Genomic DNA, 55,539 nt, shown 5'->3' with positions numbered 1-55,539 from the left:
CGGAAACCGGCAACCAGTGATCTCGAGTGGACTTCTTCGCGTACCCCGCTCAGATCGGTCAGCGGCGCACCCGACAGCGCAGGTGAAGCACCCGGTTGCCCTGAATCACCACGTCAGGATCCTCCAACAGGTGCTGCGCGTCGACCGACCCGAAGTAGCGCTTGCCGGACCCGAACACCACGGGTACGACGTCCATGCGCACCTCGTCGACCAGACCCGCGGCAAGCACCTGGCCACCGACGTCGCCAGCGGCGACCTCGACCAAGCGGTCACCCGCAAGTTCCTGCGCCTTGGCCACGGCTGCCTCGACGCCGTCGACGAAGTGAAACGGCGCCTCGGGGTCCCAGCCCTCGGGCTGCGGCCGGTGCGTCACGACGACCACGTGGTCGATCCCGCTCGGAGGCTTCCCGTCCCAGCCGTCCGTCATGTCGAAGACGTGGCGGCCGGCGATCGTCACCCCGATCTGGTCCCAGTACGACCGGGTGTAGTCGTAGGAGGTCTGCGACACCTTCAACGCGCCGCTCTCGTCCAACGGGACGTCACCGCTGGACAACCAGTCGAACAGCGGTCCGGGCTGGTCGTTCTCGTCCGCGACGAAGCCGTCCACCGACACCGAGCCGTACATGACCACCTTGCCCACGAGGCTCTCCTCTGCTTTGGGGTGCCCCAAATTAGCGTGTCGTGAGCTGTCGCTCTTGTAAGAAATCAATCGGCAGGCAGCGGCCAGCCGTCCAGCGCGTGGCCCGGATGTTCGCGCAGGAACCGCCGCCGGACTTCGACGTACCGGGTCGGCGTGAGCCCGGTGAACGCCCGGAACTCGTGGCCGAAGTGGGCCTGGTCGAAGTAGCCTGCGCCACCGGCGAGGTCGCCCCAGTCGATCGGTCCGGCGGGGTTGATCGCGAACACGGTGGCGGTGAAGCGGTAGGTGCGGGCCAGCCGCTTCGGCGTGACGCCGATGAGCTCCTTGAACCGCTGTGCCAGATGAGTGCTGCTGACACCGGATGCCACGCTCAGGTCGCCGATCGCCACCGCCCCGCTGGTCGCCGCGATGACGCTGCTCGTGTGGCGGACCAGCCCCAGGCCGGCGGTCTCGCACAGCCGTCGCATCAGCTCCTCCTCGAGCAGCGTCAGCATGTCGTGCGGTCCGTCCGCCGCGGCCAGCCGGTCTCGCAGCTCAGCAGTGGCGGGCCGGCCCCAAACCTGCTCCACCGTCACCGGCCGGTCACACAGCTCGGCTGAGGGCATCGGCAAGAACGGCGCCAGCCCCCACGGCTTGAAGTGCACGCCGACGGACCGGGTCCGGAGTGGGTAGCCGAACTCCCACGCGCGGGTGGGCACGGTGACCACGCAGCCGTCGGTGTACTCGGCCGTCTCGATGCCGGTGCCGGCGCGGATGCGGAACGGCGCCCCGAGGTTGACGATGAGCAACGCCGACGGCGCCGCCGGCAGCGTCAGCCGGGCGTACGGCGGCGCACCCTCCAGGTAGTAGAGGTCGTCGATCAGCCCGTCCAGCGGCGGTCGCGGCACTCTGGACACGTACTCCACGCCCACAGCATCGCCGACGCCCGCCGGCATCGCGCGCCGGGATGGTCCATTTCAGCGAGCGGCTGGCCTTTTCGGCGAGCGCCATCAGCGACTCGGGACGGTGTTCAACGGCGCCACCGCGTGGATCGTCCAGTACTGGATCCGCAAGGCCGGCCGCGAGCCCGCCGAGGATGAGCTGGAGCCGATCACCAGGGCGTACTGGGAGGCTGGTCGACGGTCAGCGCCGCCGACTACCCGGACTCCCGCTACCGCAGCCATCCCCGTGCCACGGGAATCGTCTGGCCTGGTCGAGCGGCGGCCACCTCTCAGTTGATCGACTCCGACGATGTCACCCGTAGAGGAAGTACGAGGACAGCGTGTTGTCGTTCGGCCTGGGCGTGGCCAGCGAGACCTTCGCACCTCGGCGCACGATCCCGTTGATGTCCTGCCAGCCGAACCCGTTGAGGTCGGGATCCTGGAAGAGGTGCAGGTCCATGCCGGTGTTGTTGATGATCGAGGACACCCGGTCGTCCGCGCGCGGCGCCATCCGGCGCACCACCATCCGGTCGGAGACGACCAGCCGCCCGGTGTAGTCGGCTCCGTCGTACAGGCAATACCTGCCGTCCGGGCAGCTCGGCGCCGCGGATGCGCCCGGCGCCACGGCCACAGCCAGTCCGGCGGCCACTGCCGCTGCCATTGCGATGCGGCTTTGTGCTTTCACGACAGCTCTTCCGATCTCTTGTGGTTCAACGGGAGCTCAGCAGGACAGCTGGTCGCCGGGCCGGACGTCGAGGATCCCGGTGAACTCGCGGTACACGCGCACGCGGCTGGCGACCTGCGCCGGGTTGCCGCCGTTGCACTCGAGTGCGCCGTTGATGCTGCGGATGGTCTCGCCGAAGCCGCGGCCGCGCACCATCGCCTGGTGCGGCGTCATGCTGCCGGGGCCGTTCTGGGTCATCCAGTACCAGAGCGCGGCGCGCCACGAGAGCGTCGCGTTGGTCTGCAGCAGGTTCGGGCGGTGCAGCAGGTCCGCGCCCAGCGCGTCGCCTGCCGCCTGGTAGTTGTAGTTCCAGCTGAGCTGCAGCGGTCCGCGCCCGTGGTACGCGGCCGGCCCCTCGGGGCAGCCGAACGGCCGGGGTTCGCAGTAGTCGCCGCCGGGGTTCTGCTCCACCACGAACCGCAGGCCGCCGGTCTCGTGGCTGACGTTCGCCAGGAACGCCGCGAACTCCTGCCTGCGCACGGTTCTGTCGTCACCGTTGGCGAACGCCGGGAACGAGTTCGCCGCCTGACGCAGGCCCGCGAACGTGTAGAAGTCGTTGCGGTTGGGGAACATCCGGTCGTACTGGCCTTGCGTGATCATGAACGCGTCGGCTGACGCGGGTGGCGCGACGACCGAGCAGACGGCCGCCAGCAACAACCCGGCAACACGGAACTTCATCAGATGTCTCCCCCTCGGTTTCCGGGTGCGGCCCGGTAGGCGCGGCCGACCTCGTTGGGCGTCGCGCCGCGGTACAGACCGGTGCCACCTCGGTCGGCCGGAAGCGCGAACCACGCGTAGCGCTCGACGAACGGCAGGCCGTGCATCATCTCCGCGGCGGCACCGGCGAACGTCGCCAGCTGCCGTTGCGTCGGATACCGCGGTGTCGGCCCTGAGAAGTCGATCAGCGAGAACTCGGTGACCCACAACGGTTTCCGGTGCTTGGCGTGCACCGCGTTCAGGTAGCCGCGCAGATGGCCCACCGCGGCGGGCCCGAAGTCGGCGCCGTACCAGTGCAGCGGGATGAAGTCCACGCGCAGGTTCCGCGTGCGGGCGCCGGCCAGGAACCGGTCCAGCCACCCGCCCTCCCGGTCCGCGCCGCTCGCCACGGCCGGCGCGCCCATGCGGTTGCCGGTCGAGGCCAGCCTGGGCCACAGGTCCAACGCCCGTTCCACGGTCATCCGCGCCTGCGTGGGCAGGTCGGGCTCGTTGAAGCCCAGCAGATGCGTGCCCTGCGCCGCCGCCTGCCGGAGCCGTTCCGGCGTGACGTGGTCCTGCCCCCAGATGGTCGGGACGAACTCCACGCCGGGCGGCGGGTCGATGTCACCCCTGGTGGAGTCCCAGTTGTGGAACCAGCCCGCGCGCACGTCCTCCAGCGCGGCCCTGATGCCGGGCATGTGCCACGTCGCCACCCCCTTCTTCCGCACCGGCGCCGCCTCCGCCGTTCCCCACGGCAGCAGCGACGCGGCCAGCGCCGCGGACAGCACGGCACGGCGGCTCGGCCCTTGCGTTTCCTTGCCTGACAAGTCTTCCTCCCCTACGTCGACCGGATCGCTAGTGGAACATCACGGTCAGCTTGTTGCAGTCGCGGCAGCTGAACATCGTGCGGTTGCCGGGCTCGCCGTCGTGCTTCGACCAGCTGTACGCCTTCGGGCACGCCCTGGTGATCGCGTTGCTGTAGGGGGTTTTCGCGTCCCGGTTGGGGTTGACGCACAGCATCGGTTTGCCGGTGTTCGGATGCCTGCGCAGGTTCGCGTCGGGGCACGCGGGCAGCAACGCGCCGGGACACCCGGCGGTCCCGCAGAACTGGCCGTTGGGCGACGGGCCGTTGGTGGGGTTGATCGTGATGGGCACGTTCACGCCGTTGACGTAGCTGACGTTGTACCAGGGTGCGGGCTCGTCACGCGGGTCGAAGGTGAACTCGGCCAGGCTGGCGGGCTGCTCACCGGTGGTGCAGTGGGCAGGCCGCGCGCCGCAGTCCCCCACCAGGCATCCGAACGTCGAACCCGGCTCGCCCTTGCAGTGCTGGCGGGCGAAGAACTTGCCGCTCCAGTGGTTTCCCGGCCCGAGCGGGATGTGGACGCTGACGGACTCGCCCGCCTCGAGCTTCGGCAGGTCGCCGATCTTCTGCGACCCGTCGTCGTTGACGCCGCTGCCCACCCAGACGGGGCCGCCGGTGGAGTTGACCAGCTTCACGGTGTACGGCGGGGCGGCCGAGGCCGGTGCGGCGGCGAGCGAGCCGACCAGTGCCAGCAGCAGGACAATCCACAGTGGACGTAAAAGTGTTCTCACACACCGAAAGCTAGTGAGACCAACGGCCGCGGGGTACTTCGGTGCTACCCCAGCATTTGCCCGAGCGCCTGGTGGAACGCCTCGCGCTGGTCCTTGTCCAGCGACGAGAGCATGCTCGCGTCCACCTTCTGGATGGCGGCCAGCAGCACCATCGCGGCGCCCTGGCCTTCCGCGGTCGCGCTCAGCAGGACCTGCCTGCGGTTGGTCTCGCTGCGTTCGCGGTCGCAGTAGCCGAGCGCGGCGAGCTGGTCGGCGAGGCGGCTCGCGGCCTGCTTGGTCATCTCGAGCCTGCGCGCCAGGTCGCCGACGGTGCCCTCCTGACGCGCCAGTTCGATCGTGAACCAGAAAGCCGTCGGCGGAATCGGCCGGTAGTCCTGCACCTCGAGCGCGTCTCTCATCGCCTCCCGGTAACGACGCAGCACGACCGCCAGCCGCTCGGGCGTGGTCCGAGCGCCGCGGTCACCAGTGACGACCTGCGCATCCGGCGAACCGGCGAACGACCTGGACTGCATGGCGCAGACGATACCCACACATGCGGATAGTCCTAGAGTGCGACTGTCCTAAGTATTGACAGTTCAACGGACGCCTCATACGGTCCCTGCGTGCTCCGTTACCGCGTGATGACCACGCATGCGCTGTGTGTGAGCGCTCTCGCGATCGTGCTGGCGGCTGCCGCACCGGTCAACGCGACAGCGGTCACGGCGTGGCGGGTCGAGTTGCTCCAGCCGGCGAAGGCCGGCTGTCTCAAGATCGTCGCGGAGAAGCGCAAGAAGCCTCCGCCACGATGCCGTCCGTGCCCGAAGCCGCGCGCGATGAAAGCCAAGGCGGTCAAGAAGAAGAGGGGACGACTGCCGAGGCGCTGCGTGCCGGTCCCGGACCTCACCGCCCTGCCGACGGCTGTGGACGGCCCGCCCGTACGCAGGCGCCGAGTGCTGACTTGGGGGAACTCAGCATGCGCACGATGCTTCGCACTGATGCTCACCGATCCGACTGCCTCGCCGCGCTGGCAATCCGCCAGACGATCAGCGGCGCGAACTTCCCGGAGGCCGCACGTCTCGCCCGCGCCGCGCTGGACGCGGGTTCGTGCCGCGACGACCCGGTCTGCGTCTGGCGGTCGATGATCGGTCTCGTGGCCGCGGGCGACCTGGTCACCGCCGACGCCCACGTCGGACGCCTGCTCGACGACGTGAACCCCGGCCTCGCCGACGAACGCCGCCGCCGCACCATGCACGCGCAGGTGCGCGGGCAGATCGCCCGGCTGTCGGGCGACCTGGCCACGGCACGAGCCGTGCTGACGGACGCGCCTCCGGGCGCGAGCTCCCTGCGACTGCTGTCCACCGCGTTGCTCGTGGAGGTGCTGGTCGACACGGGCGACGTGGACGAGGCCGAGAAGACGTTGCTGGCAGGAGACTTCGACCACGAGCTCGGCCAACCGTCGGCCATGCGCCCGATGTTCCTCACCGCCCGCGCCGCGGTGCACCGCGCGAAGGGCCGCCCGCTGGCCGCCTACGTCGACTACGTGGTGTGCGGCCACGACTTCCTCGCGCTGGGCGTGAAGAGCCCGGCGATCGCGCCGTGGCGTGGAAAGGCGGCCCTCGCGGCACACGCCGCACAACGCGAGGAGCTCGCCCAGCAGCTGGCCGCGGAGGAACTGGCCGCCGCCCGCCGCTGGGGCGAACCCCGCACCGTCGGCACCGCGCTGTCCACGCTCGGCCGGGTGCGCGGTGACGACGGAACAGCACTGCTCGCGGACGCCGCCGACCTCCTGGCCGTGGCGGGCGCGCAGCACGAGCTGGCCTGCACCCGGCTCGAACTGGGCCGCAGGCTGGCCGCCCGCGGCGACACCAACGCCGCACGCGGCGAGTACGCCTCGGCGCACACCTCCGCGTCCCGCACCGGGCACGCGAACCAGCTCCAGCAGGCGTCCGAAGGGCTCGCCCAGCTCGGCCCCGCACCCGCGCGGCCGCTGACCAGGCAGGAAGACCTGGTCGCGGGCCTGGCCGAGGCGGGTCTGAGCAACCGCGCCATCGCGCAACGCCTGTTCCTGACCGTCCACACCGTCGAGGCTCATCTGTCCAATGTGTACCGAAAGCTCGGTGTCAACGGCCGCAAGGACCTCTCCGGGGCACTACGTGCTCGATGACCGCACCGACCGAGCGGTCGAGCTGACCAACCGGGGCACGAACCGACCCGCCGCGATCGCACTGGCCGAAGAAGTCCTGCGCTCATCAGCCGCGGCAGCCGACATCCGCCGCTGCGTCCTCACCCTGATCCACGCGGGTGTGCACGCCGAGGCGGAGAACCCGGTGCTGGCCGCCCGAGTCACCGCCCTCACCGCACGCCCCGCGCAGGCACTCCCCCACCTGCACACCGCACCCGCGTGGCACGCCGAGGCGTTGATCGACCTGGGTCGCCACGACGAGGCACTGGACGTGCTGCTCTCGCACGACGAGACCGCTGACCTGCTGTTCGCCAGAGGCCGTCTCAACCAGGCGCAGGGCCACCACGACCGCGCCTGCGCGGATTTCCTGGCCGCCGGCCGCGCCGCCGAAGCCGCGGGCATCACGAACCCGGCGGTGCTCCCCTGGTGCTCGGCCGCCGCTCTCAGCGCGCACGACGCGGGCAGACCGGTGGTGGCCCGTTCGCTGGCCGAGACCGAACTGGTGGCGGCCCGCCGCTGGGGCGCCCCCCACGCGGTGGGACGAGCCCTGCACGCGGCGGCACTGACCGGCGACCCCGCACACGCCGTCGACCGCCTCACCACCGCCGTCCGCCTGCTGAGCAAGGCGACCGCCGACCTGCTGCCCGCCCGCCACAGCCTCGCGCAGGCGCTGGCCACCCAGGGCAGGCACACCGAAGCGGCCGAGACCTGCGCCACCACGCACGTCATCGCGCAGCACCTCGACCATCCACTGTGGATCCAGAACACCCGGCAACTCGGTGAACGGCTCGACCGGCTGCGCCGGCTCACGCCGCAGGAGTCGCGAGCGGCGGCGCTGGCCTGCGCCATGAGCAACAGGGAGGTGGCCACCGAGCTGGGCGTGACCACCAGGACGGTCGAGCTGCACCTGTCCCAGGTGTACCGCAAGCTGCACGTGCAAGGGCGGCGTGAGCTGAACCGGGTGATCCTCCGGCTCGGCGTCACGCCGCCCTGACCGTTCAACCTAGCCGCGCACGAACTTCCACTTGACGTCGATGACACCCCGGTCGGGATTGGCGAGCCTGCGGAACGCGGGCAGGCTCAGATCGACGTGGTCGCGGTCGCAGCCCATGCACTTGTCCTTGACCTTGGCGCGCACCTTCTTGCCGTTGTGCATCACCTCGACGAAGACGTTCCGGCACAGCGGGTCGTTGTTGGGGTTCGGCGTGGTCCAGAAGACGGGCGACACCGCGACCAGCACCTCCGCGCTCGCGTCGATGTTCGGGCCGCACGCGCTGGGGCCGACGTTGTCGTAGTAGGTCGCCTTGCCGTCGATCACCCTGCCGAACGGGATGGCGGCGCTGGCGTCCACCGCCGCCACCAACGAGATCGCCGAGGCCGCACCGACCACGGTGAGGAACTTTCGCGTGAATGTCATGTCACCCAAGCTATGCACGCGAACCACCTCCGCCCATCTCGGTGCGACCCCAGGATTTCCCTTACACGCCAACACATCCAGGTCGCCCCTGCGGGGCCAGGGTGAACAGGGTGACCGAGTGCGCCGGCACATTCGCGTTGAACGCATCGGAGCCGACGGAGCGGCAGGACTCGGACATCCCCACCGCGTTGGGGTTCTGCCTGGTGTTGGCCGAGGTGAACCGTTCCGGCGCCACCGTGCGCACACTCGCGCTCCCGTTGCCGGTGAATCCGCGCAGCACGATCCTGGTGTCGATCGCGTCACCCGCCACCGGAGAACGGTTCACCACCATCACGTGCACCGTGCCGTCCGGTGCCCGCGTCGCGGTCGCGGTGAGCTTGCCGTAGTTCAACCGGCACCGGTCCTGCGGTGTGCCCTGCCCGTCGCACATCTCAGACTCGTTCGGACTCCGCTGCGGGTTGCCGACGAGCGTCTGCCGCACCCGCGCACCGCCCGCGTCGAACATCGGCCGCACGGCCTCCCGAGCCCATGCCTCGGCGGAGTACACCCGTCCACGTCCGAGCAACGTGTACATCCCGTCCGAGCTCAGGTCGTTGCCCTCGACCCACGGCACGCCCAGCTCCAGCCAGTCGGCCCACTGGCTCGCCATGTAGAGCGCGTGCGTCATCGAGTAGGTGTACTCCGGGTACACGCCACCGCCGTCAGGTCCCCACAACGCACCGAACTCGGAGATCGCCAGGTGCGGGTTGCCCGCGGCGTGCTGCCGGACGGCGTCGCGCAACGCCACGAACTTCTGGCGTTCGTTCAGCGCTCCCAGCACGTGCCAGTCGTGACTCTCCACCTCGGAGTCCCAGTCGGCGGTGTGGCTGCCGGAGAAGTGCGTGTAAGGGTGCGTCGTGAGGCAGTCGTACACGCTGCCCGGGGGAATCCCGTTGCCCTTCATGGCCTCGAACTTCGGCACGAACGCGGGCTTGCCCCACGACGCGCACACCTCCAGGTCCGGGTCGACCTCCCGCATCGCCGCGCGGAACTGCACATATCCCTTGTGGGTGGACGTGTACGACGCCACGACCGCCTGGCCGCGCGGCGGGATCATGCCGCGCCGCCCGTCGCCGAACGTCACCGTGCCGCGGAACTCGTCGAGCACGTACTGCTGTGCCTGCGGACCGCCCAGCACCTCCACGCGCTGCCACACCTCGCCGCCGACGCGCAGCTCGAAGTCGTCTGGCTGCGCCGTCGGGTAGTTGAGGTCGAACACCTGGTTCGCGCTGCCGTCGCTGGGCACGTCCGCAGTGCTGCCGCCGCACGACCCGTCGGGCGTGGACAGCTTGCCCAGCCGTTCGGTGTTGATCCGCCGGGTGCCGCCGCGGATGTACTGCTCGAGCGCCTCGTTCTCGTTCTGCGACATCCAGTACCGCTGGCTGGAGTGGAAGTTCTCGTTGCCGAGCTCCCACCGCGTGACGTCGTACGGCCCGCGGTGGTCGGCGGGCCGCAGCTCCGCCCAGTCCACACCCCCGTTGGGGTTGATGCCGTCACCGGCGGGCGTGTTCAGGTATTCCACGAGATCGGCTGCGTCCGCCGCGGTTCCAATCGCCATCGGCACCATGATCTGCGCCTGCGCGCCGAGCGCCGCGGTGAGCCGCAGGTGCTCGTCGAGCCCGTACGACGGCAGCCTCCCGGACAGCACGTCGTCCGCCGGGTTGCCCGCGTCGCCGGGCTCGATGCGCCCGTCGCGCTGGCAGCGGCGGTCGGCACCGATCGTGCCCTTCCACTGCGTCGTGTTGGCGACCGTGCCACCGGGCCAGCGCAACACCCGCACGCCCATCGACCGGGCTTTCTCCAGCACGTCGCGCACGGGCCGGTTGTTCACCGGGTCCCACGTGCCGTACCCGTCGAACGTGTAGCGGTGGTTGACGCCGAGGAACGCGCCGGGCACCGGCCCCTCGCTCTCCCCGGTGAACACGGTCAGCACGGCCGGAGCCGCCGCGCTGCTGGGAGCGCTGACGAGCGTGGCCAGGAGAGCGACCGCGAGTGCGCTGAGCGGCTTCACGTCAGCCTCCCCGCACGTGGGAGGCGGCCCAGCAGTTCTGCCGGCAGTTCGCCAGCTCCCGCAGCGGACCGGCCAGCTGCCCAGCCCGCGGGTTGTTCGGCTTGTTGTTGTGCTGCAACGGATCGGTCTTCAGGTCGTAGTACTCCTTCTCCCCGTTCGCGTACTCGACGTACAGGTCGTTCGCGGTGCGGACCGCCTGGTACGAGGGCGTGGCGGCGGCGAGGTCGTCGAAGTCGGGATCCGCCGCGGTCCCCTGTGGCTTGCGGTGCTCGATGAACGCGGCGTTGCGCCAGTTCGGCTGGTTCTGGTTCTGGATCAACGGGAGGAAGCTCCGCCCGTCGCGGTCAGCGGGGCCGGCCCCGGCCATGTCGAGGAACGTGGCGAACAGGTCGACGTTCTGCACCATCTCGTTGCGCACGAAGTCGCCGTTCCCGGTTCGTCCTGGCCGCTTGACCAGCAGTGGGACATTGACGTCGTGGTCGTAGGCGGTGCCCTTGCCGCGCACCAGCCGGTGCTGCCCGAGGTGAAACCCGTTGTCCGAGGCGAACACGATGAACGTGTCGTTGCGTTCGGCCGGCGTGAGCTTCGCGAGCACGCGGCCGACCAAGTCGTCGACCGACTGCACCATCCGGATCCGGTTGCGGAAGTCGGTGCGCAGCTCGTCGACCACGTTGGGCCCCAGCGGTGCACGCCGCACCCAGCCTGGCTTGTCCTCGGTGTCCTCGTCGAACGACGGCAGCTCCCGCGCCACGTCGATGCTCGGGCAGCTCGGCCCGCCGCAGTCGCCCTGCGAGAACTCGCCACCGGGCCGGTCACGGGGCGCCGGCGGGAACCGCGGCTCGCCCTCACCGGGCTGGTACGGCACGCGCTGGTGCGGCGCGAACGGCGCCACCTGCAGGAAGAACGGCCTGTTCGGCGCCTGCGCGCGCGATCGTTCGATGAAGTTCTCGGCGGTGCGAGCCAGCCGGTCGGTCAGGTACGTGTCGGTGTCCCGTTCAAACCGCCGCACACCGGTCTCGCGGACGTAGTCGGTGATTCCGTAGTTCTTCTCGTTGTAGCCGGCACCGCCCGCGACGTGCCACTCGTCCCACCCGGCAGGCACCTTGAAGTTGTCGCCGACCGGATACTCGTTGATGTACTTGCCCATGTACCCGGTGCGGTAGTTCTGCCGGTTCAACGCGGGCGCGTACGCGCGGCCCTCGTGCCGCTCGAACGCCGCGTAGCCGCCGTTGTCGGTGCCCACGTTGGTCAACACCCCGGTGTTGTGCGGGTGCTCACCGGTGAACATCGACGCCCGCGACGGGCAGCACAGCGAGTTCGACACGAAGTAGTTGGTGAACCGGGTGCCGTTGTTCGCCAGCGACCTGGTGTTGTCCATGTACTTCAGCAGGTCCGACGACAGGTCGTCGACCAGGAAGAAGATGATGTTGGGCCGGGATGCCTGGGCCTGGAGCGGTGCCGCCGCCGTGACCATCCCGGCCAACAGCAGCAGTACCAACACGAACCGTCTCATACTCCCGGCACGCTAGTAACGGGAGGAACCCCGCGGTACTTCGGTGCGACCCCAGGTTTGCCCCAGGTCAGGCGTCGAACCGGCTATCGCTCAGTCAGGTCCTTGTGGAGCGTTGATCCGCAACTGCCGGTCGAGCGACGCCACCAGATCGGCGGCGAGCGCCGTGCCGTACGGCGTCGCCCACTCGCCCACCAGCCCGAGGAAGTCACGAAGGTCCTGCTGGACGGCGGCGAGCAGGTCGGAGAGCTCGTCGATGCTGATCTCGACAGGAGGCGCGTCTACGTCCCCTGTGCCCGACCAGAATCGTGCGACGCCGTCTTCGATCCGCACCACGTGCTCCGGGTTGTGGCCGAGCCACGGCGGCGTCCCGTCCACAATCCCGTACCAGTCGCGCCAGTCCTCCAGACCGCAGCAGCATCCCGGTTCGACCTCCACGCCGGTGGCCGTGTCGCGGGCCAGCAGTCCTCCGGGCGCGACGAGGTGCTCCTCGGCGAGAAAGCGCAAAGTGTCCACGTCGTCGCGGTCATCACCCTTGTTGTACTCGGCAATGATCGCCATCGCGGTACCGACCTCGAGCGGCGACATCCGCTTCGACAGCACCACCGGGTCATGGCTCGGTTCGCCGACCGGCCAGAGGTCGAAAGGGTCGACTATCCGGCGGGTCAGGACGGCCCGGATCTCGGTCACGCGGCCAGTCTGACTCCCGGCGACGCGTGAAGCACGTCATTTGCAGTGCTGCTCAAACGCCAGACGCGCGGACGCGCGGACTCGGACCTTCTCGTCATTCGTCGGTGACGACGGGGTCGCCAGGGTCGTGTCGGGTGGCCACGACCGAGCGGTCGCTGCCGTGCGGTCTGCCGGGAAACCGACGGGTCGCGGTGGGCGGCTACGTCGGCATCGCACTGCTGGAGGTGGATCGTTCCGCGTGGTCGGGCCATCGCTCTGACCACCCGGAAGGGTCTGCGGCAACGACGAGTGCGAGGCGCGTGGCGGTCAGGCGAACGCCGCTACCTCTCCGAGGGCTGCACGGCCAACTCAACCCGACCGATCGTCCGAATGAGCTCTACAGTGCCGGGCATGACAGAGAGCGGAACGGATTGGCGGGTGGTCGACGGCGTTGCGACGGCATGGTTCGACGCGCCTTCGCTGATCGAGGGGGCTGCGCTGGCCGGGCGCATCGTGGAGCTGTCGGCCGAGATCGTGGTCGACCTGCGCGCGACAGGCGTGCGGGTGCGCCTCGACTCAGACGAGCACGCCGAGGCGGTGTCGGCGGCCGCGCGGGATCTCGAGCTGGCCGCGAACCCTGCCGTGCTGCAGCATCTGAGCGTCGTGTTCGAATCCGCGAACCCGTCTGTGGTGAGGCGGTTCTGGCAGCGCGTGCTCGACTACGCGCCTGGGGAGGACGGCGGTTTGGCGGATCCGTTGCGGCGCGACCCCGCGATGCGGATCCGGCAGTCGACCGAGTCACGGCCGTTGCGAAACCGCATCCACCTCGACGTGGTGCGGCCGGCCGCGGCGGTCGAGCAGGCGAATCTTGGTGAGGCATCGGGACCGTTCGGCGTCCGTCACACCGACCCCGACAGCAACGAGGTCGACCTGGTGCCGGGCGCGGCGCTCGGCGAGAGGACCAGGACAGCCGACTGGCAGGCGGTGTTCAGCGCGATGGCGTGCTACCGCATCACCTCGCCGACGCAGCAGTGTGACCTGGCCGCCGCAGCAGCGGCCCTGGCCGACGACACCGGCTTCCCGCTGCTGGTGGACCTGCGCCCAGGGCTCGTGATCATCGACAGCGGTAAGGACCAGTGGGAGGACGACGCCCACGGCCTCGAGCTCGACTTCACCGACCTCGCCGGAAACCTCCAGACCGCTGCCCGCGACCTCGGGGCCACTGCGGATCCGGGGCTGCCGCGCTTCGCTCAGCTCTTCCTCGACGCCGCCGACGTCGCCGCGGTCCGCGCGTTCTGGGTCGCCGCACTCGGATACACCCACGACCGGCGAGCCGGGGTCAGCGACATCCACGATCCGCGGCGGCTGAACCCGGTGCTGGTGTTCCAAGAGCTCGACGCTTCGGAGACGGAGCGGCGCCGGCAGCGCAACCGCATCCACTTCGAGCTCGCTGTGCCGTCGGACCTCGCGCAGACGCGCCTCGCCACGACCGTCGCAGCCGGTGGCCGGCTCCTTGACGAGTCGGAGGGTCGCTGGCGGGTCGCCGACCCCGAAGGCAACGAAATGGTGATCGTCAGTGGGGCATGAGCTCGGGTACGCAGGTCGCCCAACCAGCCACGGCAGCAGGATCGGTACACCCAGCTTCACGGCGATGCGGCGGTGGACACCGGGGCGGTGAGCATGCCGGTGATCAGGTCGACCAGCTCCGAGGCCGAGTGCGGGTCGTCCGGCGGCAGGTCGCCCGCGCACACGGCCCGCTCGCGGTCGGCGAGCAGGGCGAACAGCACGGTGGGAAGGACGCGCAGCCGGCGGCGCCTGAGCGCGGGCGGCAGGTCCCGCAGCGCGCGGTCGAGGCGCATGATGATCAGCCGGACGGCTGCCCGCCCCGTTCGGTCGAGGTTGGTGTCCGCGGCCAGTGCCGGGTGAGTGCGGACCTGGTCGAGGAACCGGGCGTAGTGGGTGGCGCCGTGTTCGTAGGGAATGGTCAGCATCGGCACGACCAGCGCCGAGACCAACGCGCGGATGTCCTGCGCTTCGCCGGTCGCCTCGCTCGCGGCGAGCAACTCGAGGCGATGCTGCTCCAGGTCGGCGATGCGGTACTCGGCGACGGCGTCGATCAACCCGTCCCTGGAGCCGAAGTGGTACTGGACCGCGGAGTTGTTGCGCTGGCCCGCAGCTGTGGAGATGTCGCGCAACGGCACCTCGGGGCCGTGCTCGGCGATCAACCGCTCGGCGGCGACGATGATCCGTTCTCTGGCGTCCGCGCTGGCCACGGCACCACGTTAACACGCAACAAGCACCACCTCTTGACTTTTAAGCACCAGAGCTTAACAGTGGCGGCGTGGTGACGGAGATGTTCGGGCTGCCCGGCGCGGTGGCGGTGGTGACCGGCGCGGGCCGCGGCATCGGCGCGGCATCGGCGATAGCACTGGCCGAGGCGGGCGCGGACGTGGTGATCAGCGCGCGCACCGCGGAGCAGCTGGCGGAGGTCGCGGGCAAGATCGAGGCACTGGGGCGGCGGGCCGTCGTCGTCGCGGCAGATCTGTCCGATGTGGACGCTGTGGCGGCGCTGGCGCACACGGCCGCCGAACGGTTCGGGCGGCTGGACGTGGTGGTGAACAACGTGGGCGGCACCCTGCCGAACACGTTCCTGACGACGACGCCGGACTTCCTGGAAGACGCCTTCCACTTCAACGTCACCACCGCGCACGCACTGACCGGCGCGGCGGTACCGCTCATGCTCGAGGGCGGTGGCGGGTCGGTGGTCAACATCGCCTCCGTGATGGGCAGGCTCGCCGGTCGCGGGTTTTTGGCCTACGGCACGGCGAAGGCGGCCCTGACCCACTACACGCGCTTGGCCGCCACGGACCTCGCGCCGCGGATCAGGGTGAACGCGATCGACGTCGGCTCGGTCCACACCTCGGCGCTGGACGTGGTCGCCCGCGACGAGAAGATCAGGACCTCGATGGAACAGGCGACGCCGCTGCGCCGACTGGGGCACCCCGACGAGGTCGCGGCCGCGGTGCTCTTCCTGGCGTCACGGGCATCCGGCTACACCACGGGATCAGTGCTGCGGGTCGACGGCGGGATCGGCGCGCCCAACCTCGACTTCAACCTCCCGGATCTCTGAAGCCCGCAACCCGAGGAGACACACGTGGCGTATCGCGTGGTGCAGTGGAGCACCGGCAACGTCGGAAAGTGGGCGTTGCGCGGCATCATCGACCACCCCGCCTTGGAGCTGGCGGGCGTGTGGGTGTCCAACCCCGCCAAGAACGGCCGTGACGCGGGAGAGCTGGCCGGGCTGGACCACCCGGTCGGGATCCACGCGACCACGGACGCCGATCAGCTGATCGCGGCCGCACCCGACTGCGTGGTCTACACGGCGATGGCCGACAACCGGTTGACCGAGGCGATCGACGACCTGTGCCTGCTGCTGCGGGCGGGCATCAACGTGGTGGCCAGCGGTCCGGTGTTCCTGTCCTACCCCGAGGGCACCGTGCCACCCGAGCTGGTCGAGCCCGTTCGCAAGGCCGCCGCCGAGGGTCGAAGTTCGCTGTGGGTCAACGGAATCGACCCCGGCTGGGCCAACGACTGGCTACCCCTGCTGCTGTCCGGCACCTGCCAGCGCATCGACCTCATCCGCTGCTCGGAGATCACGGACTACTCCACCTACGACAACCCGCTGGTGCTGTTCGACATCATGGGTTTCGGCACACCGCTCGACCACACTCCCCTGCTGCTGCAACCAGGCGTGCTCTCGCTCGCCTGGGGCAGCGTGGTCCGCCAGCTGGCCGCCGCCCTGGACGTTCCGTTGGATTCCGTCGTCGAACACCACGAGCGGCTCCCGGCACCGGAACCGTTCACGGCCGCGGGCCGCACGATCGCCGAGGGCACCATGGCGGCACTGCGGTTCACCGTCAGCGGCATGATCGCGGATCAACCGGTGCTGGTGCTCGAACACGTCACCAGACTGCGGCCGGACCTCGCGCCGGACTGGCCGCAGCCGGCAGGCACCGGCTGCTACCGCGTGGAGATCACCGGTGAACCCAACTACGTGCTGGACCTGCGACTGACCGGCGGCGACGGTGACCACAACACCGCGGGCGTGGCATCCACCGCCATGCGCCTGGTCAACGCCGTCCCCGCGGTCGTGGACGCCCCACCCGGCCTGCTCACCGCACTCGACCTGCCCCTGACCACCGGACGCGGGCTCGTGTCGGTTCCCGGACGCCACGTCACGAACACGTGAACCGCCTCAGGACCCGCGGCCGCTGACTACACCTGCTCAGTCTCGACCGTCGTCGCGGGATGACTACCGGGCTGCCGGCGGTTCTCAATCGTGATTCCGCACTTGCCGACCAGCGCGACACCGGCACCGATCGTCGTGACCACCGGAGCGGCCAGCGCCGCGACCAACCCGAGAGCCACCGGCACCTCCAGCACCACGTCGTCCTTGCTGTCACGCACAACCACACGACGGTTGATGCCCTCGCTGACCAGCCCGCGAACGGCGTCGACCACGGAGTCGACGGCGGTACGGGTGGACTCGGGCCTGGATTCGCTCATGACTCTCCTCGAACTGCGGATCTCCTTTGACGACTCCAGCGTGCCTGCAGTCGGGCACCCTGCCATCAGGGTTTCCCCTGACCTCCGCCTGATGCGCGACCCCGTGATCACCTGCATCATCTGAGCATGCGCAGCTCACTGTTCAACCACGAAGAACGGTCCGTCGAGCCGGGAAGCTTCCAACTGCAGAACGACCGCATGCTCAAGGTGGACCTCACCGGCAGCGGCGGGTTCTTCTTCGCCAAGCAGGGATCGATGGTCGCCTACCAGGGTGAAGTCGACTTCGCCTACGAAGGCAGCGGTGGCCTCGGCAAGCTGTTCAAGAAGGCCCTGACCGGTGAAGGCATGTCGCTGATGAAGGTGTCGGGCAGCGGAGACGTGTTCCTCGCCCAGGACGCCGACGAGATCTTCGTGCTGTACCTGGAGAACGAGGGCGTCACCGTCAACGGCAAGAACGTGCTCGCCTTCGACAGCACGCTCAAGTGGGACATCAACCGCACCGAAGGCGCGTCGATGCTCAGCGGCGGTCTGTTCAACACCACGTTCACGGGCACCGGAGCGCTGGCCGTCACCGCCTACGGGACACCGGTCGTGCTGAACGTGGACGTGCCGACGTTCGTCGACATGCAGTCCGCCGTCCTGTGGTCCACCTCGCTGAAGTCCTCGATCCGCAAGACGGCGAAGCTCGGTGCTGTCATCGGACGCGGTTCGGGTGAGGCGTACCAGCTCGCGTTGTCGGGTCAGGGCATCGTCGTCGTGCAGGCGTCGGAAGGTCACCCCGTACCGACTGCGCAGTGACCGGTCAGGGCTCCCAGTGACGACTCGACCGACGCCAGCACCTCGCCCATCACGGCCGGGCTCTGACAGGCGCGGTCGAACACCAGGTCCATCGTGAGGCTGCCGTCCACCGTGGCCACGAACAGGCCGGGTACCGGGCCTCGCAACGTCGCGGCGAAGTGGCTCTCGGTGACCCCCGCGGGGCTCTCCACCACACCGACGTTCGACACCATGATCGTCATGGGCGGCGGCGGGGCGATCTGGTCGAGGCGGACGGCCAGGCGTGTCCGCTGCGGCTCGGCCCGGTCGACGGCCGCGCGCAGGTCCACGCTGAACCGCTTGGCCACCTCGACGACATCGTCGCAGGAGTCGGCCTGCACGGTCACCACCGCGGGCAGGGCGCAGCACAGCTGGGCGTCCGGCTCGATGGGCGGAACCAGCCGCTGCCGGATGTCCACCGGGATGCACAACGCGATGGACAAGGGCCCATCAACAGCGGGAAAGCGTGATCGCACGGCACACGAGACGACACCGCAAAGCAGATCGTTGACCGTGAGCCCGTTCTCCCGTGCGACGGCGACGACCGAGGCCGTCGTGTCCTGGCCGAGCGTGAGGTGGTGGACGCCGAAACCGTTCGACGTTCCTCCAGAAAGGACAACAGGCATCGATGCCTCTGCGGGAACGCCCGGTTGGCACACGTCCCGCAGGCGGTCCTCCAGCGTCCGTTCGAACGCCGGGCGCGGCGTGGAAGGCGCCGAGTGTCCGCTGTAGTGACGCAACAACGTGTGCAACAGGGTCCGCACCAGCCGTGCGTCGGAGACCGCGTGGGCGACGGCGAGAGTGACGACCGCGGCGTCCTCCGCCTGGTGCAGCGTCAGTCGACTCACCGCCCCACCCTCCAGGAGGGTGTTCGCCTCAGCCTCGAAGGAGGCCGCCCCAGCGGTCACCGGCGGGGCCTCGTCGCACAGCTCCAGGACCAGGTCGGGGCGGATCACGCAGCGCAGCAACGGATAGTCGCGGGTGAGCCGGTGCCACGCGCGGTCGAGCAGCCCGGGATCGACGTGACCGGTGCAGGTCGTGCTGACCACGACAGGGCCGAAACCTGCCAGCACGAACAGGGCTTCGCCGTCGGTCAGCGGTCGCTCGGTGGGAGTCACGCGGCCAGTGAAAGCGGGCTCGAACGACACGGTCAACGCCGGTACGCGCAATTGAGACGGAACAAGGCCGCGACCTGCACTGATGGCCACTTGGACAGTTTCCTTAGGACGAAAATGTGGACTAAGGGAGACTCGCGCACTGCATAGTCTCCGGCCGTGATTCATCGCAGCCCACTCCCCCCCGGTCCCCGTGCCGGAGTGCTCGCTGCCCGACCACGTGCTGGCGCGGGAACACGGCGACAAGGTCACCGTCCTCGACGGCGTGACCGGCGAGCGGATCACGTACGCCGAGCTCGCGTCTCAGGTCGCTTTGGTGGCGGGCGGTGTGCGTGCCGCCGGCTTCCGACCCGGTGACGTCGTCGCGCTGCGGATGCACAACGGCCCGCGGTTCCCGGTCGCGGTGCACGGTGTCATGGCGGCGGGCGCCGCGGTGGCGCTGCTCAACCCGGACCTCACACCTGATGAGACGCAACGACTTCTGGACCTGTCCGGGGCGACGCTGCTCGACGAGCTCCCGCAGGCCGAGGCCGAGCTGCCGCCGGTCGACCCGGCGAGCACGGCCGCGATCCTCTTCTCCAGCGGCACGACCGGTGCGACGAAGCCCGTGCGGTTCACGCACCGCCACCTCGTGGCCAACCTGGAGCAGACGCGTGCGGGCTGGCGCGTCGCGGAGAACGACGTGCTGGCGGCGACCCTGCCGTTCTTCCACATCTACGGCTTCTCCATCATTCTCAACAGCGGACTGCTCGCCGGAGCGACCCTGGTGACGCTGCCGCGCGTGAACATCGACGTGTACCTCGACACGCTGGAGAACCACCACGTCACGCGCGCCTACCTCGTACCGCCCGTGGTGGCCGCACTGGCCAAGGCGCCGAAGCGGCACCTGCCCGACCTCAGGTACGCGCTCTGCGGTGCCGCGCCGCTCGACCCCGTGCACCGGGAACGCGCCGAGGAGACGCTGGGTTGCCTGATCCGCCAGGGTTTCGGGCTCACCGAGGCCGGTGGCACGCACCAGGTGTTCGACGACGACTTCGCGTCGACCGACCCGGAGAGCATCGGCACGCTGTCGCCCGGCACCGAGGCGCGCGTGGTCGAACCGGGCACGGACTCCGACGCCGAGGTCGGCGAGCTGCTGGTCCGCGGGCCGCAGGTCAGCGCGGACGGCTGGCTGCGCACCGGCGATCTCGTGAGCGTCGACGAGCACAGCAGGTTCTACGTGCGCGACCGCATCAAGGAAATGATCAAGTACAAGGCCTACCAGGTCGCGCCGGCCGAGCTGGAAGCGTTGCTGTGCAGGCATCCCGGCGTTGCCGACGTGGCGGTCGTCGGTGTGCCGGACGCGGCCGCGGGAGAGATCCCCAAGGCGTTCGTGGTGGCGGCGCACGAGGTCGACCCCGTCGAGCTCATGCGGTGGGCAGCGGAGAGAGTCGCGCCGTACAAGAAGATTCGCCAGGTCGAGTTCGTCGACGAGATCCCGCGGTCGGTGTCGGGAAAGATCCTGCGCCGGCTGCTCAAGGAGCGCACGTGCGTGTCGTGATCACGGGTGGTGCCAAGGGTCTTGGCAGAGCCTTCACCGAAGCCATGGTCGCGGATGGTGCGGACGTCATGGTGACAGGACGGGACAAGGTGGCTCTCGACGAGGTCAGGGCCGAGCTCGGCGTCGAGGTGATGGAGGCGGACCTCGCCGAGGACTCGATGCCGCACGTCCCCGACCGGTTCGACGTGCGGCGCGACACTCGGGGACACCTCGGGTTCGGGCACGGCCCGCACCGGTGCATCGGCGCGGAGCTCGGGCGGCTGGAGACGGAGATCGGGCTGCGCATGTTCTTCGAGCGCTTCCCGCACACGACCCTGGTGGACGAGCCGGTCCGGTGGCGGTCGGGCGCGTTCATGCGCCGCCTCGACAGGCTGCCGGTCATCCTCGGCTAGGAGCGAGACGCTTCGGTCCCACGGCACCGGCCGGGACTGAAGGCCCGTCCCACGTGCCACCGCGGGACGGGCCTCTTCGAAGGGGGTCGATGGCGCCGTCGTCGGCTACTGCGGATCAGGCCGGGTTGGTGGCCCGCGGCAACCATTCCGGCTGATCGGCGCCCATCGGATGCAGCACAGTGGTGGTGAATCCCTGCGGAAGTGAAGAGAACTCGATCTGATCAGTCATGCCCTGGTAGGTGCCGAGCGGGGTCTTCGCTGTGAACAGCTCGGGCGGGATGGCCGAGTGTTCCGCAGTGCTCCCCGCTGTGGCGGTGGCGAACTCCTTGTCGAAGATCCCCAGGGAGATCAGCCAGAGGCAGACGCGGGTGAGTGAGACCCGGACGCGGTACGAGCCGCCCTCGACGGCTCTGCGGCGGAGCGCCTCCAGCACCCCGACGGTGCCGAGCCAGCCGACGATGTTGTCGACGATGGGCAGCATCGGTGGCTGCTCGGGCTCTTCGAGGGTGCCGCCGAGAGCGAAGATCCCGCTGACGGTGGCGCCGACCTCGTCGAATCCCGGACGTGTCGCCCACGGCCCCTCGGCGCCGTGCAGCAGCACCTGCGCGTGGATCAGACCCCGGTGGCCGACGGCGAGTTCGTCGGCGGTCAGGCCGACCTGCTCCAGGTAGCCGGGGTGACGGTTGGAGAAGAAGACGTCCGCTCCCCGCAACAGCTCGTCGAGCTTCGCGCGATCGTCACCTGCGTCGGACAGGTACGCCGATCGCATGCCCACCTGTGTGTCCCAGTAGAACGGCTCGACCTCGCTGTCGTCCGGGCGCCACACGTTCAGGACGTCGGCCCCGAACGATGCCAGGTCCCTGCCGATCCCGGCGCCGGCGATGACATGCCCCATTCCCAGGGCCCGGATGCCTTCCAGCGGCGTTGACGCACCGGCTGCCAGCGGCTGCGGGTCGCCGTCAGCGATCTTCTCGACAGAGATGAGCGGCATGTGCTGCAGCACCTGCTGGTACTGCTGTTCCTGGAAGAACTCCTCGGTCGATCGCACCTTGGCGATGATGACGCCTGCCTCAGCGGCCGCCTGCTCGAGCTCGTCGGCGTCCCGCCGCGCGATGGCCTCGTTGATCGACTTGGCGTTGTCCGCGGAGTCCAGGAGCGTCAGAGCCTTCTGATGCAGCCCAGGGTAGACGTTGAGCGCGATCACATGCCGCCCGTCGCGGGTCTTGCGGAAGAACGGCACTTCGGCGAACGGGTTGTACTTGTTCCACTTGTACGACGGCGGCCGTCCGTTGATCTGTTCCCAGCGACCGTCCGCGAATCCGGAGAACCGCTGGAACGCCTTCCGCGTGTCGATGGCGATGTCCTGGTCGTCGCCGCCGCGTTCGCGCCAGATCGCCGAAGCGGCAACACCCTTGGCGGCGAGCGCCACCGCGGACGCGGACGCGAAGAAGAACGGACTGGCGATCAACGGGTCGGCTCCGCCGTAGAAGGTCACCTTCCCACCAGCGTCCTCGACGCTGAGACCGACAGTGCCCAACACGTCGTCGAGTACCGCGGTGAAGTTGAAGTCGGTGGAGATCAGGGGATTGTTGACGCTGTGCCTGATCTGGTCTGTGAGGCCTGACATCGGTGCTCCCGATTCCGAGTAGTAGGAACGGCACTACGACATCCATTCACGCAGCCAGGTGGCGTTTCCCGCGCCCGTGAACCGCCTGGCCCAACACCCTGGTCGTCACCCTGGGATCGGTACCCGGCAAGGCTGTCCGGCATCTACGCTCAGCCGATGCGGACTGCCGCGCCTGGGAGCCGGCCGCCGGTGCTGCTGGGCCGGCGCGGCGAGCGTGAGTTGCTCGAAGGTCTCATCGAGAACGTCCGCGGCGGGCAGAGCGCCGTGCTGGTGATCCGCGGTGAGGCGGGGACGGGTAAAACCGCGCTGCTGGACCATTGCGCCCGGCAGGCCACCGGTTTCCGGGTAGCGGCCATCTGCGGTGTCGAGGCCGAGATGGAGCTGCCGTTCGCAGCCGTCCACCAGCTGTGCACGCCGATGCTCGGACGACTTGACCTGCTTCCCGAGCCGCAGCAGACCGCATTGCGTGTCGCGCTGGGTCTGTCGCCAGGGGAGGTTCCCAGCCGGTTCCTGGTGGCTTTGGCGGTGTTGAGCCTGTTGTCCGCGGTGGCCGAGGAGCGGCCGCTGTTGTGCCTGGTGGACGACGCGCACTGGCTCGACAACGCGTCTGGTCAGGCCCTCGGGTTCGCGGCCCGTCGCCTGCTCGCGGAGTCGGTGGCGTTGGTGTTCACCGCTCGCGAACCGGTGACCCGCTGGCTGGAGGGTCTGCCCGAGCTGCCGCTCGGCGGGCTGGAGGATCAGGACGCGCGGGCGCTTCTGGCCTGGGCTGTGCCGGGACGGCTCGACGAGCGGATTCGTGATCGGATCATCGTCGAGACCGGTGGCAATCCCCTGGCGCTGCTGGAGTTGCCGCGCGGCATGAGCGCGGCGGAGCTGGCCGGTGGGTTCGATCTGCCGGGGGCGGGTGGGCTTTCCGAGCAGATGGAGAACCACTACCTGCGTCGGATCAGCACCTTGCCCGAGGCAACTCAGCGACTGTTGTTGCTGGCCGCCGCCGAGTCGGCCGGGGACGCGGCCTTGGTCTGGGGCGCCGCCCAGCAGGCGGGGATCGGATTCCGCGCGCTCGCGCCGGCGGTGGACGCGCGGCTCGCCACGCAGACCGGGCAGCAGATCCGGTTTCATCATCCGTTGGTGCGCTCGGCGGTGTACCGGGCGGCGGCGCCGTCGGCTCGTCAAGCGGCGCACCAGGCGTTGGCGGAGGTGACAGATCCGCATCGGGACCCGGATCGGCGTGCCTGGCACCGTGCGCTGGCGGCGAGCAGCCCGGACGAGGAGGTCGCGGCCGAGCTCGAGCACTCGGCCGGGCGGGCGCTGACCCTGGGCGGTCTGGCGGCCGCGGCCGCGTTCCTGGAACGGGCGGCCGAGCTGACCCCCGATGCGGCGCGGCGGGCTGGTCGCGCACTGAGAGCCGCCGAGGCCAAGCACTTCTCCGGCGATGCGGAGGCAGCGCTGCGGCTGCTGGCACAGGCCGAGGCCGGCCGGTTGAACGAACGTGAGCAGGCCAGGGCGCACCTGCTTCGTGGACGGACCGCGTTCGGCTCGAGCCGAGCCCTTGACGGCCCACCACTGCTGCTGACGGCCGCCCGCGAGCTGGCACCGCTGGACCCGCTGACATCGCGGGACACCTATCTGAGTGCGCTCTTCACGGCGATCATCGTGGGCCGGCTGGCCGGTGAGGTGGATCTGGTCGGTGTGGCCAGGGCCGCGCGGGCGGCGCCCACGTCGGCGACGGCGGCTCGTCCGCAGGACCTGCTGCTCGACGGCCTCGCCCTGGTGATCACCGAAGGCCATGCCGCCGGAGCGCCACTGCTCAAAGACGCGGTGCGCGCATTCCGGACCACCGACATCACGATCACCCAGGCCATGGGCTGGCTCTGGCCGGCCGCGCACGCCGCGTTCGACCTGTGGGACGACGAGAGTTGGGAGGAGCTGAGCGCTCGGCACACGAGGCTCGCGCGCGAGGTCGGCGGGCTGTACATGCTTCCCCTCGCGCTCGACACCCAGATCCGCTTTGAGCTCTTCGCCGGCCGGCTCACCTCTGCCGCATCGTTGGTCGAGCAGGTCGCGGCGGTCACCGACGTCACCGTGGCGGGGACCGCCCCGTACGGCGTCCTGGGGCTCCCCCACTACAGCGCCCTGGCACTGGCCGCATTTCAGGGGCGCGAGGCCACCGCGGCCCCACTGATCCACGCGGTGAGCGCACAACTGATGCGGCGAGGCGAGGGCATGGGCCTGACCATGGTCGAACACGCCAAGGCCGTGCTGTACAACGGGCTGGGCCGCTACCCGCAGGCATGTGAAGCAGCCAGGTCGGGTGCTGGGCAGACGAGCGAGCTGGCCTTGTCCAACTGGTCGCTGCCCGAACTCGTCGAGGCCGCCGTCCGCACCGACCAGCACGCACTCGCCGAGGACGCACGAGCGCGACTCGAACAGACCACCACCCCCAGCGCAACCGACTGGGCCCTGGGCATCCAGGACCGCTGCAACGCCCTGGTCACCGGGGCCGAGGCTCACTACCGCGACGCGATCGACCACCTCGGGCGCACCCGCATGCGCACCGAACACGCCAGGGCGCACCTGCTGTTCGGCGAATGGCTCCGCCGTGAGAGACGGCGCGTCGAGGCGGGTGAGCATCTGCGCACCGCGCACAGCATGTTCGTCGAGATGGGGATGGAAGCGTTCGCCGAACGCGCCCGCCGCGAACGGCGGGCGAATGGCGAGACCATCCACAAACGGCGAGCTGGAACCCATGACGAGCTGACCCCGCAAGAGGCCCAGATCGCCCAACTCGCCCGCACCGGACTCACCAACCCCGAGATCGGCAGTCAGCTGTTCCTCAGCCCACGCACCGTCGAATGGCACCTCAAGAAGATCTTCGCCAAACTCGCTATCAGCTCGCGCAGAGAACTGCTGAGTGCGCTTCCGGAACGGGCCAGGTCGGATACGAGGCCTTCGGCAGGTCCGGCTGCTCACGCATGAAAGTCGTCCGAGCTCACATCGTGATCATTGCCCTGCAAGGGCTCTCGGTGTTCGGCTCCGGCATACTCGCGGGATGCCGGAGGATCTCTCGCTCACCGACCATCAACGGGGCCAGCGGGCGAGGTTTCTGGCCGCGCCGACGGTGTCGGCGCCCCCACCGTGGCGTCCGGCTGACTGCCACGTGGTCGCTGTCGGAGGGCTGCTCGGCGTTGGATTCGCCACTGATCCCGACAGCGGCCGCGACCTGCTGCTGGTGGCGTCCACACGCGGGCTCGGACTGTTCGACACGGTCACCGGTGAGCGCCTGGCCCGCGACCACGAGCCTGATTCGGGTTGGCCGGACGACAACGACTTGACGTGCCAAGGGATCGGGCCGATCGCGCAGCGTCGCGTGCCCATGGCCGGGCTGGCCGGCGGCGGTCTGCACACCGGCACCACGGGTTGGTCGGTGGACGTCGCCAGCCCGGACTGGCCGCACGAGCGGGTGCTGTTGTCCACCGGGACTCCGTACACCGGCGGGGCGCACGGCGAGACCTGGTGGCACATCTTCCATTCGCGCCACTCCGAACTGCGTGCGGCCGGATTCTCCCCATCCGGGGCGACGCTGGTGGTGGCGACCAGCAGCGACATCACGCTGTGGACCAGGGCCTGACCCCGCACCGGAGCCGCATGTCCACCGGAACCCCGCACGGCGCTGCTACCGGTGCCCCGCCGGGGTGCCGGGGACGCCCACCCTGCCGAAGAACTCGACCAGGCCACGCGGGGAGTCGTCGGCGAAGCACAGGTCGAGCCCGCGGGCGGACCGCCGGGCCGCGTCGGCGGCGCGCGGGAACATCGCCGTCTCGTACTGACGCAGCGCGCCCTCGACGTCGTCACCGTGCTCGATCAGCGCCAGCGCCAGCTCGCAGGCGTCGCGCATCGCGGCGTTCGCGCCCTCGCCCGCGAACGGCGACATCAGGTGGGCGGCGTCGCCGATCAGGGTCACCCCCTGGGTGCGCGGCCACGCGTGGCCGGTGGGCAGGGCGTAGATCCGGCGGGGTGTGATCTCGTCGTCGCAGTGGCGGATCAGGTCGGTCAGCGCCGGGGTCCAGTCGGCGAACTCCGCCAGCAGGGCGGTGCGGGTGGCGGTCGCGTCCGACCAGTCGACGCCGCGTGTGTCGAGCCAGTCCTCGGCGGTCCGCAGCATGGCTCCCAGGTGCAGGTCGCGGCCTCCGTGCCCGCCGAGGTTCTTGTTGTCCGACAGGGCGAACAGGCTTCCGGTGCCGACCAGAGCGGCCGAGGCGGGCACCTTGGCCGGCGCGTCGGTGACGTGGAGTTCGACGTAGCTGATTCCGGCGTACTCCGGGGAGGCGCTCGAGAGCAGGGGGCGGACTCGGGACCAGGCGCCGTCGGCTCCGATCAGCAGATCCGCGGTCTCGCGCGAGCCGTTGGCGAAGACGAGTTCGTACCGCCCGTCGTCCATGCGGCGGGCTCGGCTGAGCTTGCGGTCCCAGACGACCCGTCCCAGGTCGAGCGAATCCAGCAGCAGGGCGCGCAGTTCCGTCCGGTCGATCTCAGGTCTGCCCGAGTTGCCCTCGGCGGCCTGGTCGATGAAGACGGTGCCCGCCTTGTCCATCACCCGCATCGCCTCTGCCTGCGGCCGGGTGAGCAGGCGGAACTGCTCGTACAGCCCCGCTTCGCGCAGGGCCAGCTGGCCGGACTCGACGTGCAGGTCGAGCAGGCCGCCCTGCCGCCGGGCGTCGGCGGTGGCGTCGAGCTCGTAGACGGTGCAGGCGATGTCGTGCTGCTGCAGGATCCGGGCCAGCACCAACCCGCTGAGGCCGCCGCCGACGACGGCGATGGACGGGGAGGACGAAGACGGCATGGGGACACCTCGAACGAGATCGACGAGTTAGACGTATACAGCGTACGCGACTAGACGTGTACACCGTATGCGGCCCGTAGGATGCACGCAACACACGCAAGGAGCGCTGCCGTGACCGACGAACCGCCGCCCGTCATCTGGGCACGCCTCTCCAGCCAGGGGCGTGGGCCGGCGCGCACACTCGACTACCGGGCCATCACCACGGCCGCGATCGCCCTGGCCGACGAGGACGGGGTCGACGCGGTCTCGATGCGCAAGGTCGCGGGGCGGATGGACCACAGCCCGATGTCGCTCTACCGGCACATCGGCAGCAAGGAAGACCTGACCGAGCTGATGTACGACGCGGTGCTGGGCGAGTTGGACCTGACCGGGATCCCGTCCGGGAGCTGGCGCGCCGACGTCGCCCGGCTGGCCGGGGAGATGCGCAGGCTCCACCACGCCCACCCCTGGATCGTCCGGTTCGGGCACCGGCCGAGCCTGGGACCCAATGCCCGGCGGTTCCTCGAAACCGGTCTGGCGTGCGTGGACGGGCTCGGTCTCGACATCGACGGGATGCTGGACCTGCTGTCCACCGCCCTGCAGTTCACCAGGGGCTTCGTCGTGCAGGAGCTGGGAGAGGTCGAGGCGCAGCGGCGCACCGGCCTGGACTTCGCTGGCTACCAGCGCCACACCGGGCCGTTCATCACGCAGTTGCTGCAGGAGGGCGGACTTCCCTACCTGCGACGGCTGGTCCTCGAGGCCGAGGACCTCCCCGATCCGGACGTGGTGTTCGAGCGCCGCCTGGGGATGGTGCTGGACGGGCTGGCGGCCGGGATCGGTCGCCGGGGCTGACGGTGGCATCCCGTGTGGGTGTCACCGGGCCAGTGACTGGCGCGCCGCGAGAGTCAGGGCCACGTCCACGAGCATGTCCTCCTGACCGCCGACCAGTCCCCGTCTGCCCGCCTCGACGAGAATGGAACGCACGTCGACCCCGTACCGCTCGGCGGCCGTCTCCACGTGCCGCAGGAACGAGCCGTAGACGCCGGCGTAGCCCAGGGTCAGCGTCTCCCGGTCCACCCGCACCGGCCGGTCCTGCAACGGGCGCACCAGGTTCTCGGCGGCGTCCTGCAACGCGAACAGGTCGCAGCCGTGGCGCCAGCCGTTGAGGTTCGCGACCGCGACGAAGGCCTCGAGCGGGCAGTTGCCGGCCCCGGCGCCCTGCCCGGCCAGCGAGGCGTCGACGCGCGACGCACCCGCCTGGACCGCCGCCATCGAGTTCGCCACGGACAACGACAGGTTCTCGTGTGCGTGAATGCCTATCTCCGTCACCGGATCGAGCAGGTCGCGGTAGGCGCGCACCCGGTCGCACACGCCGTCCATCATCAGCCGGCCACCGGAATCCGTGACGTAGACGCAGTGGGCGCCGTACGACTCCATGAGCTTCGCCTGCCGGGCCAGTTCCCCCGGCTCGGCCAGGTGGCTCATCATCAGGAACCCGGACACGTCCATGCCGAGCCCACGCCCCACCGCGATGTGCTCGGCGGCGATGTCGGCCTCCGTGCAGTGGGTCGCCACGCGGACCGACCGGACACCGAGGTCGTTGGCGCGCCTCAGGTCGTCGACGGTGCCGATGCCCGGTAGCAGGAGCGTGGTCAGGCGAGCGCGCGAGATGGCCGCGGCCGCGGTCTCGATCCACTCCCGGTCGGTGTGGCTGCCCGGTCCGCAGGTGAGGCTGCCGCCACCGAGACCGTCGCCGTGGGACACCTCGATCCCGTCCACCCCGGCGGCGTCGAGCGCGGCCGCGATCCGCGCCACGTCGTCGAGCGCGATGCGGTGGCGCACGGCGTGCATGCCGTCCCGCAGCGTCACGTCCTGGATGAACACGTCGCCTCCACGTGCTCGGCCACGCGCAGGGCGGCGGAGGTCATGATGTCCAGGTTTCCCGCGTAGGCGGGCAGGTGGTGGCCGGCGCCCTCGACCTCGAGGAACACGGACACCTGGTGGGTCGCAGGCGCTCCACCGGTCAGCGTGCGCACGTCACCGGTCACCGGCGTGATCTGCACCTGCTGCTTGAGGCGGTAGCCCGGCACGTACGCCGCGACCTCGTCGACCATCGCCCCGATCGACGCGCGGATTCGTTGGTGCGCCGAGGGATCCTCGTCGTCGATCAGGCAGAGCACGGTGTCGCGCATGATGAGCGGCGGCTCGGCCGGGTTCAGGACGATGATCGCCTTGCCGCGCGCCGCGCCACCGACGACCTCGATCGCACGGGCCGTCGTCGCGGTGAACTCGTCGATGTTGGCGCGGGTACCCGGTCCGGCGGACTTCGAGGCGATCGACGCGACGATCTCGGCGTACCGCACGGGCGTCACGCGTGCGACCGCCGCGACGACCGGGATCGTCGCCTGGCCTCCGCACGTGACCATGTTGATGTCGGGCGCGTCCAGGTGGTCCTCGAGGTTGACCGCGGGCACGACGAACGGGCCGAGCGCGGCCGGGGTCAGGTCGACCATCCGCACACCGTGCGGCGCGAGTGCACGGGCGTTGGCCTCGTGCGCCTTCGCCGAGGTGGCGTCGAAGACGATCCGGATGCCGGCGAAGTCCGGCATGGCGATCAGGCCTTCGACGCCACCGGACGTCGTGGGCACACCCAGTTGCCGGGCCTTCGCGAGGCCGTCGGACGCGGGGTCGATGCCCACCATCGCGGCCATCTCCAGCCGCTCCCCCAGTGTCAGCACCTTCACCATGAGGTCCGTCCCGATGTTGCCCGAGCCGATCACCGCCACCTTCGTCACGAGCCACCTCCGGTGAAGCTGACGGAGACCTCGCCGATCTCGCTGATCACGGCGTGGAAGCGGTCACCGGGCCGCACCGGCACGACGGGACCGAGCGCGCCGGACAGCACGACCTCGCCCGCTCGCAACGGGCTGCCGAGCTCCCGCGCCGTCGTCGCCAGCCACGCGACGGCCTCGGCCGGGTCACCGAAGCAGTCGGCCCCCGCCCCGGTCGAGACGAGGTCGTCACCACGCCACAGAGTCATCGTGCACTCGCGCAGGTCGAGGTCGCGGAGCAGGCGGGGCTGGTCGCCGAGCACGAACAACCCGGCCGAGGCGTTGTCGGCGACGGTGTCGAGGATGCTGATGTCCCAGCCCGCGATCCGGCTGTCCACGATCTCCAGCGCCGCGACGACGTACGCGGTCGCGGCGGCCACCTCCAACGGACCCGTCCGCGGACCCGCGAGGTCGTCGGCCAGCACGAAGGCGATCTCGGCCTCGATCTTCGGTTGCAGGGTGCGGCGAACGTCGACGCGTGCGCCCGAGGGGTAACCCATGTCGTCCAGCAGGACACCGAAGTCGGGCTGGTCGACGCCGAGCTGCGCGCGCACGGCCGGGTTGGTGAGCCCGATCTTGCGGCCGACGACCTTCGCTCCCGCCGCACCCCGGCCCGCGACCCAGGTGGACTGGACGGCGTACGCCGCACCGATGTCCGGGAGCAGGCCGCGGACCGGGGCGCAGGGCCGCCGCTGCGCACGGGCGGCGGCCAGGCGCCGGGACGCTTCAGCGGACATCGAAGGTCGCCCCGATGCCCATGCCCGTGATCCACTCGGGCACCGGCTCGTAGCTGGTCCACACGAGCGGGACGTCGACCGCGGCCTGCCCGATCAGCCAGGTCCGGATCTCGTGCCCGCCGCTGCCCGCGTTCTCCTCGAGGTGGTCGTCACCGAGTGCGGCGATCTGCGTCGGGTTGCCGTCGACGAGCTGGTCGAGGAACCAGCGGTCCCACACGGCGTTGACGCGGGCGGTGGGATCGCCGCCCATGGCGCGCACCCGCGGCTCGCGTGCCGCGGCGAAGGCCCGGACGTCCTGACGCCCGTGGATCACCGCCTCACGCCGCTCCCCCTCCACCGTGCGCGGGTCGTTGGACGGCAGCCAGTGCGACAGCCCACCGCTCGCGACGACGAGCACCCGTCCGGCGAAGTCCGACCGCCGGATCGCCGCGCCGAGGACCGTGCCGAGCAGGACGCACCGCTCCATGCTCGGCAGCGGCGGGGCGGCGGTGTTGACGACCAGTGGCACGAGCGGGATGTCGGCTCCGCCGGTCACCATCTCGTAGCTCTGCACGACACCGTGGTCCACGGTGAGCGAGTAGGACAGCGACAGGTCGAACCCGGAGCTCGCCAGCGCGTCCCGGATGAGCCACGCGAGCTCGGCCGCGATCGGCAACGGCCCGGACCGGCTGCCGAAGTCGCCGAAACCGACGGCAGCCTCGACCCCGAGTGCGAACGGCGGCATCACGTCGTAGAAGTTCGCGTGGAAGTGGTCGGGGCCGATGACGACGATCGCGTCCGGCGCCAACCGGGCAACGGCGTCGGCCACCCGCGCCACGTCGGCCAGGAACCGGCCGCCCGGCTCGGCCGGGTCTCGCGGCGGAAGCAGGGTGGCGAACGGGGAATGGGACAGGCCGACGAAGCCGACGATCTCGCTCATTCCGGGTCCTTTCCGAGCAGCAGGAAGTCGCGGTGCGTCCGCAGGTACTCGTCCGGCTTCTCCCACTGCGGCCAGTGACCAGCGTCGGAGATCACGTGCAGGCGTGCGTCCGGCAGCCAGTCCAGCAGCATCGCGGCCTCGTCGAGCCCGCCCGTGGGATCGTGTTCGGTCCACAGCAGCAACGTCGGCGCGCCGATCTTGCCGACCCAGGCCGGGTCCCAGGCGAAGTCCTTGCGCACCAACGGGTCCTGCAGGACCAGCGTGTTCGTGATCGCCCGCACGAAGCCGGGCCGGGTGTAGACCGCACGCCTGAGGTTCACCAGCTCGTCGGTCACCATCTCCTTGTGGTGGAACAGGAACTCCACGCGCCGGCGCACGGTCTCGTCGCTGGGGTCCTGGACGGCGGCCATCGTGCTCTCCCGCAGCCGCGCCATCACCTTCGGCTTGTTCGCGATGTTGCCGGGCGTGTTCAGCACGAGCCGGTCGACCCGGTTCGGGTGGTGCGCCGCCGTCCAGGCGACGACCCAGCCGCCGAGCGACTCTCCGGACAGGTGCGCGGACTCGATGCCCAGCGCGTCCATCAGGCCGAGCAGGTGGTCGGACAGCACGTCGATCGTGTACGGCTGGTCCGGCAGGTCCGACCAGCCGTGGCCGACCATGTCGTACGCGGTGACGCGGAAGTCCTCGGCCAGCCCGGCGATGTCCCGTGAGTACGCCTCCAGGTGGCCGCCCGTGCCGTGCAACAGGATCAGGTCGGGACCCGCCCCCGCCCGCAGGACTCGCGTGCGGACGCCGCCGACGTCCACGTGGGACAGTTCGTGGCCGACGTCGGCCAGGTCGCCCCAGATGCTGATGTGATCGATCATGTCTCGTCCCCTCGAAATCGGGCGCGGGCCTCGTCCACGGTCACCAGCCCGGCGCTCTGCCGTCGTCCGACGCCCAGCAGGCCCAGCAGCCGCGAGTTCTCGATCGTCAGGAACTCGACCGGGTGCTCGGCGGAGTCGTTGTAGTGGCGGTGCCACGTCCACGGCGGGGTGTAGACGAAGTCGCCGGCCGACCAGGACGCGGTCTCGTCCTCGACCTCGCTGTGCCCGTCGCCGGAGATCACGAAGTGCACGGTCTCGTGGTGGTGGCGCTGCATGTCCGAGCTCGACCCCGGCGGGATGGTCTGCCGGAAGATCTCGAACGTGGCGGTCGGCAGCTTTCCCGCGATCGACAGCGTGGTCGGGTTGTGGATCTCGCCGGCGGGCAACGTCTCGAGCTCCCCGGCGCGCACGACGATCGGGCGGGCTGCGCTCGGCCGCACGGTGTCCGAGATGGCGCCGAGGAAGTCGGCCATGCTGAAGTCCGGTCCGGACTCGGCCATCAGATCGTCTCCGTTCTGCCACCGTCGACCGTGAACACGGTCCCGTTGACGTAGCTCGCGGCCTCGGACGCCAGGAACGCCACCGCCGCCGCGATCTCCTCCGGCCGCGCCGCGCGGCCCACCGGGATGGTGGCGGTGTCGTCGGCGTCGCGCTCGTCGCGGGCGGCGAGGACCTGTCTGCGGCGCGCGGTGTCGGTGGCGCCCGGTGCCACGCAGTTGACCGTCACGCCCTTGACCGCGAACTCCCGCGACAGCAGCTTGGCCGCCGCGGTGACCGCGGACCTCAGCACGACGGACACCGCGAGATCCGGGTGCGGTTGCCGCACGGCGGTCGAGGTCACGAACACCACCCGGCCGAACCCGCGGCCCGCCATGTGCGGCAGCGCGAGCCGGGCCAGCCGCAACGGCCCGAGCAGGAGCAGCTCGAACGCCGACCGCCACTGCTCGTCGGGCACGTCCAGGACCCGGCCGGGCGCTGGGCCTCCCGCGTTGAGCACGAGGACGTCCACGTCGGTGACCGCGGCCTCGGGGCTGGCCATGTCGTCCACCAGCGAGCTGACGTCCACGCCGGTGAGGTCTCGCAGCCGGGCCGCCGCGGTCTCGAGCACGTCCGCCCGGCGTCCGGTGATGATGATCCGGTGGCCCGAACGCGCCAGGTGCTCGGCGACGGCGTGTCCGATGCCGGCGGCGCCACCGCCCACGAACGCGGTTCGGGTGAGGGTCTCGGTCACCGGGTTAGCCTGAGACGCATGGACTCGTGGAGCCAACGATGAGTCCCGCTGAGCGGGATCGCACTTCGGACGCCGTGGGCGGCCTCGACCGAGCCGCGGCGATCCTCGGCGCGTTCGACGCCACGCATCGCGAGCTCACCCTCGCGACGCTGGTCGCGCGGTGCGGCCTGCCCCGGTCGACCACCCACCGCACCGCGGACAAGATGATCCAGCTCGGCTGGCTGGACAAACCGAAGGACCGGTACCGCATCGGCAACCGGCTGTTCGAGCTCTCGGGGCTGGCGCCCGTGCGGCACGAGCTCCGCGAGGCGGTGCTGCCGTTCCTGCACGACCTGCACAGCGCGGCCAAGACCACGGTGCAGCTCGGGGTGCTCGACGGGACCCAGGTCCTGGTCGTGGAGAAGATCACCGGCCACCGGGCGATGCCGATGCTGTCGCAGGTCGGCGGGATGATCCCGGCGCACTGCTCCGCGCTGGGCCGCGCGATTCTGGCGTACTCGGACGCGCCGACCGTCGAGGCCGTCATCGCCGCGGGTCTCACGCCGCGCACCCCGCGCACCCTCACCACCTCGGTCGCCGTGCTGCGCGAGCTGGCGGCGATCCCGCACCGCGGCTGGGCGGTCGACCGCGAGGAGGGCAACATCGGCGTGAGCTGCGTGGCCGCCCCGATCTTCGGCCCGCTCGGTGACGTCGTGGCCGCGCTGTCCGTCACCGGCCCCACGCAGCTGGTGCGGGCGGACCGGATCGGGCCCGCCGTCCGGCTCGCCGCCGCTGCCGCGTCGCGGGCGTACTCGACCAGGCGGTGAAGTGCGGTCCCGGTGAGCGGGACTGCCGTTTGGCGTGCCACCTCGGCTGCCCTCAGGCTGTGATCGCGCTTCCATCCGGCGACTCGAAGGAGACCACGGTGACACTGGGCGGTGGCTACATGCTCCCCTCGCGCGAAGGCCACGGGATCGCCGCGATCGGGCTGGGCATCACGATGAAGACCAACGGCAAGTCGACCCACGACGCCTACTCGCTGTTCGAGTACACGATCCCGCCGGAGACCGACGGTCCCCCGCCGCATGTCCACACCCGCGAGGACGAGTCGTTCATCTGCCTCTCCGGGCGCCTGGACGTCCATCTCGGCGGCGAGGACTTCGTGCTGGAGCACGGCGACTTCCTGTTCCTGCCGCGCGACGTGGTGCACGCGTTCCGCAACCCCTACGCCGACGAGTCACGCGTCATCTCCGTGGTCTCCCCCGCCGGGCTCGAGCGGTACTACCAGGCGCTGGCGGACCTGCCGCCCGGCCCCAAGGACATCTCCAAGATCCAGGCCGTCATGGCGGACTTCGGCATCGAACTGCGGATGCCATGAGGGTCGCGGTCATCGGCGCCGGCGTCGCCGGACTCGTCACCGCGAAGGTGCTGGGGCAGACCGGGCACGACGTCCAGGTCTTCGACCGGACTCCGGACGTGGGCGGTGTCTGGAGCGAGACGCGGCGCTACCCCGGCCTGACGACGCAGAGCCCGAAAGCCCAGTACTCGTTCTCGGACTTCCCGATGCCCGAGGACTTCCCGGAGTGGCCCACCGGCGCCCAGATCCAGACCTACCTCGCGGACTACGCCGCGTCGTTCCGCATCCCGCTGCGCCTCCGCACGGAGGTGACGGCGGCACGCCCCGGCCCGGACGGCGGGTGGACGCTCGAGTTCGACGGCGCCACGGAGACGTTCGACCGGCTCGTCGTGGCGAACGGGGTGTTCTGCGAACCCTCCGTTCCGGTGTTCCCAGGGCTCGACGAGTTCACCGCGGCCGGTGGCCGGGTGTGCGCGGCCACCGAGTTCCACGACGCCGCCCAAGCCGAGGGCGAGCACGTGCTGGTGGTGGGCTACGGCAAGTCGGCGTGCGACGTCACCGTGCCGATCAGCCAGGTGGCGGCGAGCACGACCGTGATCGCCCGTCAGCTGCTGTGGAAGGTGCCGCGCAAGGTCGGCGGAGTCCTCAACTTCAAGATGCTGCTGCTGACCCGCATGGGCGAGGCGTTGTTCCGGTACCTGCACCTGCGCGGCTTCGAGAAGTTCCTGCACGGGCCCGGCAACGGCCTGCGCCGCAACATGATCAACTCGATCGGCTCGGTGTCGGCGCGGCAGTTCAAGCTGCGCGAGCTCGGCCTGGTGCCGCCGGGCCACATGGAGGACATCGTGCGCGGCGCCATCGGGCTCGCGACCGAGGGCTTCTTCGAAGGGGTGGCCGACGGCAGCATCGTGGTGCGTCCCGGCTTGACGATCGCCAAGCTGTTCACCTCGGAAGGCAGGCGGTTCGCCGCGCTCAGCGACGGCACGGAGCTCCCGGCCGACGTGGTCGTCTGCGCGACCGGCTTCCGGCAGGGCGTGCCCTTCCTGGGCGCCGACGTCCAGTCGCACCTGCTCGACGAGAGCGGCAACTTCCTGCTGTACCGGCAGATCATGCCGATCGGCGTCCCAGGTCTCTACTTCAACGGCTACAACTCGTCGTTCTTCAGCCCGTTGAACGCGGAGATCGCGGCGCTCTGGATCGCGGCCGACCTCGCGGGCGCGGTACCTCTCCCCGACCCCGTCGCCATGCGGGAGGCCGTCGCCGCCCAGCTGGCGTTCATGGACGACGCCACGGACGGGCACCACTGCCGGGGCACGAAGATCATCCCGTTCTCCCTGCACAACGTCGACGAGGTGCTGGGCGACCTCGGCGTCAACATCGGGCGGCACGTCCGGGCATCGCACTGGATCAACCCCGTCGACCCGGCGGCGTACCGGAGCGTCACGCCTGCGCTGCTGAAGCGGCTCGAGGACCCCGTGCTCACGGGCAGACTCCCCACTGGGTGTTGATGGCCGGTGTGAGCTCGTCTCGGTGGTCGAGCACGGTGGTCGCGCCGCACCTGGGACACCTGAGCTCGATCCGCCCGTCGTGGCCGCCGCGGCGATCCACCCCGGCCTGGCCACTCCCCGCCCCCAGCTCATGCCGTCCCCACCCTCCGTGTGTGGCTGCGGCCATCATTCGCACACCACATCTGCGGCACAGCACACGACCGGGGAAACGTTCCATCGGCCCGACCCCCGCCACACGATTCCGCGTTCGCGCTCGATGCGGCAGCTCGGTTCCGGTGACGAGTCCCAGTTGCGCACCGGGGTCGCGCTGCCTCCCGAGCAACCGCTCGACCGCGACACGGTGACACAACTGCAGGAATTGGGCGGGTTGAGCATCGACTCTTCGCCGTTCCAAGTGGACGGAGACCGCACGTGAGCGGCAATACTCTCGCCGGCGCGCTGTCGGTACCGCACCGTCGCGACAAGACCGTCAGGTACCGGGCGCGAGGAAGGCGGCTACGGCCGCATCAACGCCGAACGCACTCGTGTGGCCCGCCCGACACCGGGCGGTCCGGTTTCTTGTCCGCGCGTGATCTTGGGGGGATCACATACCGAGCGCCGTCCGGCCGACAGCCGCGGCCGTCCTCGTCACCGCCGCGCCCGCACTCGCCATACCGGTCGCGCCGCCCGAGCCGGTCGTCGTCAACGTCGTCGCCCACCAGGACGACGACACCCCGTTCATGAACCCCGACCTGCACAACTCGATCCGGTCGGGCAGGCCGACCAAGACCGTCTTCCTCACCGCGGGCGAGGGCGGCTTCGCCCCCGAGCCGGGCAAGGACACCGAGCCGACTGCACAGGCGTGCCGCGACGGCGCTCGCGGCCGGCGGTGGCAACCCTCTGTCGCGGGAGCGCGTGCTCGAGGCGCCGTAGCGGCGTGCGATCGCAAAGAAGTCACCAGTTGATACGGAACTCGAGCGACCCTGAGCGCCGTATTCGCCGTGTCCTACTGCGACGATCCGCGAGCGAAACGACAGGAACCGGCGATGACGATGACGACAGAGCAGCTCTCGGCAACGAGGCCCACGTCGGGGAAGGCGAAGACGCGGCCCTGGTGGAGGCATCCGTGGACCGCCGTCGCGGTGCTCGTCGTGGCGTTCCTCCTGTTCGCGCTGCCGCCCTACGTGACCTTGGACCCCGGCCAGTCACGGATTCCGGTGCGGTTCGACATCCCGCTCTACTACCCGGTGCTCATCTTCCACATCTTCACGGCGGTCATCGCGTTGGTCATCGCCAGCCTGCGGATCTCACCGTGGTTCAAGCGGCGCTATCCGTCCGCGTTTCTGACCAGCGAACGACTTTACGTCTTCGCCGGGGTGGTTCCTTCCGCCATTTCGGCCCTCGCGATCGGCGCGGTGAGCTCATTCGGCCTGGTGACCAGGACCAGTCACATCATCGTGGCGACCCTGTGGCTGGTGTGCACGATCAAGGGATACCGGCTGGGCAGGCGTGGGGAGACTGAGGAGCAGCGCAGGTGGATGCTGCGCAGCTACGTCCTGACGACGGCGGCCATCGTGAACCGGATGTGGGCCATCACCTTCCTGCTGGTGCTCTCCCCGCAGGTGGACACCCTGTTCGGGGGTAGCCAGCAGGCCATGCTGCAAGCGATCTCAGGCATGTCCGCCTTCCTGAGCTGGACCGTCCCGCTGATCGGTCTGCAGTGGTGGCAGGACAGCAAGGACGCCGCCGCGCGCCGGCGAGCATCCTCGATGGGCTCGTGGCAGCATCCCGAGCTCGTGCGCCTTCAGGACGGCGTTCAGCCGGTCGGTCGCGCCTAGTTTGCGGTAGGCGTTCTCCAGGTGCTTGGTCACCGTCCGGCCCGAGATGCCCAGCCGGCGCCCGATCGCCTCGGCCGTCAACGCCTGCGCCAGCAGCTCGACCACGGCCAGCTCTCGTGGCGTCAGGGCAACCGATGCCCTGCGCGTGAACAGGTGCGCACCGCAGTCGGTGAGCACGGCCAGTCCACGCTCGCGGTGGTGGGTGGCCTCGTCACCGGCGCCGAGCAGGTTCGCGGCGAGCAGGTGTGCCCGGCCCAGGCTGACGCGTTCCTCGTTCTGGGAGAAGCAGTCCACCGCGGACAACGCGTGTCGCGGATCGCCGGACACGTGCGCCCACGCCAGGTGCGCGTATCCCCGGCGGCCGGGGAACCCGAGCCGGTCGGCCAGCTTCTCGGCGCGTTCCGCCCACGACGCGTCCCCGTCGGCGGCTGCGAGCAGCTCGAACGACAGCACCCGGTTCGCGGGAGGGAGGTTCGGCAGGTCCGGGCCTCCGCCCACGCGCAGCAGCAGGTCGACGCACGCGCCCGAGTCGCCGCGGTAGTGGTGGACCTGGGCCAGCACGCACCCGCCGATGGCGCGGAACCAGTCGTTGACCGTGCCGCCCAGCTCGAACGCCTCCCGGCCGAGACGAAGTGCCTCGGCCAGCTCGCCCTGCCAGGTGGCGAGCCAGCACTGCTGGGCCAGCGCGACGGTGCGGAACTCGTCGCTGCGCATGAGTATCGCGGTCTCGGCGGCTTCGTCGACGGGCTCGTTCGCCTCGGCGAGCTTGCCGATGTCCCCGAGCGCCGTGCCCTTGGCGAGCAGCAGGTAGGTGATCACGTGGTGCTGGCCGGACGCGCGGGCGAGCCGCAGGCCGCGGTCGAGGTGCCGCAGCGCGTCGGTCTGCCGTTCGAAGAACACCTCGCTCCAGCCCAGGTGCACCAGGGAGTCGAGGTGCGGCAACAGGTCCTGGTCGAGTGAGCCGTCCACAAGGGACTTCGCCTCGGTGAGCAGGTCGTGGTCGTCGGGGTCGACCACGCCGTCGGCGATCCGGTTCTGCACGAACGCGGTGAGCGCGCCGACCAGCAGGCCCGGATCGTTCAGGTCGCGGGCGGCCGCCAGTGCCTCGGCGGCCCAGTCGCGGTTCTCGGCCCAGTCGCCGTGCCGGACCCGGTCCGCGGCCAGGGCGAGCTTGAGCAGTGCGGCGGCCTCGCCGCTCTGCGTGGCCAGCTCGTCGAGGACGAGCGCGCGGGCTTCGGCGTGCCTGCCGAGCATGCCTTCGACGCCCGCGCAGAATCCCGCCACGCGCGCCCGTTCCACACCGGGCGGGAGGTGGTGCAGCACCTCGTGCAGGACGTCGCGGCTCTCCCACAGCTCGCCGGTCATGCCCAGTGCCTTGGCGAGCATTCCCAGTGCCACCAACCTAATTCCGTCGTCCGGGTGCAGCTCGAGTGACGCGCGCAGCCAGTGCGCGGCGGACGCGGGTGCGGTGTTGAGCGTCGTGGCCGCCGCCTCCAGCAGCACTGCGACGGCCTGCTGGTCACCGGGCTGGGCGGCACGTTCGACGTGGTGCGCCAGGGAAACCGCGGGCGCGCCGCGTTCCCGAAGTGCCTGGGCGGCCCTGCCGTGTGCGGCGAATCGCCAGCCTGCACCCGCCGACTGGTAGACGGCGTTGCGCAGCAAGGGATGCCGGAACCGCAGCTCCCGTGCCGTCGCGCGGATGACGTCGCGTTCGGCCAGTCCGTCCAGCGCTTCGAGCGTCTCGTTCAGCCCGTGATCCGCGGTCGCGGCCACCAACGCCGGGTCGAAGACGTCGCCCGCCACCGCCGCCGCGCGAGCCACCCGCAGCTGCACCGGTGTGAGCGCGGCGAGCTCCCCGGCCAGCACCCCGCCCCGATCGAGCCCTCCGGACCGCACCAGCGCCTCGAGGTAGAACGGGTTGCCTCCGCTGGCGTCGTGCACCGCGTCGTCGCCACCCAGCTCGGCCACGTCCGCGCGAGACAACGGCCCCAGTTCGATCAGCTCCACCCGTGCCAGCGCGGCCACCAGCGCGGGCGGTGCCTGCCGCGGCCGATGCGCCAGCACGAGCAGCACCCGTCGCGCTGGATGGCGAACCAGGTGGTCCAGCAACCCGATGGACGCGTCGTCCGCCCAGTGCACGTCGTCGAGCACGAGCACGAGACGTTCAGACGCCAGCTCCTCCAGCAACCGCCGCACGGCGCGGTGCACGTGGTGCCGTTCCACCGCTCGCCCCGCGAGCCCGAGCTGCTCGTCGGTGACCAGCCCGTCCAGCGCGGTCGCGAAGACCCCGAACGGCACCTGCTGTTCGAACTCGGCGGCGTGCCCGTGCAGCACCCGCACTCCCCTGCCGGCCGCGAACTCCGCGAGCAGCCTCGTCTTGCCGATCCCGGGATCACCGACCACCTGCACCGCACGCGCCCGCGTCCGTTGCAGCAGCTCCAGTTCCCGGTGACGGCCGACAAATCTCGTCACCCCTGGTCCCCTCCCGCGAGAGGACGCTACTTGCCGAGATACACCGCGGTACCCCTGCGCGGACTGATCTTGACCAGCCGATCAGGTTAGGCATGCCCATGCTCAGAAGGCCCTACGCAGTACTGCGTATTCAACGGACCTCGGTGGACAGGCGACGGTGTCCGCAGCCGTGATCGACACGGCCGTGGAGAGAGGGAACCGACAACATGCTGCGAAGAATCGCGGTCTTCCTGGCCGGCATCGGACTGCTGGCCATGGCGCCCGCCACCGCGCAGGCGGACGGCGCGTGGAACCAGATCCAGAACATCTACAGCACCCGGTGCATGGACACGTTCGCCAACCTGACGCCCGCCAACGGCGTCATGGTCCAGCAGTGGGACTGCAACGGCAAAGAGCAGCAGATGTTCACCAAGCACTACCTCCCCGGCACCGACCGCTTCCTGCTCCAGAACAAGCGCAGCGGTCTGTGCGTCCAGATCCGCTACCACGCCACGTGGGCCGGTGAGCTCCTGGAGCAGTGGAGGTGCGACGCGAACGTGGCGAGCCAGCAGTGGCGCGCGTTCGATCCGGGCGGCAACTCGACGGGCGCCAAGTGGCTGGTCAACGTGAACAGCGGCAAGTGCGTCGAGATTCCGGGCTGGAACGTGGACAAGGGCGTGTGGCTCACCCAGTCCGACTGCGTGTTCGGGCACAAGCAGTTCTGGCGCGGGCTCTGACCTGAGCGGCCGTGCGCGTCGCCTCGCGAGGCCGGCGCGCACGGCCAGCGTGCTTGACACGTCAGGTCACATTGGTGACTGTGGATGCACCGCCGCCTCGAAACCGCCGCACGAGTTTCGAGGAGGGTGTTGTGCAGAACATGTTCAACCGCCGCATCGCGTTGCGGGCCGGAGTGCTCGCCGCTGCGGCGACCCCGTTGATGCCGGGGATCGCGTCGGCCGCGTTCGCGTTGCGCTGGAACCCTGATCCCGGCGTGGACGGCCTGAAGGCGTTCGCGGGTGTCGAGGACGACCGCTCCGGCTCGCATTCGGGTGTCAAGCACATCTTCGCCGAGTCGGCGCAGTACCGGTTCGTGATGCACAAGTCTGATCGGGACGGTTCGGACCGCCAGCGCCAGGAGGTGCGCGGCATGGCCAAGAACGGCAGCCGCGTCGACATGAAGAAGGGCGAGACCTGGCGCTACAACTACCAGATGTTCGTCCCGCCGACGCTGAAGGCGACGACCAGCTTCACGCACATCTTCCAGGTCAAGCACACCGGCGTGGCCTCGCCGGTGGTGACGATGTCGTTGTACCGCGCGGGCAGCAGGGAAACCGTCGAGATGCGTCTCTTCGGTGCGGGACAGGCGAAGCTCGGCGTCACGGACCTCGCGCCGCTGCGCAACAAGTGGATCGACGTGGAGATCGAGATGAAGGTCGCCGACAGCGGCAGCCTGCGCTACTCGCTCAAGGACAACGGCACCACCGTGGTCAACGCGTCCCGATCCGGCTTCGACACCTGGCTCGGCGGCAGCCAGGCGCACCCGAAGTGGGGCATCTACCGCTCCCTGGGCGACTCCGGTCAGCTCCAGGACACCTATCTGTTGCTGCGCGACATGAAGGCCTACCGCAACGAGTAGCCCGTCTCCGGCCGGCCCCGGCGCTCAGTGGTCCTGTCCGCGGCCGGGGTCGGCACGGTTGTCGTGCAGCGCGGCGGCCGCGGTGGTGATGTCACCGCACATCCAGCGGGCGCACTCGCGGGCGAGGACGATCGAGCGGCAAGCCTTGGCGTAACGCCGTTCGCCCTGGACGGTGTTGCCGAGGTGGGTGAGGACGTGGTCGACGGCGGCGGTGAGCGCGCCGACGGCGGTGAGCATCTCGTCTACCTCTGCGGCGCCTGGCCGGTCGGGCAGCCGCTCGGGCTCGGTGGCGGCCAGGAGGACCGGAGCGAGCTCGACGAAGCGCCTCAGGAACGTGGTGTCATCCGTGGTGGCGGATCCCATTGCGCTGCTCCTCAGCCGAGCCGTTGTCCCTGTGCGCACGCCATGTCCAGATTCAGGCTATGGCCGGACTCCGGGGTGGTTAAGCATGCGGTCGCATAGGCCGTATTGGTCGTTGTGGTCGTGGCCCGCCCATCCGAGTTGACGGCTTGTGTCGAACAGGTGTTCGATGCCGCCATGCTGCCGAACACCGTCGACGTCGAAGCTCGGATGCGCCGCCTGGCCGCACTCGTGCAGACGAGCAACAGTCTCATCACGACACTCAGCACCTGGCTCGGCACGCAGGTCGCACATCAGCTGATCGACACGCGAAGGCGGGGAATCACCTTGCAGGAAGCGAGGAAGCTCGATCTCGGCGCGGGCACCCCGCTCCCCTACCGCCAGGGCGAACTGTGGGCACGGCTCGGCGGCAGTCCCGTGAGGATCGCGACGGCGAACGCGTTGGTGGTGACCAGACGCATGCCGCGCGAGGTGGTCGAGCAGATCCAGCGGGTACCGCTGGGATTCGCCTTGCAGCCGCACGGCGTCTACCGGCGGCCCGACACATCGGTCTGCGCACCGACCCACGACGCACACCGAGGACCACGCCTGACGCTCAGGCTGACCGCCGTGCTCGTGGTGAACGGCCGACCGTGGGCGCTGACCGATGAGACCATCGACCAGGTGGTCGTGGAGCACACCGCCGAACGGCCGCAGGACTCGGTCGGCTAGACCGTCCACCGTGGAGACTGCGACGCTTTCAGACCTGGGCGTGTCTGCGTGACGCCTTCTTCTTCGTGCGCTTGAGGAACCGCATGCCGACCAGCGAGCCGATCAGCACGGCGAGAGCGGCGATCAGCACACCGTTGCCACCCGACGAACCTGACTCCTGCCCAGCGCGGTTGAACCGGCTGCCCGGCGGAACGGTGGGAGTCACCCCGCCGTCCGCGGCGGCCTGGTCCGACGTCGGGGCGGCGACCGCGGGAGAAGGAAGGCTGTTGAAGTCGACGCGACCGGTGGCTTCCAGTGCGGTGATGTGCTCCAGGACCGTGATCATCGCCTGGTTGGCCAGGATGCGGATCAGTTCGTTCCTGGTGCCCGCCCTCATCCCCGCGACGACTCCGTAGACCTTCCCGTGCGCCGCGCGCAGCCGGTTGGCGAACACGGCCTCGAACTCGTCGCCCGCGGCGGCGGCGTCCATCTCGCCGAGCCACCCCTGCTGGTCGGAGTTCGGTTCCTGGGGCAGGTCGACTCCGAGCAGGAGTCCCGCGCGGTTGACCACGCGATCGAGCAGCACGTGGCCGCTCCTGATGGTCTTCGCCGCCTCCGTGAACTTGGGGTTCGTCGACTTCTGCCCGACCTTGTCCGCCGCGGGCATCTCCCAGAGACCCGCCTGCTTCACCTTGAAGAGCAGGTCCCTGTCCGCGGGCCCGAGCGGGCCCCACTGAGTCTCGACCACCTCGTCGTCCTTGCCGCCGCTACCTGGCGGCGGTGTGGACACGGAGGTGGACGACGGTTGCTGAACTTCGCCGGATGCGGGTTGTCCAGCCGAGACGCCTGTCGTCAGGAGCGTGAAGATCAGGCAACCGAGAACTACGACCGAAGAACGGCGGGCCGAGGGCGCCTCATCTCTCACTGGTTGCACGATCGGGACTACGGAGAAACGACTAAGGACAACACACCCAAGTGCCTTACGTTATCGAAACGTTACTTGGCGCTCAGGCCGTTCCCAGCAGGTGAGCGCTCGTCCGACCGACCGCGGCGAGGCGGTACGGTCCAGCCCTGATGCGACCTTCAGAGGCCGCGTCTGCTCGACGAACGGGGAGGTAGACGAGCCGTGCGCCGTCGTACACGTGGTACCGCTGTCGCCGCGATCGCGTTGACCGGCCTCATGGTGGTGAGCGCCTGCGCGAAGGACTCCGGCGGTGGCACCGGGTCGACCAACGCCGCTGGTGCCGCGTGCGAGTTCTCGTCGGCACCCAGTGCGCCCGCCACCTCGAGCACCAGCGCCGCCGCCAACGGCGAGAAGGTCGACGGCAGTGCGCTCAAGATCGGTCTGGCCTACGACATCGGTGGCCGTGGCGACGCGTCGTTCAACGACCTCGCCGCCGCCGGGTTCGACCAGGCGATCAAGGACATGGGGGTCAAGAAGGAGAACACCCGCGAGCTCTCCGCCGCCCCGAACGAGGACGAGTCGGCCAAGCAGACCCGGCTGCGCCAGCTCGCGTCCGAGGGCTTCAACCCGATCGTCGGGGTCGGCTTCGCGTACACCGAGGCCCTGAAGGTCGTCGCGCCGCTGTTCCCGAACGTCGAGTTCGGCCTGGTGGACTCGGCCGTCGAGGGCGCGGCCAACGTCACGCCGCTGGTCTTCGCCGAGCAGGAGGGGGCGTTCCTGGCCGGCGTCGTCGCCGCGTACCAGAGCAAGAAGTGCCATGTGGGCTTCGTCGGCGGCGTCGACATCCCGCTGATCCAGAAGTTCGAGGCCGGCTACTTCCAGGGTGCGAAGACCGCCGCCCCGAAGATCGAGGTCGAGAAGAAGTACCTCACCCCGGCCGGTGACTTCACTGGCTTCCAGGACCCCGCGAAGGGCCAGGAGGCCGCGAACGGTCTGCTCGACAAGGGCGCGGACGTCCTCTACCCCGCCGCGGGCGCGTCCGGCATCGGCGTCTTCTCCGCGGTGAAGCAGGCGGGTGCGCTGGCGATCGGGTGTGACGCCGACCAGTACAACCAGCCTGCGCTCGCGAACACCAGGGACGTCATCGTCGCGTCGAGCCTCAAGCGCGTCGACGTCGCGGTGTACGACTTCTTCAAGGCCGCCGCGCGGAACGACCTCGCGTCGCTGCCGAAGGTCTTCGACCTGAAGGTGAACGGTGTCGGCTATGCCACGTCAGGTGGCAAGATCGACGCGAAGCTGCAGGGCATCCTCGAGGGCTACCGGCTCCAGATCATCGAGGGCAAGATCAAGGTCGCGGACAAGCCGTAGTCCTGAGGTCGCGGCCGGTCATTCAGGGCGGACCGAGTACGCCCGCGGGTACTTCCTGCCCGGTGCCGGCGCGGGCGATCCGGTGAACGACACCGGCGTCCCCATCGGCAACCAGGTCTGACCGTCGGGCAGATCGTCGCGGGACACGAACCACGAACCACCACGGGTGTCGGTGATGAACCCGTGCGGCTGCCCGGCCTTCCAGCCGGTCGCGGTGCCTCGCCTGCGGCCACGAGGCGAGCCCACCGGAGAAGCGACCGCCTCGGAGGACCGCACGAAGGGGTGCCGCAGCGGGTAGCCGGGCCGGTCGGCGGGTGCGAACAGCGCGTCGAAACCAGGCGTGAACGTCGTCGCGGCGCGCAGCGGGGCCGCAGTGCGCGGTGTCCAGGCGGGCGGCGGCGAACCCTCGGACGTCCGCACGTCGACGACCGGCACGATCACGTGCACGCCGCGCCCGGTGAGCCGGGCCGCGAGCGGAGCGAAGTCCGAGTCTCCCGTGAGCAGCACGACCCAGTGCAGCGGCACCGTCGTGGCGCGTTCCCACGCCTCGAGCGCGAAGTGGACGTCGACGCCCTTCTCCTTGCCACCGTGGAGAGGCAGGTCGTGCCGGGTGACGCCCGCGGCGGCCAGCACCGCGTCGAAGGACGTGGCCGGGGTCTCGATGCGGCCGCGCACGTAATGCGCCTCCTGCACCACGCAGTCCTCGAGTGGACGACCGGTCTCGGTGTGGACGTACCAGCGCACTGCGTCGTGGAGACCGTCGAGCGAGATCCGGGCCGCCCTCGGGTGAGCGGTGGCGTAGAAGTCACTGAGGTAGGCGAACCACGTGCCGTCGTAGAACACCCCGATGCGAACGATCTCACCCACCGGACGGACCCTACCTCGTCGGCTGGTGCGGGACAGAACCGGAAGATCGGCGGCACCGCCCGCGATCGGGGTTCCCGGCACGGACAACGGCTGTCCGAACTTCTCGATCCGCAACATCGTGCACAACCAGCGCCGGTGGGCGCGAGGTGCGCGTGCGGCTGTCGAACGCATCGCGCTCGGCGACTCGATCACCGACGGCGCGAACTCCACGTGGGGCGCCAACCTCCGTTGGCCCGACCAGCTCGCCGACCGGATCAACCATCGCACCGGCGTGCTCAACGCGGGTCTGAGCGGCAACCGCCTGCTGCTCGACGGAGGCAGCGCGGGCGCCCGGCTCGACCGCGACGTGCTGAACCAGTCCGGTGTGCGCACGCTGATCGTGTTCGAGGGCATCAACGACATCCAGCAGACACCAGCCCGTTGTTCGACGACGTGGCCGACTTCGACGCCACCGTCCGCGACCCGGCGGACCCGCAGCGGCTCAAGCCCGAGTTCGACTCCGGCGACCACCTGCATCCCGGCGACCGGGGCTTCGCGGCGATGGCCCGCACCGTCAGGGTCTGAGGAATCTTTCCGGGCCGCTGATGGTCGCCGTCAGGTGCGGCTCAGGACTCGGGTGATGCCGGCGAGCACCGCGGTGATGAGCAGCCAGCCCGCGACGATCAGCACGTAGGCGACGACCTGTCCGGTTCCGTGCGGGTTCCAGGCGTTGTCCTGGCCGAGACTGACGATGGGCAGGATCAGGTCGAGCGCGTACGCGAACGGGGCGAAGTCGGGCGCGGGACCGGCACGCAGAGCGGTCGGGCGGTTCGCCGCGAAGTAGGTCGTGCCGATGATCAGCAAGGCCAGCACCCACAGGCCGGCCAGCCAGGGCCGGTAGCCGTATCCGACGACGGTGTCCTGGATGAACCCCCATGTCCTGCCTGGAAAGTTGAGCTGCTTGCGGCGCCTGCGCTGGCGAGCCAGCAGGACCCGGCGCGCGTCCTCGTCATGTCCGATCCGGCGGTAGTAACCGGCCAGTTGCTCGTAGGGTTGCGGCTGGTAGCCCGTCGTGTCGCGGGCCAGCCACGCCAGGCGTTGCCCGGCAGGCAGGTCGGGGCTGAGCCGGTCGTACCGCAGACCGTTGAGCCGGAGTTCGTCCGGCCACGCGTCGACGGTGTCGCGCAACGTTTCCACTCGCGCGTGGCGCAGGTCGACGACGCCTCTGATGGAGCTGGCGGCCGGCGCGCGTGGTGACCGGTCCGGGTCTTCGGCGAGAGGAGCCGCGCCCAGGTCGACCTGACCGTCGATGTCGGCGCCGGTCAACCGGAGCTGTCCGGTGCAGGTGAATCCGTTGTGGCAGAACAACCCGCTCTTCACGAGCACGCGCTCGGCGTTGAGCGCGGTGCCGCGCGGGTTGTGGAGTGTGGCGCCGGCGAGGAGCAGTGGACCGTTGATCTGAGCGGAACGCAGTCGGATCTCACCGCGGGAGGTGAGGTTCGTGCCGAACAGTCCACCGGTGACGGTGATCTGGTCGGCGGTCAGGGTGACTCCGTCCGGATTGGACAGCATCGCGTCGTCGAGTCGCAGCGGGCCGTTGATCTGCGCGTTGCTCAGGTCGATCTCGCCGTCGACGGTGAAGGGAGCCCGTTCCGCCGGGTACCCGGTGCGGCAGAACAAGCCCTGGCCCACCACGAGTCCCCACGCCTTGATCGCCGAGCCGTCCCGGCCGACGATGCGCGTCCCGTCCAGCTCGAAGTAGCCGCCGATGCGCGCGCCGGGGAGCCGCACCGTGCCCTCGACATGCATGTCGTGGCAGTACACGGCGCCGTCCACGGTGAGGAGGTCACCGTTCCACGCCACGCCGTCCAGGCTGCGGATGCGCGACCCGCTGAGCTCGATCTCGGAGACGTGCGAGCCGTACAACGACAACCCGCCGAAGTCGCACCCGGTCGCCTCCAGCTCACCGCGCAGTTCGAACCGGGTGGCGTCGAGGTACGGGAAGACGCAGCCCTGCAGCCGGAAGCTGCGCGTGGACGCCTCGGTCAGCACGATCCTCGTGTCGAACACGCAGTGCTCGAACAGGATCGGATGCTCGATCCGCGCGTGGCTCAGATCCAATCGGCCGGTGACGTGGGCGCCGGCCAGCCGCAGCTGGGGCACCGAGCCCGGTGCAGGGGTGACCGGAGCGGACAGGAGTGCCGCGATCACCTCGCCGCGCACCCGACGCTCGGAGTCCCACGTCTCCACGTGGTGCGGACCGTCGTCCGGACCGGCACGCAGGTCGACCAAGTCGCCGCGGGAAAAGGCTTCCCGCAGCTGCCGCTCGACCGCGGAAAGATCATCTGGCTCGGACACGAGCCACAGCATCACGAACCTTGATCCGCTCGCGCAACCTCCAATTGCCGCACCAGTCTTCAGCCGGCTAGCGCGCGCAACGCGTTCTCGGACGGTGATCCTGGTTCGACGGTGTACAGGCCGCGTGGCGCCAGGTCTGGTGGAAACCCCGATGATCGCGGGCCAGGACCCGGACACCGAACCCTTCAAGTCGATCATCGCCGCCCACCCTCTCGGGCGCATCGCGAAGGCCGGCGAGATCGCCGACGCCGTGGTGTGGCTCAGGGGTGCCGGGTGCTCGCACCCGGCACCTGCCCCGCCGTCACACCGTTGTCCGGCGCAGCAACCGGTGCGTGCGCCGGACCGCCGCCAGCCGCTCTTCGACGTTGATCGCCAAAGCGCGGACGACGGGGTCGTCGGGGCCTCGTCGGCGGCGGATCTCGGCCAGCCGGTCGTCCACCGTCGTCGGGTGCCCGTCGGGACTGGTGGTCATGTCGCAGTACCACAGCGCGTCACGGAGGCGGCCGCGGTCGTCGTCGAACTCCGTCAGCCCTTCGGACAATCCGACCACCTCCGCGACGGCCGCGGCACCGGAGTGGTGTGCCACCAAGCCGCACACCCGCCGGGAGACACCGGCTCGGAGCAGGTACCGCGCACCGTCCAGCGAGTGCAGTCCCGTGTCGACGAGTTCGGCCGCGTACCCGATGTCGTGCAACCACGCCGCGGCCACCAGCAGGTCCTGTTCCTCCGGCACCAACACGCGGGCCACCTGCTCCGCTCGGCGCGCCACCCCGCAGGTGTGCGCCCACCGGCGGGGCAGGTTCCCGGCGAGCAGCCGCCGAGCGGTGTTCCGCGCCCAACTCGACGGGTAAGTACCCGACATTCCCGGCAAACCAACCGGAAAGTCCCGCGCGGAAGCCCGCACCGCGCGTTCCACGAGCAACGGCACGAAGTCCTGCACCCGCGCACCGCCCAACCGCGCATGCGCGTGCTCGATCCACTCGTGCACCAGGCTCGGCGGCACACCGTCGTGCTCCCGGACCAGCCGGGACTCCAGACGCCGGATCTGCTCGTCCACCGCCCGCCGCCGCACCGTCGTCGTCAGCACGGTCACCCACCTTCCGCGACATCCGCCGCACCAAGGTAAGCCCTCCCGGCTCCACATCTCAGTGCCGCTGCGGACGAGGTTCGTTCGGCCTGCTGGAAGCCCGGAGCCTCCCGTCTCAGTTGGTCACCGCACTAGGCGAGCAGACCGCCGTCGATCCGCAGCGTCGCCCCGGTCACGTACCCCGCACCCGGACCGGCGAGGAAGGCGACGGCTTCGGCGACGTCCTCCGGCTTCCCGACCCGCCGCATCGGCACCGCGGCCACCACGGCGGCCGCGGCGTCCTGGTCCAGCACGTCGGTGTCGATCGCTCCCAGTTGGACGATGTTCACCGTGACGCCCCTCGGCCCGAACTCGTGCGCCCACACCCGGCCGTAAGCCTCCAGCGCCGCCTTGCCGGCCGCGTAGTCGCCGACCGGGAAGCTCGTGCGGCTCGCCGCGGTCGAGCTGACCAGGATGATCCGGCCACCGGCACCGAGGTGCGGGGCCGCCGCACGGGTCGTGGCGGCCACGGAGGTGACGTTCACGGCGAACTGCCGGGCCATCGCGGCGTCGTCGCGGTCCGGGTCGCCCAGCGGACCGGTGTGGAAGACGGCCGCGTTGTTGACCAGGATGTCGAGTCGCCCGAACCGGGTCACGACGTCGTCGACCAGACGCCTGGGCGCGGAGTCCCGCCCCTGGTCCGTCTGGAACGCGGCGGCGCGCACCCCGGTGGCGATCAGCTGGTCGACGACGGCGTCCGCCTCGGCCGCCGCGTTCGCGTAGCTGATCGCCACGTCCGCACCCGCATCCGCGAGCCTGCGTGCGACGGCCGCGCCGATCCCGCGAGAGCCTCCCGTGACCAGTGCCGCTCTTCCACTCAGACCGTTGTTCATGCTCAGCCGACTGGGATTTCGCCGCGGTGCTCGTGCAGCCACGAGTCGAGCGACTGGAGCTCGGGGTTGAGCTGTCGCGCCCGTGCCAGGTCCCGCACGCCCGCGAAGTGGTCGGACGCGTCCGCGTAGAACTGGAACATGTTGGCGATCTCCACCGCGAACGGGAAGCCTGCCGCACGCACCTGGTCGAAGGTGTGCGGCCGGTAGACGACCTTCTCCCCCAGCACGTCGGTGAACTTCTCGGCGAGTTCGTCGCCCGTCGCGTGGGCGCCCGCGATGCTCACCGTCTCGCCGATGAGCTCGTCGCCGCGACGCAGGATGCCCAGCGCGGTCTTGCCGATGTCCTCGGACGCGATGAGCGCCATCTTCTTGTCCGCCATCGGAAGCGTCAGCACGAGGTTGCCGTTCTCGTCGCGCTGCGGGCCCTGCCCGGCGACGACGAAGGCCTCGTAGTAGAAGGTCGTCTGCAGGAAGGTGGTCGGCACGCCGAGCTCGGTGAACGTCGCGTTCGCCTCGCCCTTCGCGTCGAAGTGCGGAACCTTGAATCCCCCTTCGACGGTGGGAACGTCGACGCCGAGCCGGTCGAAGTGAGGCCGGGTGTCCTCAAGGGTCGACCACACCACGTGCCGCAACCCCGCCTTCTGCGCGGCGCGTGCGGCAGACGCGGCCTGAGCGAGCTCCATCTCGGCACGCGTCCGCTTGTCGGCCTTCGCCTGCTGGGCCCAGTAGTCCGTGACGACGAAGGCCCCGTGCGCACCGTCGAACGCCTCGCGCACGCTGGACTCGTCGTCCAGGTCGGCCCACCTCACCTCGGCGCCCTTGGCGGCGAGTTCGCGCGCCTTGTCGGAGTGGGGATTCCTGGTCAGTGCCCGGACTGTGAAAGGGCCCTGCGGGTCGTTGAGAATCGCTCGCACCAGGCCGCCGCCCTGCGCGCCGGTCGCGCCCACCACGGCAATGGTCTTCTTCTCGGTCACCGTCAACTCCTGGTCGGATTGGTTTCGGGTACCGCCACGTTGACATCGGTGAGCACGACCGCGCCTTCCCCTGTCGTGGGTACCCATGGCAGGGGAAGGCACGGGGTCCGGCGATCGGCGAGAGTGGGATCATGGGCGAGCACAGGAACACGTCGCAGGAGCTCGGAGACTTCCTGCGGACGCGCCGCGCGGCACTCACCCCGCAGGAGAGCGGAGTGGCCACGTACGGGTCACCGCGTCGGGTACCGGGGCTCCGTCGCGAGGAGGTCGCGCTGCTGGCCGGCGTCAGCGTGAACTACTACACCCGCATCGAGCAGGGCGAGAGTCACCAGATGTCCCACTCGGTGCTCGAGTCGATCGCCAACGCGCTCCAACTCGATCCTGACGAGCGGGTGCACCTCGCGCGACTGGCCAGGCCGACGCAGATCGTGCGCCGCAGAACGGGCCCGGAACGGGTCCGCGAGTCGGTGCTGGCACTGGCGGAGAGCACGTCCGAGCAGGCGACGATCATCGTCGGCCGGCGGATGGACCTGCTCGGTGGCAACCGGCTCGGGTTCGCGCTGCTGGGCCTCGCGCCCGACCAGCGGCCCAACATGGCGAAGATGATGTTCCTCGATCCCGCGATGCGCGACCTGCTCGTGCACTGGGAGTCCGAGGCGCGCAAGGCCGCGTCCTACCTCCGCATGGCTTCGAGCGACCAGCCCGACGATCGCCTGCTGGCGGAGCTGATCGGCGAGCTGAGCATCAAGAGCACCGAGTTCACCCGGATCTGGGCCGCCCACCCGGTCAGCGAGTGCCTGCACTCGGTCCGCGAGTACAACCACCCGGTCGTCGGTCACCTGACGCTCAACGAGGAAACCCTGCGGCTGCCGGACGACCCCGGCCAGCGGCTGATCTTCCACGGCGCCGAGCCGGGAACGAGTTCCGCCGAGCGCCTCCGGCTGCTCGACTCCCTCCTCGCGTAGCGATCGGTCAGCTGAACCGGCTCGCCACCGTCCGCGAGCCGTCCCTCGCGTGTTGCGACTGCCGCAGGTCCCGGGTGACGAAGCAGCGGACGACCAACCGGTCGGTGCCGTCGAACCGGGGCCGGAACGCCGACCGCCCGTGCACCACCCGCTGGTTGTCCAGGAACAGGACCTCACCGGCGGCCAGCGCGTGGTGCCGCCGGTCACGCAGGTAGATCTCGATCACCCGGTCGAGCAGGCGCTGCGCCGCCGGGTCGACGCCGCGCATCAGGTCCTGGTCGAGCACGATCCGCGGGTCGTCATCCGGTCCCGACAGGATCGGCATCGGGCCGCGGACGTCGCCGTCGAGGAACCGGGCCGACGCGGCCCGGAACGACTCGTCGACCTGGGTCACCCAGCGCGGCAGGCGCAGCTCGGCGACCTCGTCCGGGCGCAGCGCCGCGGTCACCTGCCGGGCGGTCAGCAGGTAGGTGCGTGCGTCCGGGTCGCCGCGCAGGCAGGCCATGCTCAGGTGGTCGGGGCGCAACGCGCTGAACGCCTGCTCGGTGTGCAGCTCCAGCTCGACCGCCGAGCTGAGGCTGGTCTGGGTGCGGGCGGCCGGGCGGCTCGGCACGATGTCCTGGAACAGCGCGCCCTCGCCCTCGGCCTCGTACGCGATGAGGTGGCCGAGCAGCTCGGCGAGGATCGCCTGGATCCGCACCAGCTGGCAGCGCTCCCCCACGTGCCGGTCGTGGCCGTCCGGGGTGCACGGCACCGGACCGGTGGGCAGCCCGGCCAGGACCAGGGCACCCGACCGGCCGTCCCGGCCGAAGTCGCGCACCGCGTCGACCAGCCGGGGCGGCACGTTCCCGGCCAGCGCGGCGGCGGCCGCGCAGAAGGCCGGCGGGTCGTCACGCGGCCGGTCGCGCAGCCGGCGGGCCAGCTCGGCCAGCTGCCGCGCCTCGTGCTCGTCGACCGCGAGCACGGCCGGGACGTCCACTGTGATCGCGCCGCTCATCGCGCGGGAGCCCAGGCCGCGGCGAACTCCGGGAGTTCCGCCAGTGGGCGGTGGGGATCGGCGGTGACCGCGGCGAACCGGTCCATCAGCCGGCGTTCGGCCGCCAGCAGGAGCGCGTGGTGCTCGGGGCGCAGTCCCATGAGGACGTTGACGCGCATCCTGGCCGCGTCGGGGTCGCCGTACACGGCCACTTCCAGATCGCCCACCGGCCCGGTCTGGACGCGGTGCACCGAGGTCGTGCAGCCGGGCAGGGCCAGGTCGGCGCCGAACGGCATGATGTTGACCCACGGGCCGGACGAGCGGTGCGGGGCCGCCCGCTCGCCCAGATCGGCCATGACCACGCTGTGCGGGAAGATCTGGTGCCGCACCGCCTCCCGGTTGTCCGCGGTCACCGCGGTGAGCAGCTCGTGGAAGCTCGCCTCCGGACGCACCGGCACCGCGAGCATGATCCGGTTGGCCGTGTTGGTCGGCACGCTGCGGGACACCGCGGTGGTGCGGTTCGAGACCGGAACCGTCATCACGACGTCACTGGCACCGCTCTCCGCCGCGGCGTGCGCGGCCACCACCGCCAGCACCACGTCGGGCCAGGCGGTGCCGGCGGCGTCCGCGGTCCGGCAGATCTGACCGGCCGGCGGCGGGGCGAGTCCGACGCCCGCGAGCACGCGGCTGTCGGCCACATCGCTCGGGGTGATCCGCACCGGGCCCGGCAGCCCGGTCAGCCGTTCACGCCAGAACGCGCGGTCGGCGGCGAACCGGTCGGACTCCTCGTATTCGCGCTGTTCCTCGTGCAGCGCGGCGATCGGGCGGAACGGGCTGGGCCCTGCGTCGCCGCCCGTGCTGCGGGCGGCGTAGACGTCGGCGACCCGGCGCAGCAGCAGCGCCGCGCTGAACGCGTCCATCGCCATGTGGTGGAACCGCAGACTCCAGCGGTGGTGGTCGGAGCCGAGGCGCAGCAACGCCGTGGAGAACAGCGGGAAGTCGCTGGCGAGGATCGGCGCCCGCTGGTCGGCCTCGGCCCACTCGTCGAAAGCCGCGGCGGGGTCCGAGTGTCCGGAGAGATCGATGACCGCGAGCCGCCACCGGACCGACGGCAGGATCTCCTGGATCACCTCGCCGCCGTCGTCGCGGAACCGGGCCCGCACGGCCTCGGTCTCCGCGAGCACCTGTCGCATCGCGTCCTCGAACGCCGTCAGCTCGAGCGGCCCCCGGATCTCGACGTGCTGGGCGACCGTGTGCATCCGCCGGTCCGTGGCGCGCCACTCGGCCGCCCACAGGTCCCGCTGGTTGCGGGTCACGCCGAGCCGGACGGCGCTCACCGGGCACCGCCGAGAATCGTGCAGAGGAGCTTCTCGCTGTCGCCGAGACCGAGCGCGGCCTTGGCGTCGCGGAAGTCGAGCAGACCGATCTGGCACGTGTCGATGCCGAGACCGACCGCCGCAGTGGTCAGCAGGTGTGCCATCGCGCCCGCCTCCAGCAGGCAGAACGGCTCGGCCATGTCGCCGTAGAGCTGGTCCAGTGCGGCCGTGTC

55 protein-coding genes and 2 pseudogenes (1 of these 57 cut by a window edge) are annotated in these 55,539 nt (G+C 70.2%); 22 read left to right on the top strand and 35 right to left on the bottom strand.

Annotated elements, in window-relative coordinates:
• Window positions 1-58: 58 nt before the first annotated feature.
• From FKR81_RS04055 to FKR81_RS04025, 7 genes are all read right to left on the bottom strand, one after another.
• The gene (locus tag FKR81_RS04055) at window positions 59-640 is read right to left on the bottom strand and encodes a dihydrofolate reductase family protein (protein ID WP_146349531.1); all 582 of its coding nucleotides are present in this window, start codon (window positions 638-640) and stop codon (window positions 59-61) included.
• Between the two features lie 65 nt (window positions 641-705).
• Entirely contained in the window at window positions 706-1,527 is an 822-nt protein-coding gene (locus tag FKR81_RS04050; protein ID WP_222598173.1) for an AraC family transcriptional regulator, read from the bottom strand.
• Window positions 1,528-1,873: 346 nt separating this feature from the next.
• On the bottom strand, window positions 1,874-2,221 hold the full coding sequence (locus FKR81_RS04045; RefSeq protein ID WP_146349529.1) for a peptidase inhibitor family I36 protein: 348 nt from the start codon (window positions 2,219-2,221) through the stop codon (window positions 1,874-1,876).
• Window positions 2,222-2,281: 60 nt separating this feature from the next.
• The gene (locus FKR81_RS04040) at window positions 2,282-2,962 is read right to left on the bottom strand and encodes a chitinase (RefSeq protein WP_146349528.1); all 681 of its coding nucleotides are present in this window, start codon (window positions 2,960-2,962) and stop codon (window positions 2,282-2,284) included.
• Window positions 2,962-3,807 (bottom strand): glycosyl hydrolase, encoded by an 846-nt coding sequence (locus tag FKR81_RS04035; RefSeq protein WP_146349527.1) that lies wholly within the window; start codon window positions 3,805-3,807, stop codon window positions 2,962-2,964. The genes FKR81_RS04040 and FKR81_RS04035 overlap by 1 nt, the downstream gene beginning before the upstream one ends.
• A 28-nt stretch (window positions 3,808-3,835) precedes the next feature.
• Window positions 3,836-4,573 (bottom strand): thaumatin family protein, encoded by a 738-nt coding sequence (locus FKR81_RS04030; RefSeq protein WP_146349526.1) that lies wholly within the window; start codon window positions 4,571-4,573, stop codon window positions 3,836-3,838.
• Between the two features lie 44 nt (window positions 4,574-4,617).
• A complete protein-coding gene (locus FKR81_RS04025) occupies window positions 4,618-5,085 on the bottom strand; it encodes a MarR family winged helix-turn-helix transcriptional regulator (protein WP_146349525.1) in 468 nt (155 codons plus the stop codon).
• A gap of 449 nt (window positions 5,086-5,534) precedes the next feature.
• Here FKR81_RS04025 and FKR81_RS04020 point away from each other — a divergent pair, with 449 nt between their 5' ends.
• Together FKR81_RS04020 and FKR81_RS04015 are read left to right on the top strand one after the other, a co-directional pair.
• Window positions 5,535-6,716 (top strand): helix-turn-helix transcriptional regulator, encoded by a 1,182-nt coding sequence (locus tag FKR81_RS04020; RefSeq protein WP_146349524.1) that lies wholly within the window; start codon window positions 5,535-5,537, stop codon window positions 6,714-6,716.
• Window positions 6,706-7,728 carry a helix-turn-helix transcriptional regulator gene (locus FKR81_RS04015; RefSeq protein WP_186762747.1) on the top strand — a complete coding sequence of 341 codons (1,023 nt, stop codon included), beginning with the start codon at window positions 6,706-6,708 and terminating at the stop codon, window positions 7,726-7,728. The genes FKR81_RS04020 and FKR81_RS04015 overlap by 11 nt, the downstream gene beginning before the upstream one ends.
• Window positions 7,729-7,737: 9 nt before the next feature.
• On the opposite strand, the gene FKR81_RS04010 is transcribed toward FKR81_RS04015, so the two are convergent.
• From FKR81_RS04010 to FKR81_RS03995, 4 genes are all read right to left on the bottom strand, one after another.
• The gene (locus tag FKR81_RS04010; protein WP_146349522.1) at window positions 7,738-8,151 is read right to left on the bottom strand and encodes a cysteine/serine endopeptidase inhibitor; all 414 of its coding nucleotides are present in this window, start codon (window positions 8,149-8,151) and stop codon (window positions 7,738-7,740) included.
• 61 nt (window positions 8,152-8,212) lie between these two features.
• Window positions 8,213-10,201, bottom strand: coding sequence for a hypothetical protein (locus tag FKR81_RS04005; protein ID WP_146349521.1), 1,989 nt, complete (start codon window positions 10,199-10,201; stop codon window positions 8,213-8,215).
• Window position 10,202: 1 nt separating this feature from the next.
• Window positions 10,203-11,714 (bottom strand): sulfatase family protein, encoded by a 1,512-nt coding sequence (locus FKR81_RS04000; RefSeq protein WP_146349520.1) that lies wholly within the window; start codon window positions 11,712-11,714, stop codon window positions 10,203-10,205.
• Between the two features lie 90 nt (window positions 11,715-11,804).
• Window positions 11,805-12,401, bottom strand: a complete 597-nt coding sequence (locus tag FKR81_RS03995) for a hypothetical protein (RefSeq protein ID WP_146349519.1) — start codon at window positions 12,399-12,401, stop codon at window positions 11,805-11,807.
• Window positions 12,402-12,791: 390 nt separating this feature from the next.
• Here FKR81_RS03995 and FKR81_RS03990 point away from each other — a divergent pair, with 390 nt between their 5' ends.
• Window positions 12,792-13,967: a VOC family protein gene (locus tag FKR81_RS03990; RefSeq protein WP_146349518.1), complete on the top strand. Its 1,176-nt coding sequence runs from the start codon at window positions 12,792-12,794 to the stop codon at window positions 13,965-13,967.
• Between the two features lie 56 nt (window positions 13,968-14,023).
• Here FKR81_RS03990 and FKR81_RS03985 read toward each other — a convergent pair whose 3' ends face one another.
• Window positions 14,024-14,653, bottom strand: coding sequence for a TetR/AcrR family transcriptional regulator (locus FKR81_RS03985; RefSeq protein WP_146349517.1), 630 nt, complete (start codon window positions 14,651-14,653; stop codon window positions 14,024-14,026).
• Window positions 14,654-14,721: 68 nt separating this feature from the next.
• On the opposite strand from FKR81_RS03985, the gene FKR81_RS03980 reads away from it, so the two are divergent.
• Window positions 14,722-15,510, top strand: coding sequence for an SDR family oxidoreductase (locus FKR81_RS03980; protein ID WP_146349516.1), 789 nt, complete (start codon window positions 14,722-14,724; stop codon window positions 15,508-15,510).
• A 24-nt stretch (window positions 15,511-15,534) separates the two neighbouring features.
• Window positions 15,535-16,629 carry an NAD(P)H-dependent amine dehydrogenase family protein gene (locus FKR81_RS03975; RefSeq protein WP_146349515.1) on the top strand — a complete coding sequence of 365 codons (1,095 nt, stop codon included), beginning with the start codon at window positions 15,535-15,537 and terminating at the stop codon, window positions 16,627-16,629.
• Between the two features lie 26 nt (window positions 16,630-16,655).
• Here the strand turns inward: FKR81_RS03975 and FKR81_RS03970 are convergent, their stop codons facing one another.
• Complete coding sequence (locus tag FKR81_RS03970; RefSeq protein ID WP_146349514.1) at window positions 16,656-16,946, bottom strand: DUF4342 domain-containing protein; 291 nt, start codon at window positions 16,944-16,946, stop codon at window positions 16,656-16,658.
• Between the two features lie 126 nt (window positions 16,947-17,072).
• Between FKR81_RS03970 and FKR81_RS03965 the strand changes: the two genes are divergently transcribed.
• Complete coding sequence (locus tag FKR81_RS03965; RefSeq protein WP_146349513.1) at window positions 17,073-17,744, top strand: AIM24 family protein; 672 nt, start codon at window positions 17,073-17,075, stop codon at window positions 17,742-17,744.
• On the opposite strand, the gene FKR81_RS03960 is transcribed toward FKR81_RS03965, so the two are convergent.
• Window positions 17,720-18,880: a phthiocerol/phthiodiolone dimycocerosyl transferase family protein gene (locus FKR81_RS03960; protein WP_146349512.1), complete on the bottom strand. Its 1,161-nt coding sequence runs from the start codon at window positions 18,878-18,880 to the stop codon at window positions 17,720-17,722. The two genes, FKR81_RS03965 and FKR81_RS03960, sit on opposite strands and share 25 nt — an antisense overlap.
• A gap of 190 nt (window positions 18,881-19,070) precedes the next feature.
• Here FKR81_RS03960 and FKR81_RS03955 point away from each other — a divergent pair, with 190 nt between their 5' ends.
• Together FKR81_RS03955 and FKR81_RS45785 are read left to right on the top strand one after the other, a co-directional pair.
• Entirely contained in the window at window positions 19,071-20,417 is a 1,347-nt protein-coding gene (locus FKR81_RS03955; RefSeq protein WP_235921276.1) for an AMP-binding protein, read from the top strand.
• Complete coding sequence (locus FKR81_RS45785; RefSeq protein ID WP_146349510.1) at window positions 20,405-20,809, top strand: SDR family NAD(P)-dependent oxidoreductase; 405 nt, start codon at window positions 20,405-20,407, stop codon at window positions 20,807-20,809. Before FKR81_RS03955 ends, FKR81_RS45785 begins: the two co-directional genes overlap by 13 nt.
• Before the next feature lie 115 nt (window positions 20,810-20,924).
• Here the strand turns inward: FKR81_RS45785 and FKR81_RS03945 are convergent, their stop codons facing one another.
• Complete coding sequence (locus tag FKR81_RS03945; protein WP_146349509.1) at window positions 20,925-22,436, bottom strand: CoA transferase; 1,512 nt, start codon at window positions 22,434-22,436, stop codon at window positions 20,925-20,927.
• Between the two features lie 156 nt (window positions 22,437-22,592).
• Between FKR81_RS03945 and FKR81_RS03940 the strand changes: the two genes are divergently transcribed.
• A complete protein-coding gene (locus FKR81_RS03940; RefSeq protein WP_146349508.1) occupies window positions 22,593-25,415 on the top strand; it encodes a helix-turn-helix transcriptional regulator in 2,823 nt (940 codons plus the stop codon).
• 73 nt (window positions 25,416-25,488) lie between these two features.
• Window positions 25,489-26,067, top strand: a complete 579-nt coding sequence (locus tag FKR81_RS03935; protein ID WP_146349507.1) for a hypothetical protein — start codon at window positions 25,489-25,491, stop codon at window positions 26,065-26,067.
• A gap of 45 nt (window positions 26,068-26,112) precedes the next feature.
• On the opposite strand, the gene FKR81_RS03930 is transcribed toward FKR81_RS03935, so the two are convergent.
• Entirely contained in the window at window positions 26,113-27,279 is a 1,167-nt protein-coding gene (locus tag FKR81_RS03930; protein ID WP_146349506.1) for an FAD-dependent oxidoreductase, read from the bottom strand.
• A 111-nt stretch (window positions 27,280-27,390) separates the two neighbouring features.
• Here FKR81_RS03930 and FKR81_RS03925 point away from each other — a divergent pair, with 111 nt between their 5' ends.
• Window positions 27,391-28,110: a TetR/AcrR family transcriptional regulator gene (locus FKR81_RS03925; protein ID WP_186762746.1), complete on the top strand. Its 720-nt coding sequence runs from the start codon at window positions 27,391-27,393 to the stop codon at window positions 28,108-28,110.
• 21 nt (window positions 28,111-28,131) lie between these two features.
• Here FKR81_RS03925 and dmpG read toward each other — a convergent pair whose 3' ends face one another.
• The 7 genes from dmpG to FKR81_RS03890 are packed head-to-tail and all read right to left on the bottom strand — an operon-like array spanning window position 28,132 to window position 33,842.
• Window positions 28,132-29,142, bottom strand: coding sequence for a 4-hydroxy-2-oxovalerate aldolase (gene dmpG, locus FKR81_RS03920; RefSeq protein ID WP_235921274.1), 1,011 nt, complete (start codon window positions 29,140-29,142; stop codon window positions 28,132-28,134).
• Window positions 29,124-30,053, bottom strand: coding sequence for an acetaldehyde dehydrogenase (acetylating) (locus FKR81_RS03915; protein ID WP_268891515.1), 930 nt, complete (start codon window positions 30,051-30,053; stop codon window positions 29,124-29,126). The genes dmpG and FKR81_RS03915 overlap by 19 nt, the downstream gene beginning before the upstream one ends.
• Window positions 30,050-30,826, bottom strand: coding sequence for a 2-keto-4-pentenoate hydratase (locus FKR81_RS03910; protein ID WP_146349504.1), 777 nt, complete (start codon window positions 30,824-30,826; stop codon window positions 30,050-30,052). The genes FKR81_RS03915 and FKR81_RS03910 overlap by 4 nt, the downstream gene beginning before the upstream one ends.
• Window positions 30,816-31,745, bottom strand: coding sequence for a DODA-type extradiol aromatic ring-opening family dioxygenase (locus FKR81_RS03905; RefSeq protein WP_146349503.1), 930 nt, complete (start codon window positions 31,743-31,745; stop codon window positions 30,816-30,818). The genes FKR81_RS03910 and FKR81_RS03905 overlap by 11 nt, the downstream gene beginning before the upstream one ends.
• On the bottom strand, window positions 31,742-32,611 hold the full coding sequence (locus tag FKR81_RS03900; protein WP_146349502.1) for an alpha/beta fold hydrolase: 870 nt from the start codon (window positions 32,609-32,611) through the stop codon (window positions 31,742-31,744). Before FKR81_RS03900 ends, FKR81_RS03905 begins: the two co-directional genes overlap by 4 nt.
• Complete coding sequence (locus FKR81_RS03895) at window positions 32,608-33,111, bottom strand: cupin domain-containing protein (protein ID WP_146349501.1); 504 nt, start codon at window positions 33,109-33,111, stop codon at window positions 32,608-32,610. Before FKR81_RS03895 ends, FKR81_RS03900 begins: the two co-directional genes overlap by 4 nt.
• Window positions 33,111-33,842, bottom strand: coding sequence for an SDR family oxidoreductase (locus FKR81_RS03890; RefSeq protein WP_146349500.1), 732 nt, complete (start codon window positions 33,840-33,842; stop codon window positions 33,111-33,113). Before FKR81_RS03890 ends, FKR81_RS03895 begins: the two co-directional genes overlap by 1 nt.
• A 38-nt stretch (window positions 33,843-33,880) precedes the next feature.
• Between FKR81_RS03890 and FKR81_RS03885 the strand changes: the two genes are divergently transcribed.
• Genes FKR81_RS03885 through FKR81_RS03875 form a run of 3 tightly spaced genes read left to right on the top strand, consistent with a single transcriptional unit; the run spans window position 33,881 to window position 36,686 of the window.
• Window positions 33,881-34,648 (top strand): IclR family transcriptional regulator, encoded by a 768-nt coding sequence (locus FKR81_RS03885; protein WP_146349499.1) that lies wholly within the window; start codon window positions 33,881-33,883, stop codon window positions 34,646-34,648.
• A 59-nt stretch (window positions 34,649-34,707) separates the two neighbouring features.
• Window positions 34,708-35,199, top strand: a complete 492-nt coding sequence (locus tag FKR81_RS03880; protein ID WP_235921270.1) for a cupin domain-containing protein — start codon at window positions 34,708-34,710, stop codon at window positions 35,197-35,199.
• Window positions 35,196-36,686, top strand: coding sequence for a flavin-containing monooxygenase (locus tag FKR81_RS03875; RefSeq protein WP_146349498.1), 1,491 nt, complete (start codon window positions 35,196-35,198; stop codon window positions 36,684-36,686). Before FKR81_RS03880 ends, FKR81_RS03875 begins: the two co-directional genes overlap by 4 nt.
• Before the next feature lie 583 nt (window positions 36,687-37,269).
• Here FKR81_RS03875 and FKR81_RS44865 read toward each other — a convergent pair.
• Window positions 37,270-37,407 (bottom strand): hypothetical protein, encoded by a 138-nt coding sequence (locus FKR81_RS44865; protein WP_235921268.1) that lies wholly within the window; start codon window positions 37,405-37,407, stop codon window positions 37,270-37,272.
• Between FKR81_RS44865 and FKR81_RS44860 the strand changes: the two genes are divergently transcribed.
• Both FKR81_RS44860 and FKR81_RS44855 read left to right on the top strand, forming a co-directional pair.
• On the top strand, window positions 37,406-37,630 hold the full coding sequence (locus FKR81_RS44860) for a hypothetical protein (protein WP_146349497.1): 225 nt from the start codon (window positions 37,406-37,408) through the stop codon (window positions 37,628-37,630). The genes FKR81_RS44865 and FKR81_RS44860 overlap by 2 nt on opposite strands.
• 81 nt (window positions 37,631-37,711) lie before the next feature.
• Window positions 37,712-38,269: pseudogene (locus FKR81_RS44855) on the top strand (DUF2306 domain-containing protein); the annotation flags it as partial.
• A gap of 66 nt (window positions 38,270-38,335) precedes the next feature.
• Here the strand turns inward: FKR81_RS44855 and FKR81_RS03860 are convergent.
• Window positions 38,336-40,975, bottom strand: a complete 2,640-nt coding sequence (locus FKR81_RS03860; protein WP_146349495.1) for an AAA family ATPase — start codon at window positions 40,973-40,975, stop codon at window positions 38,336-38,338.
• Window positions 40,976-41,181: 206 nt separating this feature from the next.
• Between FKR81_RS03860 and FKR81_RS03855 the strand changes: the two genes are divergently transcribed.
• A complete protein-coding gene (locus FKR81_RS03855; protein WP_146349494.1) occupies window positions 41,182-41,691 on the top strand; it encodes an RICIN domain-containing protein in 510 nt (169 codons plus the stop codon).
• A gap of 140 nt (window positions 41,692-41,831) precedes the next feature.
• Window positions 41,832-42,590: a heparin lyase I family protein gene (locus tag FKR81_RS03850; protein ID WP_328593121.1), complete on the top strand. Its 759-nt coding sequence runs from the start codon at window positions 41,832-41,834 to the stop codon at window positions 42,588-42,590.
• Window positions 42,591-42,614: 24 nt separating this feature from the next.
• On the opposite strand, the gene FKR81_RS03845 is transcribed toward FKR81_RS03850, so the two are convergent.
• A complete protein-coding gene (locus FKR81_RS03845) occupies window positions 42,615-42,953 on the bottom strand; it encodes a hypothetical protein (RefSeq protein WP_146349492.1) in 339 nt (112 codons plus the stop codon).
• Window positions 42,954-43,127: 174 nt separating this feature from the next.
• Here FKR81_RS03845 and FKR81_RS03840 point away from each other — a divergent pair, with 174 nt between their 5' ends.
• Window positions 43,128-43,661 carry a hypothetical protein gene (locus tag FKR81_RS03840; protein ID WP_146349491.1) on the top strand — a complete coding sequence of 178 codons (534 nt, stop codon included), beginning with the start codon at window positions 43,128-43,130 and terminating at the stop codon, window positions 43,659-43,661.
• A 28-nt stretch (window positions 43,662-43,689) separates the two neighbouring features.
• Here the strand turns inward: FKR81_RS03840 and FKR81_RS03835 are convergent, their stop codons facing one another.
• Entirely contained in the window at window positions 43,690-44,388 is a 699-nt protein-coding gene (locus tag FKR81_RS03835; RefSeq protein ID WP_186762745.1) for a DUF4142 domain-containing protein, read from the bottom strand.
• 432 nt (window positions 44,389-44,820) lie between these two features.
• On the opposite strand from FKR81_RS03835, the gene FKR81_RS03830 reads away from it, so the two are divergent.
• A complete protein-coding gene (locus FKR81_RS03830) occupies window positions 44,821-45,912 on the top strand; it encodes a BMP family lipoprotein (protein ID WP_146349584.1) in 1,092 nt (363 codons plus the stop codon).
• Window positions 45,913-45,930: 18 nt separating this feature from the next.
• Here the strand turns inward: FKR81_RS03830 and FKR81_RS03825 are convergent, their stop codons facing one another.
• The gene (locus FKR81_RS03825) at window positions 45,931-46,779 is read right to left on the bottom strand and encodes an NYN domain-containing protein (protein ID WP_146349489.1); all 849 of its coding nucleotides are present in this window, start codon (window positions 46,777-46,779) and stop codon (window positions 45,931-45,933) included.
• Window positions 46,780-46,921: 142 nt separating this feature from the next.
• Between FKR81_RS03825 and FKR81_RS03820 the strand changes: the two are divergent.
• Window positions 46,922-47,343 (top strand): annotated as a pseudogene (locus tag FKR81_RS03820) (SGNH/GDSL hydrolase family protein); the annotation flags it as partial.
• 30 nt (window positions 47,344-47,373) lie between these two features.
• On the opposite strand, the gene FKR81_RS03815 reads toward FKR81_RS03820, so the two are convergent.
• The 4 genes from FKR81_RS03815 to FKR81_RS03800 all read right to left on the bottom strand — a co-directional run bounded on the left by FKR81_RS03815 (window position 47,374) and on the right by FKR81_RS03800 (window position 52,049).
• Window positions 47,374-49,116, bottom strand: a complete 1,743-nt coding sequence (locus tag FKR81_RS03815; RefSeq protein ID WP_146349488.1) for a hypothetical protein — start codon at window positions 49,114-49,116, stop codon at window positions 47,374-47,376.
• A 301-nt stretch (window positions 49,117-49,417) separates the two neighbouring features.
• A complete protein-coding gene (locus FKR81_RS03810) occupies window positions 49,418-50,203 on the bottom strand; it encodes a three-helix bundle dimerization domain-containing protein (protein WP_235921267.1) in 786 nt (261 codons plus the stop codon).
• A 131-nt stretch (window positions 50,204-50,334) separates the two neighbouring features.
• The gene (locus FKR81_RS03805; protein WP_146349486.1) at window positions 50,335-51,075 is read right to left on the bottom strand and encodes an SDR family NAD(P)-dependent oxidoreductase; all 741 of its coding nucleotides are present in this window, start codon (window positions 51,073-51,075) and stop codon (window positions 50,335-50,337) included.
• A gap of 2 nt (window positions 51,076-51,077) precedes the next feature.
• Window positions 51,078-52,049, bottom strand: a complete 972-nt coding sequence (locus FKR81_RS03800) for an NmrA/HSCARG family protein (protein WP_146349485.1) — start codon at window positions 52,047-52,049, stop codon at window positions 51,078-51,080.
• Between the two features lie 131 nt (window positions 52,050-52,180).
• Between FKR81_RS03800 and FKR81_RS03795 the strand changes: the two genes are divergently transcribed.
• Entirely contained in the window at window positions 52,181-53,014 is an 834-nt protein-coding gene (locus FKR81_RS03795) for a helix-turn-helix domain-containing protein (RefSeq protein ID WP_146349484.1), read from the top strand.
• 7 nt (window positions 53,015-53,021) lie between these two features.
• Here the strand turns inward: FKR81_RS03795 and FKR81_RS03790 are convergent, their stop codons facing one another.
• The 3 genes in view from FKR81_RS03790 to FKR81_RS03780 are tightly spaced (each overlapping or abutting the next) and all read right to left on the bottom strand, a layout consistent with a single transcriptional unit that may run on beyond the window.
• Window positions 53,022-54,011: a TauD/TfdA family dioxygenase gene (locus FKR81_RS03790; protein ID WP_146349483.1), complete on the bottom strand. Its 990-nt coding sequence runs from the start codon at window positions 54,009-54,011 to the stop codon at window positions 53,022-53,024.
• Window positions 54,008-55,327 (bottom strand): condensation domain-containing protein, encoded by a 1,320-nt coding sequence (locus FKR81_RS03785; protein ID WP_186762744.1) that lies wholly within the window; start codon window positions 55,325-55,327, stop codon window positions 54,008-54,010. The genes FKR81_RS03790 and FKR81_RS03785 overlap by 4 nt, the downstream gene beginning before the upstream one ends.
• Window positions 55,324-55,539: the 3' end of a non-ribosomal peptide synthetase/type I polyketide synthase gene (locus FKR81_RS03780; protein ID WP_146349481.1), read on the bottom strand. The gene runs 11,022 nt beyond the window's last position; 216 of the gene's 11,238 nt are visible here — the last part of the coding sequence; its start codon lies beyond the right edge, outside the window; the stop codon is at window positions 55,324-55,326. The genes FKR81_RS03785 and FKR81_RS03780 overlap by 4 nt, the downstream gene beginning before the upstream one ends.

The sequence above is a fragment of the Lentzea tibetensis genome (genome assembly GCF_007845675.1).
GTDB classification, from domain to species: domain Bacteria; phylum Actinomycetota; class Actinomycetes; order Mycobacteriales; family Pseudonocardiaceae; genus Lentzea; species Lentzea tibetensis.
Note: the sequence above shows the minus strand (reverse complement) of the source record. Positions and strands in the feature narration are given on the sequence as shown.

Excerpts from the sequence above, each read along its gene's own strand:
- FKR81_RS04045 (WP_146349529.1), bottom strand. The coding sequence starts at position 2,221 with ATGGCAGCGGCAGTGGCCGCCGGACTGGCTGTGGCCGTGGCGCCGGGC.
- FKR81_RS04040 (WP_146349528.1), bottom strand. The coding sequence starts at position 2,962 with ATGAAGTTCCGTGTTGCCGGGTTGTTGCTGGCGGCCGTCTGCTCGGTC.
- FKR81_RS04025 (WP_146349525.1), bottom strand. The coding sequence starts at position 5,085 with ATGCAGTCCAGGTCGTTCGCCGGTTCGCCGGATGCGCAGGTCGTCACT.
- FKR81_RS04020 (WP_146349524.1), top strand. The coding sequence starts at position 5,535 with ATGCTTCGCACTGATGCTCACCGATCCGACTGCCTCGCCGCGCTGGCA.
- FKR81_RS04010 (WP_146349522.1), bottom strand. The coding sequence starts at position 8,151 with ATGACATTCACGCGAAAGTTCCTCACCGTGGTCGGTGCGGCCTCGGCG.
- FKR81_RS04000 (WP_146349520.1), bottom strand. The coding sequence starts at position 11,714 with ATGAGACGGTTCGTGTTGGTACTGCTGCTGTTGGCCGGGATGGTCACG.
- FKR81_RS03990 (WP_146349518.1), top strand. The coding sequence starts at position 12,792 with ATGACAGAGAGCGGAACGGATTGGCGGGTGGTCGACGGCGTTGCGACG.
- FKR81_RS03970 (WP_146349514.1), bottom strand. The coding sequence starts at position 16,946 with ATGAGCGAATCCAGGCCCGAGTCCACCCGTACCGCCGTCGACTCCGTG.
- FKR81_RS03965 (WP_146349513.1), top strand. The coding sequence starts at position 17,073 with ATGCGCAGCTCACTGTTCAACCACGAAGAACGGTCCGTCGAGCCGGGA.
- FKR81_RS03945 (WP_146349509.1), bottom strand. The coding sequence starts at position 22,436 with ATGTCAGGCCTCACAGACCAGATCAGGCACAGCGTCAACAATCCCCTG.
- FKR81_RS03940 (WP_146349508.1), top strand. The coding sequence starts at position 22,593 with ATGCGGACTGCCGCGCCTGGGAGCCGGCCGCCGGTGCTGCTGGGCCGG.
- FKR81_RS03935 (WP_146349507.1), top strand. The coding sequence starts at position 25,489 with ATGCCGGAGGATCTCTCGCTCACCGACCATCAACGGGGCCAGCGGGCG.
- FKR81_RS03930 (WP_146349506.1), bottom strand. The coding sequence starts at position 27,279 with ATGCCGTCTTCGTCCTCCCCGTCCATCGCCGTCGTCGGCGGCGGCCTC.
- FKR81_RS03910 (WP_146349504.1), bottom strand. The coding sequence starts at position 30,826 with ATGTCCGCTGAAGCGTCCCGGCGCCTGGCCGCCGCCCGTGCGCAGCGG.
- FKR81_RS03905 (WP_146349503.1), bottom strand. The coding sequence starts at position 31,745 with ATGAGCGAGATCGTCGGCTTCGTCGGCCTGTCCCATTCCCCGTTCGCC.
- FKR81_RS03900 (WP_146349502.1), bottom strand. The coding sequence starts at position 32,611 with ATGATCGATCACATCAGCATCTGGGGCGACCTGGCCGACGTCGGCCAC.
- FKR81_RS03895 (WP_146349501.1), bottom strand. The coding sequence starts at position 33,111 with ATGGCCGAGTCCGGACCGGACTTCAGCATGGCCGACTTCCTCGGCGCC.
- FKR81_RS03885 (WP_146349499.1), top strand. The coding sequence starts at position 33,881 with ATGAGTCCCGCTGAGCGGGATCGCACTTCGGACGCCGTGGGCGGCCTC.
- FKR81_RS03875 (WP_146349498.1), top strand. The coding sequence starts at position 35,196 with ATGAGGGTCGCGGTCATCGGCGCCGGCGTCGCCGGACTCGTCACCGCG.
- FKR81_RS44860 (WP_146349497.1), top strand. The coding sequence starts at position 37,406 with ATGAACCCCGACCTGCACAACTCGATCCGGTCGGGCAGGCCGACCAAG.
- FKR81_RS44865 (WP_235921268.1), bottom strand. The coding sequence starts at position 37,407 with ATGAACGGGGTGTCGTCGTCCTGGTGGGCGACGACGTTGACGACGACC.
- FKR81_RS03855 (WP_146349494.1), top strand. The coding sequence starts at position 41,182 with ATGCTGCGAAGAATCGCGGTCTTCCTGGCCGGCATCGGACTGCTGGCC.
- FKR81_RS03850 (WP_328593121.1), top strand. The coding sequence starts at position 41,832 with ATGTTCAACCGCCGCATCGCGTTGCGGGCCGGAGTGCTCGCCGCTGCG.
- FKR81_RS03845 (WP_146349492.1), bottom strand. The coding sequence starts at position 42,953 with ATGGGATCCGCCACCACGGATGACACCACGTTCCTGAGGCGCTTCGTC.
- FKR81_RS03840 (WP_146349491.1), top strand. The coding sequence starts at position 43,128 with ATGCTGCCGAACACCGTCGACGTCGAAGCTCGGATGCGCCGCCTGGCC.
- FKR81_RS03830 (WP_146349584.1), top strand. The coding sequence starts at position 44,821 with ATGGTGGTGAGCGCCTGCGCGAAGGACTCCGGCGGTGGCACCGGGTCG.
- FKR81_RS03805 (WP_146349486.1), bottom strand. The coding sequence starts at position 51,075 with ATGAACAACGGTCTGAGTGGAAGAGCGGCACTGGTCACGGGAGGCTCT.
- FKR81_RS03795 (WP_146349484.1), top strand. The coding sequence starts at position 52,181 with ATGGGCGAGCACAGGAACACGTCGCAGGAGCTCGGAGACTTCCTGCGG.
- FKR81_RS03790 (WP_146349483.1), bottom strand. The coding sequence starts at position 54,011 with ATGAGCGGCGCGATCACAGTGGACGTCCCGGCCGTGCTCGCGGTCGAC.